Source organism: Pedobacter suwonensis (genome assembly GCF_900111825.1).
In the GTDB taxonomy this organism is placed as follows: domain Bacteria; phylum Bacteroidota; class Bacteroidia; order Sphingobacteriales; family Sphingobacteriaceae; genus Pedobacter; species Pedobacter suwonensis.
Map to the genome: position 1 here is coordinate 1 of NZ_FOJM01000008.1, position 57,671 is coordinate 57,671.

The 57,671-nt window shown below is 38.7% G+C and carries 54 protein-coding genes (1 of these 54 running past the window's edge); 22 read left to right on the forward strand and 32 right to left on the reverse strand.

The features are described from left to right. Nucleotides 1-727 precede the first annotated feature (727 nt). Nucleotides 728-1,183, reverse strand: a complete 456-nt coding sequence (ybeY, locus tag BM107_RS11350) for an rRNA maturation RNase YbeY (RefSeq protein ID WP_090983361.1) — start codon at nucleotides 1,181-1,183, stop codon at nucleotides 728-730. Between the two features lie 137 nt (nucleotides 1,184-1,320). Further along, a complete protein-coding gene (locus BM107_RS11355; RefSeq protein ID WP_090983363.1) occupies nucleotides 1,321-4,638 on the reverse strand; it encodes a DUF4175 family protein in 3,318 nt (1,105 codons plus the stop codon). A 452-nt stretch (nucleotides 4,639-5,090) separates the two neighbouring features. Between BM107_RS11355 and BM107_RS11360 the strand changes: the two genes are divergently transcribed. Beyond that, the gene (locus BM107_RS11360; protein ID WP_090983365.1) at nucleotides 5,091-6,596 is read left to right on the forward strand and encodes a family 16 glycosylhydrolase; all 1,506 of its coding nucleotides are present in this window, start codon (nucleotides 5,091-5,093) and stop codon (nucleotides 6,594-6,596) included. Between the two features lie 109 nt (nucleotides 6,597-6,705). Beyond that, nucleotides 6,706-9,075 (forward strand): phosphocholine-specific phospholipase C, encoded by a 2,370-nt coding sequence (locus tag BM107_RS11365; protein ID WP_090983367.1) that lies wholly within the window; start codon nucleotides 6,706-6,708, stop codon nucleotides 9,073-9,075. 149 nt (nucleotides 9,076-9,224) lie between these two features. Here the strand turns inward: BM107_RS11365 and BM107_RS11370 are convergent, their stop codons facing one another. Beyond that, complete coding sequence (locus BM107_RS11370) at nucleotides 9,225-9,794, reverse strand: DUF2911 domain-containing protein (protein ID WP_090983369.1); 570 nt, start codon at nucleotides 9,792-9,794, stop codon at nucleotides 9,225-9,227. Nucleotides 9,795-9,912: 118 nt separating this feature from the next. Beyond that, a complete protein-coding gene (locus BM107_RS11375) occupies nucleotides 9,913-10,098 on the reverse strand; it encodes a hypothetical protein (RefSeq protein ID WP_090983371.1) in 186 nt (61 codons plus the stop codon). Nucleotides 10,099-10,333: 235 nt separating this feature from the next. On the opposite strand from BM107_RS11375, the gene BM107_RS11380 reads away from it, so the two are divergent. The 5 genes from BM107_RS11380 (at nucleotide 10,334) to BM107_RS11400 (ending at nucleotide 17,726) form a co-directional block, all read left to right on the forward strand. Further along, nucleotides 10,334-10,960: a TetR/AcrR family transcriptional regulator gene (locus BM107_RS11380; protein WP_090983373.1), complete on the forward strand. Its 627-nt coding sequence runs from the start codon at nucleotides 10,334-10,336 to the stop codon at nucleotides 10,958-10,960. Then, the gene (locus tag BM107_RS11385) at nucleotides 10,957-12,276 is read left to right on the forward strand and encodes a TolC family protein (RefSeq protein ID WP_090983375.1); all 1,320 of its coding nucleotides are present in this window, start codon (nucleotides 10,957-10,959) and stop codon (nucleotides 12,274-12,276) included. Before BM107_RS11380 ends, BM107_RS11385 begins: the two co-directional genes overlap by 4 nt. An 8-nt stretch (nucleotides 12,277-12,284) precedes the next feature. Next, nucleotides 12,285-13,322 (forward strand): HlyD family secretion protein, encoded by a 1,038-nt coding sequence (locus BM107_RS11390; protein WP_090983377.1) that lies wholly within the window; start codon nucleotides 12,285-12,287, stop codon nucleotides 13,320-13,322. 8 nt (nucleotides 13,323-13,330) lie between these two features. Continuing rightward, nucleotides 13,331-14,878 (forward strand): DHA2 family efflux MFS transporter permease subunit, encoded by a 1,548-nt coding sequence (locus tag BM107_RS11395; protein ID WP_090983379.1) that lies wholly within the window; start codon nucleotides 13,331-13,333, stop codon nucleotides 14,876-14,878. Between the two features lie 262 nt (nucleotides 14,879-15,140). Then, nucleotides 15,141-17,726, forward strand: coding sequence for a phosphoenolpyruvate carboxylase (locus BM107_RS11400; protein WP_090983381.1), 2,586 nt, complete (start codon nucleotides 15,141-15,143; stop codon nucleotides 17,724-17,726). A 412-nt stretch (nucleotides 17,727-18,138) separates the two neighbouring features. Here the strand turns inward: BM107_RS11400 and BM107_RS11405 are convergent, their stop codons facing one another. The 5 genes from BM107_RS11405 to BM107_RS11425 all read right to left on the reverse strand — a co-directional run bounded on the left by BM107_RS11405 (nucleotide 18,139) and on the right by BM107_RS11425 (nucleotide 23,402). Then, the gene (locus BM107_RS11405; protein WP_010599336.1) at nucleotides 18,139-18,387 is read right to left on the reverse strand and encodes a DUF6952 family protein; all 249 of its coding nucleotides are present in this window, start codon (nucleotides 18,385-18,387) and stop codon (nucleotides 18,139-18,141) included. Further along, a complete protein-coding gene (locus BM107_RS11410; RefSeq protein ID WP_090983383.1) occupies nucleotides 18,387-18,695 on the reverse strand; it encodes a thioredoxin family protein in 309 nt (102 codons plus the stop codon). The genes BM107_RS11405 and BM107_RS11410 overlap by 1 nt, the downstream gene beginning before the upstream one ends. A 14-nt stretch (nucleotides 18,696-18,709) precedes the next feature. Continuing rightward, nucleotides 18,710-19,342, reverse strand: coding sequence for a peroxiredoxin (locus BM107_RS11415; protein WP_090983385.1), 633 nt, complete (start codon nucleotides 19,340-19,342; stop codon nucleotides 18,710-18,712). Nucleotides 19,343-19,687: 345 nt separating this feature from the next. Then, nucleotides 19,688-22,072, reverse strand: a complete 2,385-nt coding sequence (locus tag BM107_RS11420) for a S9 family peptidase (RefSeq protein WP_166672349.1) — start codon at nucleotides 22,070-22,072, stop codon at nucleotides 19,688-19,690. A 154-nt stretch (nucleotides 22,073-22,226) separates the two neighbouring features. Further along, nucleotides 22,227-23,402 carry a hypothetical protein gene (locus tag BM107_RS11425; protein ID WP_090983387.1) on the reverse strand — a complete coding sequence of 392 codons (1,176 nt, stop codon included), beginning with the start codon at nucleotides 23,400-23,402 and terminating at the stop codon, nucleotides 22,227-22,229. Between the two features lie 132 nt (nucleotides 23,403-23,534). Between BM107_RS11425 and BM107_RS11430 the strand changes: the two genes are divergently transcribed. The 3 genes from BM107_RS11430 to BM107_RS11440 all read left to right on the forward strand — a co-directional run bounded on the left by BM107_RS11430 (nucleotide 23,535) and on the right by BM107_RS11440 (nucleotide 26,055). Next, on the forward strand, nucleotides 23,535-24,932 hold the full coding sequence (locus BM107_RS11430) for an aldehyde dehydrogenase family protein (protein WP_090983390.1): 1,398 nt from the start codon (nucleotides 23,535-23,537) through the stop codon (nucleotides 24,930-24,932). Between the two features lie 125 nt (nucleotides 24,933-25,057). Continuing rightward, nucleotides 25,058-25,582 carry a YfiT family bacillithiol transferase gene (locus BM107_RS11435; RefSeq protein ID WP_090983392.1) on the forward strand — a complete coding sequence of 175 codons (525 nt, stop codon included), beginning with the start codon at nucleotides 25,058-25,060 and terminating at the stop codon, nucleotides 25,580-25,582. Beyond that, complete coding sequence (locus BM107_RS11440; protein ID WP_090983394.1) at nucleotides 25,579-26,055, forward strand: DUF6265 family protein; 477 nt, start codon at nucleotides 25,579-25,581, stop codon at nucleotides 26,053-26,055. The genes BM107_RS11435 and BM107_RS11440 overlap by 4 nt, the downstream gene beginning before the upstream one ends. Before the next feature lie 161 nt (nucleotides 26,056-26,216). Here BM107_RS11440 and BM107_RS11445 read toward each other — a convergent pair whose 3' ends face one another. The 8 genes from BM107_RS11445 to BM107_RS11480 form a co-directional block, all read right to left on the reverse strand. After that, nucleotides 26,217-26,936, reverse strand: coding sequence for a heavy-metal-associated domain-containing protein (locus BM107_RS11445; RefSeq protein ID WP_090983396.1), 720 nt, complete (start codon nucleotides 26,934-26,936; stop codon nucleotides 26,217-26,219). A 316-nt stretch (nucleotides 26,937-27,252) separates the two neighbouring features. Continuing rightward, entirely contained in the window at nucleotides 27,253-28,077 is an 825-nt protein-coding gene (ygiD, locus tag BM107_RS11450) for a 4,5-DOPA-extradiol-dioxygenase (RefSeq protein WP_090983397.1), read from the reverse strand. A gap of 94 nt (nucleotides 28,078-28,171) precedes the next feature. Continuing rightward, entirely contained in the window at nucleotides 28,172-28,744 is a 573-nt protein-coding gene (locus tag BM107_RS11455) for a YceI family protein (protein WP_090983399.1), read from the reverse strand. Between the two features lie 222 nt (nucleotides 28,745-28,966). Beyond that, nucleotides 28,967-29,527 (reverse strand): helix-turn-helix domain-containing protein, encoded by a 561-nt coding sequence (locus tag BM107_RS11460; RefSeq protein ID WP_090983401.1) that lies wholly within the window; start codon nucleotides 29,525-29,527, stop codon nucleotides 28,967-28,969. Further along, a complete protein-coding gene (locus tag BM107_RS11465; protein WP_090983403.1) occupies nucleotides 29,527-30,030 on the reverse strand; it encodes a DUF3347 domain-containing protein in 504 nt (167 codons plus the stop codon). Before BM107_RS11465 ends, BM107_RS11460 begins: the two co-directional genes overlap by 1 nt. An 87-nt stretch (nucleotides 30,031-30,117) precedes the next feature. Continuing rightward, nucleotides 30,118-30,930, reverse strand: a complete 813-nt coding sequence (locus BM107_RS11470) for a hypothetical protein (protein ID WP_090983405.1) — start codon at nucleotides 30,928-30,930, stop codon at nucleotides 30,118-30,120. Nucleotide 30,931: 1 nt separating this feature from the next. Next, nucleotides 30,932-31,468 carry a heavy-metal-associated domain-containing protein gene (locus BM107_RS11475; protein ID WP_090983406.1) on the reverse strand — a complete coding sequence of 179 codons (537 nt, stop codon included), beginning with the start codon at nucleotides 31,466-31,468 and terminating at the stop codon, nucleotides 30,932-30,934. A 120-nt stretch (nucleotides 31,469-31,588) separates the two neighbouring features. Further along, the gene (locus BM107_RS11480; protein WP_090983408.1) at nucleotides 31,589-31,990 is read right to left on the reverse strand and encodes an HYC_CC_PP family protein; all 402 of its coding nucleotides are present in this window, start codon (nucleotides 31,988-31,990) and stop codon (nucleotides 31,589-31,591) included. Nucleotides 31,991-32,084: 94 nt separating this feature from the next. Here BM107_RS11480 and BM107_RS11485 point away from each other — a divergent pair, with 94 nt between their 5' ends. Further along, complete coding sequence (locus BM107_RS11485) at nucleotides 32,085-32,807, forward strand: peptidylprolyl isomerase (protein WP_090983411.1); 723 nt, start codon at nucleotides 32,085-32,087, stop codon at nucleotides 32,805-32,807. Here the strand turns inward: BM107_RS11485 and BM107_RS11490 are convergent. Further along, nucleotides 32,800-33,027, reverse strand: a complete 228-nt coding sequence (locus BM107_RS11490; RefSeq protein WP_090983413.1) for a hypothetical protein — start codon at nucleotides 33,025-33,027, stop codon at nucleotides 32,800-32,802. The two genes, BM107_RS11485 and BM107_RS11490, sit on opposite strands and share 8 nt — an antisense overlap. A 90-nt stretch (nucleotides 33,028-33,117) precedes the next feature. On the opposite strand from BM107_RS11490, the gene BM107_RS11495 reads away from it, so the two are divergent. From BM107_RS11495 to BM107_RS11505, 3 genes are all read left to right on the forward strand, one after another. Next, nucleotides 33,118-33,885, forward strand: coding sequence for an exodeoxyribonuclease III (locus BM107_RS11495; protein ID WP_090983415.1), 768 nt, complete (start codon nucleotides 33,118-33,120; stop codon nucleotides 33,883-33,885). A 96-nt stretch (nucleotides 33,886-33,981) separates the two neighbouring features. Further along, a complete protein-coding gene (gene hutI / locus BM107_RS11500) occupies nucleotides 33,982-35,223 on the forward strand; it encodes an imidazolonepropionase (protein WP_090983418.1) in 1,242 nt (413 codons plus the stop codon). Then, on the forward strand, nucleotides 35,216-36,181 hold the full coding sequence (locus tag BM107_RS11505; RefSeq protein WP_090983792.1) for a formimidoylglutamase: 966 nt from the start codon (nucleotides 35,216-35,218) through the stop codon (nucleotides 36,179-36,181). The genes hutI and BM107_RS11505 overlap by 8 nt, the downstream gene beginning before the upstream one ends. Nucleotides 36,182-36,386: 205 nt before the next feature. Here BM107_RS11505 and BM107_RS24685 read toward each other — a convergent pair whose 3' ends face one another. From BM107_RS24685 to BM107_RS11550, 10 genes are all read right to left on the reverse strand, one after another. Next, on the reverse strand, nucleotides 36,387-36,545 hold the full coding sequence (locus tag BM107_RS24685; protein ID WP_159435231.1) for a hypothetical protein: 159 nt from the start codon (nucleotides 36,543-36,545) through the stop codon (nucleotides 36,387-36,389). A gap of 10 nt (nucleotides 36,546-36,555) precedes the next feature. Then, nucleotides 36,556-37,116, reverse strand: coding sequence for a 5-formyltetrahydrofolate cyclo-ligase (locus BM107_RS11510; protein WP_090983420.1), 561 nt, complete (start codon nucleotides 37,114-37,116; stop codon nucleotides 36,556-36,558). 116 nt (nucleotides 37,117-37,232) lie between these two features. Next, nucleotides 37,233-37,793 (reverse strand): elongation factor P, encoded by a 561-nt coding sequence (gene efp / locus BM107_RS11515; protein WP_090983422.1) that lies wholly within the window; start codon nucleotides 37,791-37,793, stop codon nucleotides 37,233-37,235. 130 nt (nucleotides 37,794-37,923) lie between these two features. Continuing rightward, nucleotides 37,924-38,484, reverse strand: a complete 561-nt coding sequence (gene efp / locus BM107_RS11520) for an elongation factor P (protein WP_090983424.1) — start codon at nucleotides 38,482-38,484, stop codon at nucleotides 37,924-37,926. Nucleotides 38,485-38,986: 502 nt separating this feature from the next. After that, a complete protein-coding gene (locus BM107_RS11525) occupies nucleotides 38,987-39,604 on the reverse strand; it encodes an ABC transporter ATP-binding protein (protein ID WP_090983426.1) in 618 nt (205 codons plus the stop codon). Nucleotides 39,605-39,617: 13 nt separating this feature from the next. Then, the gene (locus BM107_RS11530) at nucleotides 39,618-40,031 is read right to left on the reverse strand and encodes a GNAT family N-acetyltransferase (RefSeq protein ID WP_244278796.1); all 414 of its coding nucleotides are present in this window, start codon (nucleotides 40,029-40,031) and stop codon (nucleotides 39,618-39,620) included. A 122-nt stretch (nucleotides 40,032-40,153) separates the two neighbouring features. Next, entirely contained in the window at nucleotides 40,154-40,939 is a 786-nt protein-coding gene (lpxA, locus tag BM107_RS11535) for an acyl-ACP--UDP-N-acetylglucosamine O-acyltransferase (RefSeq protein ID WP_090983430.1), read from the reverse strand. Beyond that, the gene (locus BM107_RS11540; RefSeq protein ID WP_090983432.1) at nucleotides 40,939-42,351 is read right to left on the reverse strand and encodes a bifunctional UDP-3-O-[3-hydroxymyristoyl] N-acetylglucosamine deacetylase/3-hydroxyacyl-ACP dehydratase; all 1,413 of its coding nucleotides are present in this window, start codon (nucleotides 42,349-42,351) and stop codon (nucleotides 40,939-40,941) included. Before BM107_RS11540 ends, lpxA begins: the two co-directional genes overlap by 1 nt. Further along, nucleotides 42,341-43,417 carry a UDP-3-O-(3-hydroxymyristoyl)glucosamine N-acyltransferase gene (gene lpxD, locus BM107_RS11545; RefSeq protein WP_090983434.1) on the reverse strand — a complete coding sequence of 359 codons (1,077 nt, stop codon included), beginning with the start codon at nucleotides 43,415-43,417 and terminating at the stop codon, nucleotides 42,341-42,343. The genes BM107_RS11540 and lpxD overlap by 11 nt, the downstream gene beginning before the upstream one ends. Nucleotides 43,418-43,539: 122 nt before the next feature. Beyond that, nucleotides 43,540-44,763: an HD domain-containing protein gene (locus tag BM107_RS11550; RefSeq protein ID WP_166672348.1), complete on the reverse strand. Its 1,224-nt coding sequence runs from the start codon at nucleotides 44,761-44,763 to the stop codon at nucleotides 43,540-43,542. Between the two features lie 111 nt (nucleotides 44,764-44,874). On the opposite strand from BM107_RS11550, the gene porX reads away from it, so the two are divergent. The 5 genes from porX to BM107_RS11570 all read left to right on the forward strand — a co-directional run bounded on the left by porX (nucleotide 44,875) and on the right by BM107_RS11570 (nucleotide 49,455). Further along, the gene (gene porX / locus BM107_RS11555) at nucleotides 44,875-46,428 is read left to right on the forward strand and encodes a T9SS response regulator signal transducer PorX (protein ID WP_090983439.1); all 1,554 of its coding nucleotides are present in this window, start codon (nucleotides 44,875-44,877) and stop codon (nucleotides 46,426-46,428) included. Nucleotides 46,429-46,613: 185 nt separating this feature from the next. Then, on the forward strand, nucleotides 46,614-46,784 hold the full coding sequence (locus tag BM107_RS24870; RefSeq protein WP_166672347.1) for a hypothetical protein: 171 nt from the start codon (nucleotides 46,614-46,616) through the stop codon (nucleotides 46,782-46,784). A 196-nt stretch (nucleotides 46,785-46,980) separates the two neighbouring features. Further along, nucleotides 46,981-47,397 carry a tRNA (adenosine(37)-N6)-threonylcarbamoyltransferase complex ATPase subunit type 1 TsaE gene (gene tsaE / locus BM107_RS11560; protein ID WP_090983441.1) on the forward strand — a complete coding sequence of 139 codons (417 nt, stop codon included), beginning with the start codon at nucleotides 46,981-46,983 and terminating at the stop codon, nucleotides 47,395-47,397. A 73-nt stretch (nucleotides 47,398-47,470) separates the two neighbouring features. Continuing rightward, complete coding sequence (locus BM107_RS11565; RefSeq protein ID WP_090983443.1) at nucleotides 47,471-48,697, forward strand: alanine dehydrogenase; 1,227 nt, start codon at nucleotides 47,471-47,473, stop codon at nucleotides 48,695-48,697. 74 nt (nucleotides 48,698-48,771) lie between these two features. Then, nucleotides 48,772-49,455 (forward strand): M15 family metallopeptidase, encoded by a 684-nt coding sequence (locus BM107_RS11570; RefSeq protein WP_090983445.1) that lies wholly within the window; start codon nucleotides 48,772-48,774, stop codon nucleotides 49,453-49,455. A 206-nt stretch (nucleotides 49,456-49,661) separates the two neighbouring features. Here BM107_RS11570 and BM107_RS11575 read toward each other — a convergent pair whose 3' ends face one another. The 4 genes from BM107_RS11575 to BM107_RS11590 are packed head-to-tail and all read right to left on the reverse strand — an operon-like array spanning nucleotide 49,662 to nucleotide 53,630. Beyond that, nucleotides 49,662-50,162 (reverse strand): phosphoglycerate mutase family protein, encoded by a 501-nt coding sequence (locus BM107_RS11575; protein ID WP_090983447.1) that lies wholly within the window; start codon nucleotides 50,160-50,162, stop codon nucleotides 49,662-49,664. A 37-nt stretch (nucleotides 50,163-50,199) separates the two neighbouring features. Then, nucleotides 50,200-51,276 (reverse strand): aminotransferase class I/II-fold pyridoxal phosphate-dependent enzyme, encoded by a 1,077-nt coding sequence (locus tag BM107_RS11580; protein WP_244278797.1) that lies wholly within the window; start codon nucleotides 51,274-51,276, stop codon nucleotides 50,200-50,202. After that, nucleotides 51,248-52,273: a glycosyl hydrolase family 18 protein gene (locus BM107_RS11585; protein WP_090983451.1), complete on the reverse strand. Its 1,026-nt coding sequence runs from the start codon at nucleotides 52,271-52,273 to the stop codon at nucleotides 51,248-51,250. Before BM107_RS11585 ends, BM107_RS11580 begins: the two co-directional genes overlap by 29 nt. A 28-nt stretch (nucleotides 52,274-52,301) precedes the next feature. Continuing rightward, on the reverse strand, nucleotides 52,302-53,630 hold the full coding sequence (locus BM107_RS11590; RefSeq protein WP_090983453.1) for a D-alanyl-D-alanine carboxypeptidase/D-alanyl-D-alanine-endopeptidase: 1,329 nt from the start codon (nucleotides 53,628-53,630) through the stop codon (nucleotides 52,302-52,304). A gap of 51 nt (nucleotides 53,631-53,681) precedes the next feature. Here BM107_RS11590 and BM107_RS11595 point away from each other — a divergent pair, with 51 nt between their 5' ends. The 3 genes from BM107_RS11595 to BM107_RS11605 form a co-directional block, all read left to right on the forward strand. Beyond that, nucleotides 53,682-54,929, forward strand: coding sequence for an aspartyl protease family protein (locus BM107_RS11595; RefSeq protein ID WP_090983455.1), 1,248 nt, complete (start codon nucleotides 53,682-53,684; stop codon nucleotides 54,927-54,929). Between the two features lie 91 nt (nucleotides 54,930-55,020). Then, nucleotides 55,021-57,537 carry a zinc-dependent metalloprotease gene (locus BM107_RS11600; RefSeq protein ID WP_090983457.1) on the forward strand — a complete coding sequence of 839 codons (2,517 nt, stop codon included), beginning with the start codon at nucleotides 55,021-55,023 and terminating at the stop codon, nucleotides 57,535-57,537. A gap of 126 nt (nucleotides 57,538-57,663) precedes the next feature. Further along, nucleotides 57,664-57,671, forward strand: partial view of a phosphodiester glycosidase family protein gene (locus tag BM107_RS11605; RefSeq protein WP_090983459.1) — the beginning only. 868 nt of this gene lie beyond the right edge of the window; the window shows 8 of its 876 coding nt (coding positions 1-8); the start codon lies at nucleotides 57,664-57,666; its stop codon lies beyond the right edge, outside the window.

Consider the following 57,671-nt stretch of genomic DNA (forward strand, 5'->3'; position numbering starts at 1 on the left):
GGACAAAAAAATAGCAGCCAGAATGAACTAGCTGCTACCTAAAATTGTAACTTTATTTATTATTAATCCTGTATCAAAATTTCAGGACTAGTCAACTCTAAAACTAAACTTTATCTTGAATAATGGCTAAGAATAATGACTTATGCCCGTTATTATATCGTTGCTTTTAAAATGAGACTTTAATAATTGGGAAATGTTGCAGAGAGGTTCACAGGATTATACCAGTAGTGTATAATTATCGACGAACACCAGTATCATTTAGACGAACAGAATAACTAGATAGGCGTATTTTGTAAAAAAAATGACTTATAACCTGAACTCGATAATTATTTAATTAAAATACTTCCTTATAAACGACCCATACCTGGCCGATTCGTCATGCTGAACTTGTTTCAGCATCTTTTTAGCAGGAAAGACCCTGAAATGAATTCAGGGTGACGGCCTCTTAATCAAATAACGGATATAAGCTAACGAGAGACAATTTAATAATCGAACTCAGATTTATAGGTAAAGATTTCGCTGGGCTATCATTGACAGACTCCAATAGAAAAATCGTCATTACGAGGAACGAAGTAATCTTAATGCGCACGGCTAGTAGCGATCGTTGTAAGATTGCTTCGTCGGCTGAAAAAGCCCTCTCGCAATGACGATGCCTCTTGGCCTTTCAATTTGCTAAATTATTTGTTATTGCTATTGGTTTTTGTACAATAAATTATTCAGCACGATATTAAAATGGGAGGGGGGGGTAAACTAATCCAAATTCACTTCGATATGCCAAATATTCATCTTCCTTTTGTGTCATAAGGGTTTTTGCAGCTTTTCCTTTGTCTTTATAACCCAATAGGTGCAGAGTTCCGTGAATCATAATGCGGCAAACCTCATCAAATGCTGAAGTTTTATAGATTTTAGCATTTTCTTTTACACGTTCAATACTAATGAATATATCACTTATGATTAGTTTTTCTTCTTCAGAATTATCGAAGGTAATGATATCCGTATAGGTATCGTGATTTAAATATTGTTGATTGATGCTTAAAAGATATTCATCACTACAAAAAATGAAATTAAGTTCCTGCAATTGATACCCTTCCTTTTCTATAGTAGCTTTAACCCATTTTTTAATTTTTAATTTTTGAGGAAGGCTATAGCTAATGGATTCGGTAAAAAAAGAAATTGCAGGCATACTGTAGTGTTTAATGGCTGCAAATTTAAGAAATATATTTTCGTCATTTCGAGCGGAGTGCAACGAAGTGGAGAAATCTTTCTGTCTTAGTCTCTCCCTAACGTTGGGACTGCTCTTCAATTGAGATGACGAGCATATCATCGCTCTACATTCAACGATTTTAAATATTCTGCTATCTTATTTTTATAATAATAATTTAAACCAGGAGGAATTTTCTGCAGTATATCACTGCCATTTTGCTGCTGTTTTTTAAATTGATCCAGCATTTTTTGATAGGATGGAGGAAACTCTTTTGCTGCCTTACTTTCCCGTTTCGAATCTTCTTCCTGATCGCGCTCTGCTTTCTCTGCTTCTAACAATTTGGTCAGGAGATCTTTTTGTCGGTTTAAGGTTTCCTGTTGTAGACGTTTGTTTACCAGATCACTCTCCGTCTGTTTCATTTCTTTAATGGCCTCATTTAGGTTACCCAACTTACCGGTGCCGTCTTTATTTTCTTCACGGTTAAGTTTTTCTAAAGCCTGACGGATCATTTGTTGTTGCTGAGCCATTTTACCAAATTCCTGGCTCATTTGTCCTTTACCAACCGTACCTTGATTACCGCCTTGTTTTTGCAGCTGTTCACGAGCCTTTTGCATGCTCTTATTTAGTTGTTCCTGCATTTGCGACAGTTGTTTCATACCCTGCTTTTGTTTTTTCCCACTACCGCCTTTGCTGTTTTTCTGCATATTTTGCAATTGACTTAGTGCTTCGCTTAACATTAAAGTTAAATTATTGATAGAAGTCATGGTAAATTGCTGGAAACGGTTAGCTTCCGCTGTTCTTCTGTCGCCTAGATTTTCTAAGCTTTTATCAAGGTTAAAATTAATTTTATTCATTTCCTCGTTAACAGTGGATTCTATCTGCGGAACGCGTTTACTTAAACTATACAAACTGTCAGAAATGGTTTTAAGATTATCTTTAATGCTTCGTTGTTTTTGAACGTTGCTGGTATAAGATGGGTCAGTTGCAGACATTTTCTTTAAAGCGAGCATTACTTTTTCCTGATCAAAAGAAGTGGTCAGCAGGTTTTCAAGTAGTCGTCTCAGTTCCTTAGCATTCAGGTTATTCTCCATTTCTTCGCCCTGCTGCTGCATTTCACTCATCTTTTTAGAAAGTTTTTCCATCTGCTCACCTGCTTTTTGCTGCTTCTGGCTTCCACTTTTAGCGTCTTTTTTATCCAGGGCATCTTTACTGTCTTGCTGATCTTTTTGTATATCCTGAATCTCCTTTTCCGGGTTTTCGAAAGGATTTGGCCGGTCTAAGGATTTATTTTTTTCTTCCAGTTTTTTCAGGTCATCCTTCAGGTCTTTCATCTCCTTATTTAGTGCATCCTGTTTCTGCTTTAAAGATTCATAATCTTGCTTTTTATCTTTTGTTTGCTGTGAAAGTTCTTTTTGTTGTTTTGCCAACTCATTTAGCCGGTCAATGTCATTTTGCAGATTCTGCTCAAATTCCAGCTGTTTATAAAGCTCTAAAATCCTGTCAAGTTCGTTTTTAAGGGTTTTATTGTCCAATTGCATTTTTGACAGTTCATTCTGCGTCTGATCTTTATTTTTCTCATTCATCAGGGCCTGAAGTTTTTGCAAAAGTTCTTTTGTTTTGTCATCCAATACATGGTCAAACAAGTCTTTGATCTGTTTTTGTTTTTCTATAAGTTCTTCTGTCTGTTTTTGATCCTGTTGTTGCTGGATATTTTTATCATTTTGCGCTTTAATCTCCTTCATGGCCTCATCCAGTTGCTTCTGTTTATCTAGAAGGGCTTCAATCTGTTTTTTATCTTCAAAAGATATCTGTTTTTTATCAATAAGGCTTTCGGCTACTTTTTTGCTTTCTTTTTCGATCGTGTTGGCCAGGCGTATGGCCGATTGCACTTTCTGCTTTAGCGCCTGATTGCTTGCATTTACCTGTTCGGCAGATTCTTTTTTAGTTGGCTGTTTAAAGGTTTTAATTTCAGATCGTGTAACCTTGGCACCATTTACGCCATCATTATCGGCTACTTCAAAATAATATTCAATTTCCTGACCAGGTTTGGCGGCAACAACTTTTAAATCCCAGAAATAAAAAAAAATATTTGAAGTCGCATTACTTTTAATGGCAATGTTTTTGGTAACGGTACCAACAATACGGTTATTTTCTCTGAGGTTGTATTTAAAGCTCAAGCGGCTAAATCCGTAATCATCAGTTACCTGTCCGCTAAAATATAATACTTTGTTGCTAAGAGAATCCTGCTTTTCTTCTACATTAATCTGTGGAGCCTGATCTTTGAATACCGTAATCTGATGCGAAAGAGAATCTCTTATGGTAACATATTGATTTTTTGGGATGATGTTATATCTTGAATTGTTTTTGATAGTAGCCCTAAAATGAGCCACATCATTATTGATTTTAAGCAGGTTTTCGGCTCCATTAAGCATAAACAGGACCTGGTCGCTTTTTTCAGTCTTTAAGCTCCACGTTACTTTGGTACCTTCGGGAAGGAGCAGATCTCCTACATTATCAACCGATTCTGTATTTTTGCCCAAATAAGCAGGATAATTTAATGTAGCTGTGGCATTGAGCAATTCCGGGCGAGGTTTAACGGTAACGGTAAACACGGCAGAACTAAAACCACCGCCTTTGAAAATCAATTTTTTATCATTCTGGATATTTTTGATACTATAATTAAACTTGTTAATGCTTTCTTTTTCCAATTTATAGGTGTTCTTGCCATCTTCTACATAAATCTCTGCAGGAAGTTCATCACCGGTCAGTTTTAGGTTCAGTGTTAAATCATCACCTTGTGTAGGGGTTAAACTTTTATTTAAAATGGTAAAGCTGAATGGCGCTTTTGGGGCAATATATTCATCGTACCGAAAGAAACTGTTTGTACCGTCGCGTAAAATTGTGGGCGCTATAATGGCAATGAGCAGGATGATGGATAGGGGGACAAAAAGATATTTTAAATATTTCCGGTTATCGTTAATCTTAACTGCCGTGTAAAATGGAACGGGCCTGAGTTCAATAATCTTTTGATCAATGCTGGCCATAATAAGGCGGTTATTTTCAGGATTTTTCTCCGCTAAATGATGAAGCTGCAGCGTATTCAATAATTTATCCTTAATATCGGAAAAGTGATTTCCGATGATAACCGATGCTTCATCCAAAGTAAGGTGTTTGCCTAATTTTAGCATGGCAAGCAGTGGCTTAACAATTAAAAAGCCGACCAGCAATACACCTGTAAGCAGATAAGCAAAAAATACAAAGGTTTTAAAGCCAGCTGTTGGGTTCAGGTAATAAAGGCTTAAAAAAACAATGAGATACAGGGCCAGAAGTATGGCCGCTGCATAAATGCTGCCCCGCAAAATTTTATTCAGGTAAAACTTGCGGATAAACTCATCTATCTTCCGCAACAAATCGTTGTAATTATTGCTCACCATATCTCCGTAAATGTAAAAATTGTTCCAGTCAATTAAAAGGAAAGTATTTACGGTAACGCGTTTATTTCAAATTGTTTATTATCCAGGTAAGCTTTAATAAAAAAGGATATTGAACTCAGGCCTGGGTTTGAAATAGTAAATGTAAGAATGGGGTTCTTTCTTGAAGATCAGAAGTTTTTAGCCCCGAACGTAGCGGCATCCCTGTAGCACGGTGAAAGGATAAGGTGTATTACGGAAAAAACCTTTAATAGCCGTACCAGCTTAGCGCTCCAAAAACATCGTTTTTATAAAAGGAAGCATGCGACCAAGGTTTCTGCAACAAATTATGATCACATTAAACACGCGTTAATTTGAAAATCTTTATCTTGTTATATTAATACAAAGGTTACATAGATTTTAAACGAGTATTCTGATAAAAATCTACTTTTGGCTTTTTGTATAATCATGCCCATATGAAACGAATTCTTATTTCTACACTAATGTTATTCTTTTTTACTGCTTCTTTCGGCCAGAAATTTAACTGGAATAAAAATCAGGTAATTGCTCACCGTGGTGCGTGGAAGAAAAACAATTTTCCTCAAAATTCCATTGCTTCATTAAATGAAGCCGTAAAACTGGGTTGTTATGGTTCGGAATTCGACGTATGGATGACGGCAGATAATATTCTGGTGGTTAACCACGATCCCGAGTTTCAGGGTTTAACCATCGAGAAGGTAAATTATGCAGATCTGTTGACCAAAACCATGAGCAATGGTGAAAAAATTCCAACATTGGAAGCTTATTTATTAGCAGGTAAAAAACAGAAAACCACCAAACTGATTTTGGAAATAAAACCCTCATTGATCAGCAAAGAACGTGGTATCGAGGTAACTAATAAATGCATAGAAATGGCTAAGAAACTAAAAGTAACTGATTGGGTTGAATACATCAGCTTTGATTACGATTACTGCAAACGCATTTTAACTTTATTGCCAAATGCAAAAGTTGCTTATTTAAAAGGTGAAATTAGTGCTGAGCAGATGAAGGCAGATAAATTAACGGGTGTTGATTACCATTATAGTGTTTACCAAAAAGATAATTGGATTGAAAATGCGCAAAAATTGGGTTTAACGGTAAATGCATGGACGGTAAATACGGTGCCTGAAATGCAGTGGTTATTGGCCCACAATGTAGAATACATTACCACCAACGAGCCTGAATTGCTTTTTGACGAGATTAAAAAAACACCGTTTGCCCAGGGATGGAAGTTAAAATGGGCAGATGAATTTGACGATGCCGGATTGCCTTTAACTAAAAACTGGGGCTACGATGTAGGTGGCAGAGGCTGGGGGAATAACGAGCTGCAATATTATACCGATGCCGATACTGCAAATGCAGTTGTTAAAAAAGGAAACCTGAATATTATAGCGCTAAAAGCTGATAAGGAAAACAGGAACTACACTTCAGCGAGGTTGGTAACCAAAAATAAATTCGATTTCAAATACGGTAGGGTTGAAGTCCGTGCAATGTTACCTAAAGGCAGAGGCTTGTGGCCTGCCATATGGGCGCTTCCAACGGATTCGAAATATGGTAGCTGGCCCAAGAGTGGCGAAATCGATATTATGGAACATGTAGGTTACGATCCTGACAGCGTTCATGGAACCGTACACACTGAAAAATTCAACCATGTAATTCATACACAGGTAGGTAAGGCCCTAAAGGTTAATAATCCGTATACTGCATACCACGTTTATGCGATAGAATGGTTTATCGATCATATCGATTTCTTTATCGACGATCAAAAATACCTCACTTTTAAAAATACCAAAAATGGGCCTGGCGACTGGCCATTTGATCAGAACTTCCACCTGATTTTAAATGTGGCTGTAGGCGGCAATTGGGGCGGAAAAAACGGAGTGGACGATGCTGCTTTCCCTGCCACAATGAAAGTGGATTATGTAAGGGTGTTTCAGAAGTAATTTAATAGTTCATTATCTATTGTTCGGTTAACTGAATTGCAAACTGTCAACTGAAAAGTGCTAATTGAAAACTAGAAATGCAGTATCTAAGCTATAATTGTTAAATTTTATGGACTCGCGTAGAGAATTTCTAAAAAAAGCGGCTTTGTTTGCCGGAGCTACGGGCATCGCCAGCAATTTACCCAGTTCGGTATTAAAAGCGATGGCCATAAACCCTGAACCAGGCAGTACATTTTATGATGCGGAACACATTGTTTTTCTGATGCAGGAAAACCGTTCTTTTGATCATATGTTCGGTACAATGAAGGGTGTACGCGGATTTAACGATCCACACCCGCACATTCAGCCCGATGGCAATAAAGTTTGGCTACAAAAAGATGGACAGGGTTATACTTATGCCCCCTTTCATGTCGACATTAATAAAACAAAAATTACCTGGCAGGGTGGCTTACCACACTCATGGAACGATCAGGTAGCGGCGCGCAACGGTGGCCGTTACGATAAATGGCTGCCTGTTAAAACACCAATGACCCTGGCATATTATGACCGGAATGATATTCCTTTTTATTATGCCATGGCCGATGCTTTTACCATTTGTGATCAGCATTTTTGCTCATCATTGACCGGAACAACGCCTAACAGACTATTCTTTTTTACAGGTACTATTCGCGGAGAAAAAAGTGCCAATCGGATTGCAGTGGTGAACAACGACCAGGCAGAATCTCAGAATAATGTATTCGTAGATTGGCCAACTTTTCAGGAAACGTTAGAGGATAATGGCATCGATTGGCGCATTTACCAAAATGAACTTTGGACATCAAAACTTCCGGAGGGTGAAATAGATGATTGGTTGGGAAATTACGGTGATAATCCTGTAGAATATGTGAGCCGGCACAATGTTAAGTTATCGGCTTATTTCAGAAAAAATGGCGATAATACGGTTAAACCAGCGTTAACTGCAAAAGAGGTACAAGCTAAATACGATAAACTATCGCAAAGAGAAAAAAATCTAATTGATAAAGCCTTTACCACCAATATTTCTCAAAAAGATTACTTAGAACTCGAACCCTTCACATTCAAAAATGATCAGGGAGAATCGGAAACCATAAATATTCCAAAAGGAGATATTTTTCACCAGTTCAGAAAGGATGTGGATAGTGGAAAATTACCAACTGTTTCATGGTTGGTAGCCCCTCAACGTTTTTCTGACCACACCAGTTCGCCATTATATGGAACCTGGTATGTAAGTGAAGCACTGGATATCTTAACCAAAAACCCTGAAGTTTGGAAGAAGACAATTTTTGTTTTAACCTACGATGAAAATGACGGCTATTTTGATCACCAGCCACCTTTTGTAGTTCCGAATCCTGATGATCCAGGCAGTGGAAAAACATCCGAAGGTATAAATTATGCTACTGATTTTGAAGCGAGAAAAGGAAGTCCGATAGGTTTGGGTTACCGTGTTCCATTGATCATTGCCTCCCCATGGAGCAAAGGTGGTTTTGTAAACTCGCAGGTTTTTGATCATACGTCATCAATCATGTTTATGGAAAAATGGCTGGCGAAGAAGACAGGCAAAACGATAAAAAGCAATAACATCAGCGATTGGCGAAGGAATATTTGCGGAGATTTAACCTCCGTTTTCAGACCATATCATGGAGAAGAAATTAAATCTCCCGAACCTTTAAAACGCGATGTTGTGGTAGCCAATATTGGTAACGCAAGAAACAAGCCTGCCCAGGTTGGTCCCACTGCATTGAATAAAACGGAAATAGATAAAATCAATAAATTTGAGTCCTTTTCACGTGAAACTTCCAGTCATGCCCCCAGGCAGGAAAATGGCACTAAACATGCCTGTGCATTGCCCTATCACTTAACGGTTGATGCAAATTTAATCAATCATGAAATTGTACTTACTTTTCAATCGGTAAAAACTTTATTTGGCAGCGAATTTGAAACGGTTGGTGCACCTTTTAACATGAATACGATTGCCAGGTTTAAAGGTGTTAAGGGTAAATCATGGGCCTATGCGGTAAAAGCCGGTGATGTATTAAAAGATACTATTAATCTGGATGATTTCGATGATGAAATTTATGATCTTACCGTAAATGGTCCGAATGGTTTTTACAGGAATTTTGCAGGTAGCAAAAAAAATCCTTCCATTATTGTTAAGGTATACCCGGAGCACGCTGGTTTGATAAGCAAAAAGCTTACAGGTAAATTGGTTTTTGCTATTGAAAATACAGGTACCAGCCTGGTTACACTTCAAATTTTAGACAACAAATATAAATCGGGAAGTCAAACAGTAAACATCAGGCCAAAATCTAATGCAAATATTTCGTTTAACCTGGCCAAAAATGCGAATTGGTACGATTTCAGTATGGTAGAGAAAGGAAATCCGACATTTAAACACCGTTATGCAGGTAAAATAGAAACCGGAGAAATAACACAAACCGATCCGTACATGGGCAACGTTTAAAATATTGCTCAAAAGAAGGGTATTCTTTGGTAGAACTTATGTTTATTTGCCTTTACATGCTATTGGTAATCGTAGGAAGATAAAAAACCGATTTAAACAAAAAGTCCCGGCTGCTATTGTCGGGACTTATATTTTTATTGCGTTTTTACTTAAAAAGTAATTGGTAATTCTACCTGGGTTCTGTCCCAGCCCATAATCAGGTTGGCTCCCCCGTTAATTTCTGTAAAGGTTAAAGAGAAGTATTCAATCGGCTTAGACAAGGTTTTCACAGGAACATTTACGCGAACAATATCTTTAGCCTGGTTGTAGGTGAAAGCACCCCATTTGTCTGTTTCGCTATTCACAATAATTGTCCACGAATCTTTGTTTGGAATGGCAAACAGGCTATAGGTTCCCGGTTTAATTTTTTTGCCACCAATGTTTACTTTTTTGAAGAAACGTACTTCAGTACTTTCATTGGCTCCAAAACGCCATACCTTACCATATTGCTCCAGAACACCAAAAATATCACGGCCTTTTTTTTGTGGACGCGAGTAAACAATTTTTATCACTGGTTTTGTCGGATCTCCGGCCTTTGCTTTAGGGGCATTTAGCGGAAAATAGACAATATCTGCCGGACTTGGATCTGCAGCAGGAAATTTAACTTCAGCAGAAGCACTTTGTTGGGCCTTAGCATTAAAGCAAAAAAGAGCGAAAACAATAATGAAGATATTTCTCATTTTTAGGCTTTTGTTTTCATTCGCGATGAGTAGTTATGATTTTACTTTTGTTGTAAAATACTAAAGCTATATCGCTTAATTATTCTGGATCCCTAAGATCTGGTTAAAGGTGCTAAAATTAGTATTTTCTTCCTTTTACGATAGCGTTTAAAAATAAGCCTGCTGTTAACAAACCTAAAACACCACCTAATAAAGCAAAAATATAGTTTTGCGTAATAATTGCTCCGGTTAGCACCCCGAAGAATAAACCTAAAGCATAATATAACCAGTTGAAATTATTGCTGCTGTTCTGTTGTACACTCATGTTTTCTGTTATTTGGAGGCAAAGTTAATATTTATTTTAAATTTTAATCAATCTGGCCAAATCTAATTAAAGATCAAATTCAGTAAAATTTGCTTTTAAAATTACTGTTTTAATAATCCCGTTCAATAAGCATTCGACCTAATAAATCTGGGTTTTATCAAGATAATGTAAAAGAAGTGAAGAAACATTTGGAAGTTAATCAATCGTTTGATTAATTTTGTACCGTTAAAAAGAAATGAAAACAGAAAAAGTAGATAAAAGACAGGCCATTCTGGAAGCAGCTGAAAAGCTGTTTTGCGAAACCGGGTATGAAGGTACCTCCACCCGGCAGATTGCGAAGGAATCTGGAGCGAATATGGCGATGATAAATTATTATTTCGGTTCTAAAGAAGGAGTTTTTGTTGAGATTATGAACGAGCGTATTGCTGGTTTTGCTTCTCAGTTGAAAATCATCAATGAAGATAAGATTTCGGCATTGGAAAAACTGCACAGGGTTATAGAAGGCTATGTTAACAGGATATTGAATAACACGGCATTTCATAAAATGATGCACCGGGAGCTTTCTTTAACCCAGAGACCAGCAATGTATGATAAAATTAAGGATGCCATGAGCCACAACATGCAGCTTATTGACCGCATTATTACCGGCGGAATTGAAGATGGTACCTTTAATAAAGTAGATGTAAGGATGGTAATTGCAACCATTATGGGTACGATAACCAATATTGTTATTGCGCCCCAAAAGGTGATCTCATGCTCCAACTTCGACCTGAACGACCCAAAAGATAAAAAAATGATTAAGGAGCGGGCAATCGCTCACTTACAAGATCTAACAACAGTTTATTTAACAACAAAAAAATGATACCCAGATCAATAAAATTAATGCTTGCGGCATCATTAATTCCAGCTGCTTTGTTTGCACAGAATAGCAAGGAATTAAATATCAACCAGGCAATAGAACTTGGCATAGCCAATAGTAAAAACCTAAAACTCTCCCAAAACAAAATCGACCAGGCAGCAGCCCAACTGGAAGTGGTTAAAGACAATGCCCTGCCAACGGCAAATGCGAGTTTTATGTACAATCATGCCGAAATACCAACCACAACTTTTGCTTTACCAGGTAGCGAATCAGCTTTTCGCCTGCCTAAAAGGGCCGATGCTTTTGTAGGTACGGCAGCGGTTCAGGAACTCGTTTATGGTGGTGGTAAATTAAAATACGCAAAAGAATCAACTAAGCTATTGGCCGAAGTTGCACGTCTGGACGCTGATAAGAGTAAAGAAGAAATCACCTATGCGGTGATCAATACTTACTATTCTTTATACAAGGTTTTACAAAGTAGAAAAGTAGTTGAGCAGAATTTAGAATCGATTGCCGCGCAAATTAAACAGGCGCAGCGTTTCTTTGAACAAGGCATTGTAACCAAAAATGATGTGTTGCGCTTTCAATTGCAACAGGCAAATGTTACGCTTACACAAATGGATATTGAAAGCAACCGTAAAGTAATTAACTATAACTTGGATATCCTTTTGGGTTTACCGGAAGATACTGAAGTTAAAATTGTTGACCCAACTGCCGGCATAAAAACATCAGGTTCATTAAACGAATACATCGGCTTGGCAATGGCTAACCGCCAGGAGCTAAAGCAACTTGATGTACAGAACAAAGTTGCTGATTTTAATATCAAAACCGTTAAGGCAAATACTTTACCTACTGTTGGTGTTGGCGCCAACTTATATTACATTAATCCAAGCGGTAATTTTATTCCGCCGGTAAACCAGTACCTCATGCCTATTACAGTAGGCGCAACGGTTTCGTGGAATTTTGGAAACCTATGGACAAATAAAAACAAAGTAAGCCAAGCCAAAATTGAGCAAAAGGAAATTACTATTCAGAAAGATATTTTATCAGATCAGGTAAAAACCGACATCAATAAAAACTTTCAAAATTACCAGGTAGCCATGAACAAAATACAGGTTTTGGAAACCTCAATTGCGCAGGCTACTGAAAACGATAAATTATTGGCATCGAAATATAAAAACAATGTGGCTTCGGTTACTGACCGTATCGATGCTGAAACGCTATTATATCAGGCAAAAATAAACTTGGAGATAGCAAAGGCAGACGCAGGTTTGGCTTACTATACTTTATTAAAATCAACAGGAAAAATAACGCAATAAATACGGCAATGACAACTGAAAAGAAAAAAAAGAACATAGTAGTACCCATCATTTTAGGTGTTTTACTAGTAATAGGTATAATCTTCGGGATTGTAGAATGGAATTATTATAGCAAACACGTGGATACAGACGATGCACAGATTGATGGTGATATTAGTCCTGTTGTTGCGCGTGTTGGCGGTTATGTAAAAGACATTAATTTTGAAGAAAATACGCATGTAACCGAGGGGCAGGTTTTGGTTAAACTTGATGATAACGATTACAAAGTAAAATTAGAGCAGGCTCAATCCGGTCAAAAAGGTGCTACTGCAGGTGTGGGTGTGGCGCAATCTCAAATTGCTGCAACAGAAGCCAATACCAGTACTGCAAAAGCAAACGTAGCAGCAGCAAAAGTTAAATTAAATCTTGCACAAAAAGATTATGACCGTTACGCCAATCTGATTAAAGACGGATCGATCACCCAACAGGCTTTCGACCAGGCAAAAGCAGCTAAGGAATCAGCACAAGCGGCTTACCAGGCAGCGGTAGATCAGTATAATGCAGCGGTTAAACAAGTGGGTACCACCCAATCGCAACTGGCGGTTAGCAGTAATGTAATCAGCCAGCGCCAAAGTGATATCGATTTTGCAAAGCTTCAGTTATCTTATACCGATATTAAAGCTCCTGCAACCGGTATTGTTTCTAAAAAGAATGTACAAAAAGGACAATTGGTTCAGGCAGGTCAGTCTTTATTCTCTATCGTAAACGACGGAAGTATTTATGTAACGGCAAACTTTAAAGAAACCCAATTGGAAAAAATTAAAGAGGGTTCTAAAGTAGAAATTGAAGTAGATGCTTATCCTGATGAAAAAATTGAAGGTGAAGTGTATAATTTTTCACCAATTACTGGTGCAAAAGGATCTTTATTGCCACCCGATAATGCTACCGGTAACTTTGTTAAAGTTGTACAACGTGTTCCGGTAAAAATCAAAATCCATCCATCAAAAGAGCTGTTGGCTAAATTACGTCCAGGAATGAGCGTTAAAGCTTCAGTATCTACTAAATAATATTAAAAATGGCCGAAGTAGGTTTAAAAAAGTGGATTATTACATTTACGGTAATCACAGCTTCATTGCTGGAGTTGATTGATACGACTATCGTGAATGTGGCAATTCCACAGATACAGGGAAACCTGGGCGCCACCCTTGAGGATGTGGCCTGGCTTTCCACCGGCTATGCGGTAGCAAACGTTATTGTATTGCCAATGTCGGGCTGGCTGGGTAACCGGTTCGGCAGGAAAAATTATTTTCTTACCTCCATTATCGTTTTTACACTCGTTTCCTTTTTATGCGGAAATGCCACCTCATTGAACGAGCTTATTTTATTCAGGGTTATTCAGGGATTGGCCGGCGGTGGTTTAATATCAACAGCACAAGCTATTCTTATTGAGACCTGGCCACGTGAAGATGTGGGTATCGCAACAGCTTTGTTTGGTTTGGGAGCGGTAGTTGGGCCAACTGTTGGACCAACCATTGGAGGATATATTTTGGATGTCAGTTCATGGCCGTGGATTTTTTATGTGAATATTCCCGTCGGAATACTCGCGGCATACTGTACCTATTCCTTTGTACGGGCTACCCCGAAAGAAGGGCAGGGTCAACCTGTCGATTGGTGGGGTATCGCTTTACTGGCAATAGCAGTAGGTAGTTTACAAACATTGCTTGAAAAAGGAGAGAGCGAAGATTGGTTTGCTACGCCTTACATTACAGCTTTGGCGGCAACATCGGTATTTGGCTTATTGCTTTTCATCTGGAGGGAAATGAGTACCGACCACCCAATTGTGAACTTTAAGATTATGCGCCACAGAAGTTTTGCTGTGGGTATGTTTACCTCTTTTATTTTAGGCTTTGGCTTATATGGCTCTGTGTTTATCTTTCCGGTATTCTGTCAAAATTTACTGGGCTTTTCGGCACTGCAAACAGGAGAATTATTATTCCCGGGTGGTTTGTGTACCATTATCATGATGCCTTTTATTGGTATTATGCTTAAAAAAGGTATTCCTGCACAGTTCATGGCTACATTTGGTATGCTGGCTTTCTTTATTTTTTGTTGGATGCTGAGTAAATCAACACTTCAATCAGGTACTGGTGATTTCTTTTTACCATTGGTAATTAGGGGGATAGGTATGGCCTTATTGTTTGTTCCGCTAACCACACTGGCTATTCAGGATTTGAAAGGACCGGAAATCGGTCAGGGTTCAGGTTTAAACAACATGATGCGCCAGTTGGGTGGCTCTTTTGGTATCGCAGCTTTAACTACCCTGATCCATATCCGTTCGGGTTTTCACAGAAGCAACCTGCTAACCAATCTTAATGAGTATAACCAACCATTCGTTGATCGTTTTAATGGTTTGATTAAGGGTTTTATGGCTAAAGGCCAGACCTTATTCGATGCGAAAATTATAGCAGCAAAGGCGATGGAAGGAATCGTAACCAGGCAAACCATGTTACTTACTTATGATGATGCCTATTGGATTGCAGGGTTGATTATGTTATTCTCCATACCTTTACTATATCTTCAAAAGTTTAAGAAAAATGCAAACATTCCTGCGGATGTGCACTAAAGTTTGCAACAAAAAGCCAAAAATAATGGCAAAAAACAAAAACAGCCGGTGTATTTTATTACATCGGCTGTTTTAACCCAAAAAATTAACAATCAATGCAATGCCCTTAAACATTGCAAATGTTCTTACTTAACCACATAGTGGCCAAATAAGATTTTAAAAATAAAATTTATTCTACAATTTTCCAAATTGTAAGCCTTAGAATTTTAATACCTTATGCATTTTTTGTAGTATTACGGTACACAAAACTATTGCGTAAACTATGCCGAAACTTCGTTTAACTACACAACGGGAATCTATTTTCAATAATGAGGTGATCTCAAAATTTGAACTGTTCAACAGTTTATTTCTAACCTTGCCTTTTTACAAAATTAAGGATACCGGGACGTTACTTCCCTTGTTTTTTAAAAGCTGTGAAGAAGGCATTGCCAACGGGGCAAAACCTGCAGAAATTATCGAAGAATTTTTCGCCAAGTATACCAGTTATACCGATCGTAAAGATATTATTGACCTTCTGTTTCGGTTTATTCAGTATATCGAAAGACAGGTGGTGCTTTTTGATGCCGTAGAAGATGCCTCGTTTACGAAGTTAAATACCACTGACGAACAGAGTACATTGTCGTTTATTCTAAATAAGAATGCCGATAACAGACCAATGTTATCAAAAATTGAAAAATTGATTGATGAACTTTCGCTCCGCCTGGTTTTAACCGCACATCCGACGCAGTTTTACCCTGGTAGTGTTTTAGCTATTATTACCGATTTAACCAAAGCCATCAGGGATAATGATCTTACCCTGATGAACTCGTTACTGCAGCAGCTGGGTAAAACACCGTTTTTCAATAAAAAATCGCCTACGCCTGTTGATGAGGCCCTAAATCTGGCCTGGTTCTTGGAAAATACTTTTTATTTTGCTGCGGCCAATATCCAGCAGGAAATAGACCAGAACCTCGACGAATATAATCTGGAAACCAAGAAAATTTTAGAACTGGGTTTCTGGCCTGGGGGAGATCGCGATGGCAATCCAAATATCCACGCTGATACGACCTTAGAAGTTTCTAAAATGTTGCGTCAAATCCTGTTCCGCTGTTATTACCGCGATTTCAGGGTGATTAAACGCCGCATCACTTTTAGAGGTGTTGAAGAAAATATTGCAAAACTGCATGATGTGCTTTATCAAAACGCTTTTGATCAAACCTGTGAGCTTCATGATATTTCTGATGAATTAAGGGATAACCTGAATAAAATCAAAGACACCTTATTGGCAGAACACGGAGGTCTGTTTGTTGATCTGGTTAATAATCTGATCCGCAAAATAGACTTATACGGCAATTATTTTGCATCGTTGGATATCCGTCAGGATAGCCGTATACTCAGGAACGTGCATGCTTATTGTCGTGAAAATAAACCAATTTCGTCATTGTATCCTGCCAATTATGATCAGCTTTCAGAAGCAGAAAAATTAGCTCTAATTTCATTTAAAGAAGCAACCGTTGTTTACGCCAGTGAAGCTGATGCTTTAACAAATGATACAATTGAGGTAATTAAAGAAATTAAAGGTATCCAAAAGCGTAATGGAGAAAAGGCTTGTCACCGTTTTATTATCAGCAATTGTCAGCAGGCGAGCGATATCCTTCAGTTGATCGAACTTTTCCTCTGGAACGGTTGGAGCAAAGATTCGTTAACTATTGATTTCGTGCCACTTTTTGAAACGGTAAACGATTTAAAGGGTGCTGCGGCCATTATGGAAACGTTGTATAGCAATCCGTTTTATAAAGCACATCTGGCTAAACGCGGCAATAAACAGCACATCATGTTGGGTTATTCTGACAGTACCAAAGATGGTGGTTATTTAATGGCTAACTGGTCTATTTTTAATGGTAAAACATCCTTATCAGCTGTTGCGGCAAAGCATAACATTCAGCTGTCCTTTTTTGATGGTCGTGGTGGCCCACCTGCACGTGGTGGAGGTAAAACACACCGCTTTTATGCTTCCATGGGGAAGGAAATTGCGAACAAGAATATGCAGCTGACCGTGCAAGGTCAAACCATCAGTTCTCAGTATGGCTCGGTTGAAAGTGCTGAATTCAATATTGAGCAATTAATCAATGCCGGACTAACGTCCGGATTGAAAGAGAAACATAATATTCTTATTGATCCTGACAATAAAGCCCTGCTTGATGAAATGGCCGAAGATAGTTATAAAGCTTTTGTTGATCTTCGCGAACACCCATTATTTGTAAGTTATTTAGAGAAATTATCTCCTCTAAAACTATTATCTCAGGCAAATATCAGCAGTCGGCCGGTTAAAAGAAACGGGGGCGGCGAGATGAAACTTGAAGATTTAAGGGCCATTAGTTTTGTTACCGCCTGGAGCATGCTAAAACAGAACGTACCTGGCTTTTATGGAATGGGAACAGCTTTGAAGAATCAGGAAAATGCCGGAAACTGGGATAAAGTAGCAAAGGTTTATGCGGATTCTGATTACCTCAAAACCATAGTGGATAACTGTATGATGAGTATGAGTAAATCAGACTTTGTGATTACGGCTCATTTAGCCAATGATAAAGAGTTTGGTGCCTTTTGGACTCAATTACACGAGGAGTTTAAATTAACTAAAGAGATGCTCTTAAAACTATCCGGACAGCCAACTTTAATGGCAAATTATCCGGTAGATAAAAAATCAATAGCTACACGCGAAAAAATTATTTTGCCATTGGTATTGATCCAGCATTTTGCTTTGGAGAAACTGCAGCACGATCAGAACGAGAAAGACCAGCATGCTTTAGAAAAGCTTGCGGTAAGAACAGTATTTGGTATTGTGAATGCTGGAAGGAATTTAGCTTAGTTAAGCCAAACCTTACAGGTTTTATAACATATTTCCAAGGTCTGTGTCATCACAGGCCTTTTTTTGTCCAATTTTGTTGTCTTTGTCATTCTTAGGGGTAATTAATTATATAAAATCAATATGAATGATAAATGTTTTTAGCGGAATGTGCCAGGAATCGTAATGCAAGCGCTTTAAGATTCCCGCCTGCGCGAGAATGACACCATACTGATAGATTCTGCCTATAATAGGCACGAAGAATCCCTGACAAAAGCTGTATAGTTGTGCGTTACCATGTGATATAGGACTTTATGGTTCCTCGGTAGCAGATTCTTGATTGCGTTCAGAATGAAGTCATTTATAAAAAAAATCCTTGTAGATCAGTCTACAAGGATTTTATATTTTGAAAAAGCCAGCTTAAAGCTTAAGACGATTATCTGTCAATCGAACCCATCACTTTTTGGCCAAAAGCATTTAATGCATCTTTTTCGGCAGCACCTTCACTTACCATCTGGTGTACTTCTAATGCACCGCAGATATTGGTAATCATTTCACCCGCCACATCAACTTCATGCTCGCTAACGCCTCTAAATTCGCAGAAAGCCTCCAAAACCTCCAAAGTGGTCTCCAGCTGAGCGGGAGTAGTGTTTTGAAATAATTGTCTTATAACCGGAATCTTCATTACTTTATCTTGTTAAATAGATCAATTAAGCCTTCTGCTTTGTTGGTTTGTACCTGGTCTACCAAAGCTCCGCCTTCAAAAGCTGCAAAAGTTGGTAAATTATCAACGTTTGCAAATTTGCGTGAGTTTGGAAGTTTTTCGGCATCAACAATCAGGAAAGCTACATCTTCATTCTCCGAAGCCAGTTTTTTAAACTTAGGTTTCATGATTCTACAGTTTCCGCACCACGATGCAGCATACTGAACCATTACCTTTGAGTGATCGGCCAGGTATTGTTGAAGATTATCTTCTGTTAATTCTAAAAACATAACGTTTTGTTTAATTAGTTAGCGGCTAAATATTCAGCTACGCCAGTTCTGTTTGCGCTCATCGCTTCTTTTCCTTCTTCCCAGTTTGCAGGACAAACTTCTCCGTGTTTCTGAACGTGAGCGTAAGCATCAATTAAACGTAAATATTCTTTAACGTTTCTACCTAGTGGCATATCATTAACACTTTCGTGGAAAACTTTACCGGTTTCGTCGATTAAGTAAGTCGCTCTGAAAGTTACGTTAGAACCAGAAAAAGATTCATTTCCTTCTTCATCGTAGTTAACTTCCTGATCTAAAATATCTAAAATGCCTGATAGTTGTCTGTGGGTATCTGCTAAGATTGGATAAGTAACACCTTCAATACCACCATTATCTTTTGGTGTATTTAACCAGGCGAAGTGAACTTCGTTGGTATCGCAAGATGCACCAATAACGATTGTATTTCTTTTTTCAAACTCAGGTAAAGCAGCTTGGAATGCGTGTAATTCTGTAGGGCAAACGAAAGTAAAATCTTTTGGATACCAGAATAATAACACTTTGCTATTTTTGTTTACAGCTTCTTCAAATACGTTGATTTTCAAGTCATCACCCATGTCTGACATTGCATCAATACTAACACTTGGGAATTTTTTACCTACTATTGCCATAATTTTTTGTCTTTAATTTTTGTTGGCACAAAGGTAAGGCTAAAACAGTTGCCTATCAACACCGTTAGGTTAATAGTTAATTGTATTTATTGATAAGGATATAGACGAAAACTATAATGTTGTTTTGAAGTATAGTATGGTTCTATTTCAAAGATTACGTCATTTCGAGCGGAGTGCCCGGGAGTTGGGAAATCTCTTAAGGATACTTTTATGCTTACCATTAATAAGCTCCAATAAAAAGCCCGTCAATTGCGAGGCACGAAGCAATCCTAAAGCGCACGCTGGCAGCTATAGTAAGATTGCTTCGTCGTTCCTCCTCACAATGACGACCAAAAAAATGAAAATCTACTTCTTTAATGTATTCTCGTACAATTTAAATATCCTTTTATATTCATCTGTCCAGCTGCTTGGCTCAACAAAACCATGGTCTTCTACCGGATAAACCGCAAGTTCCCAGTTATTTTTACCCAATTCGATAAAACGTTGCGTTAGGCGTACAATGTCCTGAAAGTGTACATTTACATCAACCATACCATGTGCCATTAATAAATTGCCTTTTAATTTATCGGCGAAGTAAATCGGAGAACTTCTTTTATAGGCAATTGGGTCGTTAAATGGTTCGTTTAAAATATTCGATGTATAGCCGTGATTATAGTGTGTCCAATCGGTAACTGAACGCAAAGCCGCGCCGCTGGCAAAAACATCTGGTTCGTTAAACATGGCCATCAACGTGATAAAACCGCCGTACGATCCCCCATATAAGCCTACATGCTTTGGATTAACACTGTATTTTTCGACCAAAAATTTAACTCCGTCTGCCTGATCGGTTAAATCTTTTCCACCCATATGGCGGTAAATACCGGTACGGTGATCGCGACCATAGCCCGAACTCCCGGTATAATCAATATCGATTACGGTGTAACCATTATCAGCCAGTAAATTATTGAACATAAACTCACGGAAGTAGGTACTCCAACCAAAGTGTACATTTTGTAAATAACCGGCACCGTGAACAAAAACCACAGCAGGGTGGTTAGGATGTGGATTTTCTGATTTATAGACCCTTGCATATACATCAGCGCCATAACGGTTTTTAAAAGAAACCATATCTGGCTGGCGCCACTTGTAGGAATTAAATTCAGCAGAAGTAGACTGGGTAATTTTTACGGCTTTAGCACCAACTTTATTGGGCTGAAGGTATAATTCTCCGGGTTTATCGATAAAAGAATAATTAATGGCGAGGTACTTTTCATCAGGAGAAAGGGTAATGTCGTTTAAGCCCTTCATCGTGGTAATCTGTACAAGTTTACCACCATTTACACCGATTTTAAAGAAATTGGTAATACCAGGGTGCTCTTTATTCGCTTTAATATAAAACGTATTTCTATCTTTTGATAACTGTACCGATTGTACTTCCCATTTGCCAGAAGTAAGCTGCTTTTTATCTCCGGTATTTACATTGGCTACGTAAAGGTGTGAATACCCCGTTGCTTCGCTCTGATAATAAAAACGGTTGTTATCTATCCATCCGGTATTGCCCTGATAAAAGCCACTAATGCCTGGTCCACCAATCCAGGCTTCGTCACGTTGACGGTCTATTAAGGAAAAAACCCCGGTTAGGGCATCCAGTTTTAAAATCCAGCGGTCTTTGTTGTCGGTTGAAGTGGCCACTACCATCGCCGTCGTTCCGTTATCGTTCCAAAACGGCCCAAAGAAATTTACAGGACGATCAGCATTTTTCTTTTTTAAGGTATCCAGTTCTTTCGGATAATCTTTCAGGTAATCAGGTAAATCTTTTATTCCCGGAATGGTTGAAGTTTGGATGGTATATACTGTATCCCGCTGCGTATCATAAATAAACCCCTGTGAGATATTTTCGTTTTCTCCAACTTTGGTTCTTCCCGGAATATCTTCAGTATAGCCTGAGGAAGTGATATAATTTGGAACAATGGTATTGTGGTTGTTCTGTGCAGGTGTGGTTAATTTATAAGTGATAAAATGCCCATCCGGACTAATCACCACACCATTTAAAAACTTATCTTCGGTATAAAGTTCCTTTAACGGTTTTGTATCTGAAGCAGTACCTCCAAAGCGGCCTCTTCCTCCACGGGAACCATTTTTGGTTTCGGCATTTCGTTTTTTTATAATATCAAAAAGTTCTGTCTGTTGTGCTTTTAGCCACTTATCCTGTTCGGTAGTTGCTTTGCTTTCTGCTCTTCCGGCTTTTTTGCCTTTAACAAAATTAGTGAGCTGTTTAGTCTCTGCTGATTTTAAATCTAGCATGAATAGATTATCACCCAGTTGATAAACGATGTTGCCGTTGGTCAAAAAAACCGGACTGCTTTCCCTTTCCTGCGTGCTGGTTAATCGGGTTTCCTTATTCGTCTTAAAGTTTTGTAAATAAATGTCCCCGCTTTTTTCGACCAAACCAAGGGAACGATCGTTATTATAAACGTAATTTAAACTTAATAATTTTTCATCTTCTTTTTCTACGGCTTTAACGGGTTTGGCAGCTGTTGCTGAAACCTTAAATAATTCTTCTTTGGCTTTATTTTCAGGGTTCCAGTTAAAATAAAGGGTTTTGCCGTCTGCAGTCCAGCGAAAATTATTTGGCGAAATACCCATCCATTTGGGGTCGCGCATAATTTTTTCGACAGTTAAGGGTGCCAGTTGTTGCGCAAAAGCATATTCTCCTGTGCAAAGCAAAAGGAAAAGTAAATATTTCTTCATGAATTTTAGGTTTGGATGCAATTTAGGTAAAGCACAAACTAATTTTAGAAGGAAATGGAAATGTTACAACGCCTCAGTCTTATCAGTTAACCCAAGATAAAAAAGATAAGCACAGATGAAATCTGAAATTATATCCTTAATCTGTTGATAATCATTAACGGATTACCCTACCGGTTTTATCTATATTCACAACATCGAAAGGCTTTAAGTATTCGTTTATGATTACTGCAAATTCCCGTCTGGTTAACACCTTTTTTAGGTCGTATTTAGAACTAAACTTATAATTTTTATTCCACCTTTTTTGTAATTCCGCTTTGGTAGCTTCAACTGATTTATTGCCCACATAACAAACCAGTGAAATGGTATTTTCTAAATTGATGGGGATATGTTGATGATCGTCGAACCAGATCTGGGCTTTATAATAATAATCTTTGATCGGTTGCTTAATCTCATCATACGTCACCAGTTCTTCAGGATTAAAATAGGCTTTTTTCTGTTTTATTTCGGCTTTAATGATGCCTGTTACACCAACTTTTTGAATGGCCAACCAATTAGAATCCACGGGTTTTATATCTTCAAAGGGCATTAATGCATGTTTGTAGGCCAATAATTCACCCTGTATGCTTTTTAAGTTTGAAAGGCTGGTTTTGGTGTTAAAAAATGCAGCATAAGCAGCTGTCGCCCCGGCTGCTCGTCCAATTTCAAACTGATCTTTATCAATGTAAAGCAAATTTTCCTCATCTGGGATCAATAAACTGTACAATGACAGGAAGCTTGCTCCTGCTGAGGCGACGCTTGTTACCGTCGTGCGGTAAATATTTTCGGTATAATTTAAAGTACTTGAAGAAGCCGGATTTAACGAAGCAATTTTCAATGCGCCCATCAACTTGTCCGGATTGTCTGCCAATACCAGGATCCTGGCTTTAATAGTTTTATCTTTGGCCAGTTTTATCTCCCAGCCATTTCCTGAACGTTTAATTTCGGTATAAGGGGTATTATTGATCACATTCAATAGCAGGGTGCTATCAACCGTTACTTTTAACGGCTTTTTTCTATCTGGTTTTGGTTTGGCAATGTTTAAGCTGTTTGCATTTTCGGTTTCACGCTTTAAAAAGTCCTGATAAAAAACTTTGTGGGTAGCGGTTATTTTATCTAGATCCAGCTGTTCTTTTTGGGTGAGCAGGATGGTTTTTACGCCAGATTTAAAGGATTGAAAAGATGCGGTATAAGCAGCATCACCGCTGCCGATCACTAGCACATCTGTTTTTAAGGTTTGGGCATGGATAACCAGGGGAATGATGAATGCGAAAACAAAAAACAGTCTTTTCATCTTTTATTATTAAAATTTGCTGCAATATGCTTTAAATGAATGAAATTTTAATGAAATGGAAGCATTTTAACTAAATTTAAATGGAAATTTCTGTAAACCGATTTGAGGTAAAAGACAGCAACTGTCAGAATTATGGAACAAGAGATCAAATCAGTTTTCGATTTACAGCAAAAGCATAAATTCAGTTTACGTAAAACAGACGCAAGAACGCGGATCGGCAAGTTAAAATTATTAAAACAAGCCTTAGTTAACGCTGAAGAGGTCATATTTAACGCGTTGGAAAAGGACCTGCGTAAAAACCGTTTCGAAACTGCAGTAACTGAACTTTATTTTACCTATGCAGAAATAGATCATGCCATCAAACAAATAAAGGCTTGGATGAGGCCTAAATCTGCTGGCAGAACCATGAGTAACCTGTTTGCCGGCAATAAAATATATTACGAACCCAAGGGTGTTTGTTTGATCATTGCACCATGGAATTACCCTTTGCAATTAATCATGAGTCCGTTGGTTTCGGCAATAGCAGCGGGAAATTGTGCCGTACTGAAACCGTCTGAATTAAGCGAAGCAACGGCAGGTGTAATCAGTAAATTAATTGCAGCAACCTTTGAACCAAGAGAAATCGCCTGTTTTGAAGGCGATGCTGATGTTTCTACCGCGCTGTTGAAACTTCCGTTTGACCACATCTTTTTTACCGGAAGTACGGCCATTGGCAAAGTAGTGATGGAAGCTGCAGCGAAAAACCTGACTTCGGTTACCTTGGAACTTGGGGGGAAATCGCCTGCTATTGTAGACGGAACCGCTGATATTAAAAAGGCTGCAGAAAAAATCGCCTGGGGCAAACTGGTCAATGCCGGGCAGACCTGTATTGCCCCAGATTATGTGGTGATTGAAGAAAACAGGCTAAATGACTTTGTAGAACATTATAAAAATACCGTTCAGAATTTGTTTTTTGAAGATGGAAGAATCAATAAAAAAGATTATGCCAAAATCATCAATGGTAAGCATTTTAGCCGGTTGAATAATTTAAAAGAACAGGCAATTGCTGATGGAGCACGATTGGCTTTTGGTGGCGAAATAGACGAAAAGAGCCAGACTATGCTGCCCACGCTGTTAACTTCGGTAAACGCAAAAAGTACCATTATGCAGGAAGAGATATTCGGACCCGTTTTGCCTGTGATCACTTTTAAAAATTTGCAGGAGGCTATTGATTTAGTCAATAGCAAAAGCAAACCACTGGCGCTTTATATCTTTTCGGATAAAAAACAAAATCAGGATAAGATTATTAAGGAGACCAGTGCCGGCGGAACCTGCGTAAATGATGTGTTGGTGCATATCAGCAATCCGAATTTGCCTTTTGGAGGTGTTAATAGCAGTGGGATGGGAAGTTGTCATGGTATTTTCGGGTTTAAAACCTTTTCGCACGAAAGGGCAGTGGTTTTTCAATCAAAATTTGGTGTAACCAAGATGGTTTATCCTCCTTATGGCAAAAAAATGGGTTTGTTGAAATGGCTGAAGAAATTGATGTAGATCCCGGATCTGAGAAGATGGATGTGGATTTATTGTTTAATATGCTCCCAGCTTCGTGTCCTTTGTGCCTTCCTCTCTGTGATCTTTGCGGTTAAAAATTCGAAAATTCTCCTTATTTTGGTTCTATGGATTTAGAACAGCTTAAATACCCTATTGGTCAGTTTGTTATGCCTGATATCTTTGATCAAAAACAGATTGATGCCTGGATTTCTGATATAGAGGCATTACCGGGCCAAATTAAAAAGACTACAGAGAATCTAACTGATGAAGAACTGGATCAGACCTATCGTCCCGGAGGCTGGACATTGAGGCAGGTTGTTCATCATGTTCCGGATAGCCATATTAATGCCTATATCCGTTTTAAACAGGCCATTACGGAGGATGTGCCGGTAATCAGGCCGTATTTTGAGGAACGCTGGGCAGAAACCGAGGAGGCCAGAAGTGGTGATATTAAATTGTCTATTGAGCTGTTAACGGGTTTACACCAGCGTTGGGTTGCTTTTTTAAAAACATTGAAAATCGAGGATTACCAAAGGAAATATATTCATCCGGCTCAAAATAAAGAACTTACTTTGGCCAATATGCTGGGCATGTACGCCTGGCACGGAAAACATCACCTTGCACACCTCACCAATACCATAAACAAATGAAAAGAATCTATTTATATGCCCTGATTTTAATTCTTGCCGGTTTTTATAGTAATGTTAAAGCACAAAAAAATCCATCAAAAACCTTTTCATTTGTATTGGGCTCATGGGAAATGCAAACGTCCAAAGGTAAAGTTGTGGAACAATGGGAGCAGGGTGCTGGTAAAATACTGAAAGGAAAGAGTTACCGTGTCAAGGCAAACGGAGATAGCGTACTTACTGAAACATTGCAGATCAGAAAAGTAGGAAAAGACGTTTTATATTGTTCAACTGTTGTTAACCAGAACGAAGGTAAAGAAGTTTGTTTTAAGCTTATTTCCGCAAAGGATCAGATTTATATTTTCGAAAATGCGGCTCATGATTTTCCGCAGAGAATTGTTTACCAAAACGTAGGCAGAAATGAAATGCTCGCTTGGATTGAAGGTGAATTGAATGGCAAAAGCCGAAAATCAGAGTTTAGGTATAAGCGGCAATAGACGATTCGTCATGCTGAATTTATTTCAGCATCTTTTTAGCATGAAAGAACCTGAAATAAATTACCTTCGGTGAGCTCGCTTAAGGCTCGGTTTACTGCGTACCTTTCCGCTTCGCTACAGGTCAGGGTGACGACCACGTTAAAAAAGAGAATAATATTTAACTACATCAAAATCAACATGGCTGCGCTCATGGCAATCATAATCGCGTCTTCAACAATGGTTACGGTACTCATGGGTAAGTTAAACACTGCCCCTAAACAAGCACATCGAATTTTCTTTTTATTTAAAACGCTTTCCAGAACCCCAAGAATACTTACCGTCATGACAATCAGCGTAACCCAATTAACCACAACTGGTGAAAGGTTTAAAGCAAAAGAAAGCCCTAATCCGAGTTCAATAAAAGCATAAATATATCCCCATGCACCAAATTTTTTAGCCACGATATCGTACATGGCATAACTTTCTGCAAAGGCTTTTAAGTTCAGCATTTTAAAGAAAGAAAATGTCAGGAAGAAACCCGTCATAAAAATGCGCATAAACAACATAAAATTGATCGCATTATCCTGCCACGAAACCACTAATGAAATTGCGGTAACATATCCAAAAATCAATAAAATGGGCTTGTAGGTTTCAGCCCATGATCTGGCTTCCTCAACCATTTCGTTATGTGAAACTGGCGAGATCTGGTATTTGCTTTCGCTACCACCTAAAGCCTGTTGGAGCGTATCTAAGCCGATGTGCTTATCCATGCTAATGGTAGCAGAATGGTTATCTTTTGAAACTTCTACAGCAGTTATTTCTGGTAAAACAAGCAGATTACTTTTAACTTTATTTTCGCAACTGCTACAGGTCATTCCTGTGAGTTGATAGGTATGTGTCATGATGAAATTCTTTATGCAAATTTACCGCTTCTTAAGGCCAAAAGCGTTACAGAATAATCATAAAGTTTTATAAAATTTTAGCCTTTAGTCATTATGAGATAGATCGTCATTTAGAGCGCAGTCGAGAAATCTCAAAGTATCTTTAGTCCCTATAATGAACTGAATGCTGAGAATAGATTATCATAATTTATTTTAACCATCAAGAAGTTAAGACATTTAAGACTTAAACTTGATTACAACAGCTAAAACAAGTTTTTTAATGGATCAGTTTCACCCTAAACCCTAAACCCTAAACCCTAAACCCTAAACCCTGATATTATCCTACGACAACCGAAGTCATGGTTAAAGAACCTCCCACTGCTTTATCATTAAAGAAAGAAACATCTTCTTTCTCGTTTTTCAAGCCAAGGGTGTAAATAAGTGGCAGATAGTGTTCTGGGGTAGGAATGGCCAACATCGCATCTGTGCCGAGGTTACGGTAATTGATTAAAGGTTGATGATCGCCGTTCGCAATTAGATTTTTAAACTTATCGTTCATTTCTATTGCCCAATCGTAACCGCCGCCGTTAATCATTTCCCAACTGAGCATGCGCAGGTTATGGACCATGTTACCGCTGCCGATAACCAGTATGCCTTTTTTGCGGAGGGCATAAATTTCTTTGGCAATTTCGTAGTGATGGGCTGGCGATTTGGTATAATCAATGCTTAATTGTAGAACTGGGATATCAGCATTAGGGTACATGTGCCTTACAACTGTCCAGGTACCGTGATCCAAACCCCAATCATGGTCAAGACCAACAGATGTGGAATGAATTAATTTTGGGATTTCTGCCGCCAGTTTCGGATCTCCCGGAGCGGGATATTGCACGTCGAACAGTTTCTGCGGAAAACCGCCAAAATCGTGAATGGTACCAGGGAAATCCATTGCAGTTACAAAAGTGCCATGCGTGTACCAGTGTGCCGATACTACCAAAACTGCTTTTGGAACAGGGATATTCCTGGCCAAATCTGCCCAACTCTCACTAAACTCATTATTTTCGATGCCGTTCATTGGTGAGCCATGGCCAATAAAAAGCGTTGGCATTAAATCCGTTTGGGGCAAGCGCTGAGTAAAGTTTCTGAATTGGGATAGTGCAGACATGTTATTTTATTTAAGTAACCGTCATCCTGAACTTATTTCAGGATCTATTTAAAACCAAAGATTCCGGGACAAGCCCGGAATGACGATTTAGCAATTATTTTCCCTGAACAAACTCCAGGTTTAATTTGATGGCAACATCTTTTGCAACACCTGCACCAGTTGGGTCATATTTAATATTATAATCTAAACGGTTAATGGTTGTACTAGCGCCAAATCCAGCTTTGGTATTGCCTTGTTGATCTTTAGCTGTACCGCCATAAACAACCGCAAATTTTACATCTTTGGTTACATCGCGAATGGTTAATTTACCACTTAACTCATAATTGTTACCGCTTAATTTTTTGAAAGAAGTGCTTTCGAATTTCATTGTTGGAAATTTCTCAGCATTAAAAAAATCATCCGTTTTTAAGTGGCCATCTCTCATTTCTACACCAGTAGTAATGCTATTTACGTCAACCGTAAAACTGATTTTGGCGTCGGTTAAATCTGGTTTAGAAGCCCTAACCGTTCCATCGAATTTTTTAAATGAACCATCAACAAAAGAAATACCCATATGTTTAACTGAAAAGTTAACAAATGAGTGCATCGGATCGATTTTCCAACTTGTTTGCGCAAATGATGCCACGCTGATTGAGGTAGCGATCAGAAATAAGAATAATTTTTTCATATTTAGTGATTTTATTTAGACGCAAATGTAGTTGATAACTGAACCAACAGTATTGACTTATGGTAAGAAATTGCTTGGCGGGGTTAATCGGTTAACTGTTTGAATGGATTAATTGTTTTTGGCTTATTGACAATTGCTTTTAGGCCATTAACTATGATCTATCTAACCATTGACCATAAGCTTTATGCCCATCCTCCATCTTACCTTTTCCATTTTACATACTCAAACCTCATCCAGCGTTTTCCGGCTATCTGTTGACCCGGATTTATAAACCGAAGGTGTAATTCCGGTAACTCTTTTAAACTGTGCTGACAGGTGCGCCACGCTACTATAGTTAAGCTGTGCAGCAATTTCGCTCAAAGTAAGCTCGCCATAGGTAAGCATTTCTTTTGCTTTCTCTATTTTTTGAGCAATGAAATACTTTTCAATCGTTTGGTTTTCGACCTCAGAAAAAATGCTGCTTAGGCCTGTGTATTCCTGTTTCAACTGCTCGCTGAGGTAAGCGGAAAGATTGATTTTCAGTGGTTCTACGGTGTAATGAACCAGGTTAATGATGGCAGTTTTAATCTGTTCTGCAATTTGGGTCTTTTTATCTTCTAGCAGCCCGAAACCAAAATGGCTTAGTTGCTCCGCAATTTTAATTTTATCATCAGCTGTTATGTTTTCGGAAAGGGTAACCTCGCCAAGCTCAACCAATAGGGGTTTAAAGCCAAGCTTTTCCAGCTCGGCCTTAACCACCATTTTACAACGGTTGCATACCATATTTTTGATATGCAACTGCATTATTTCGATTTTATGGTCTCAGAAACATCACCACAATCAAACATCATGCTTCCGTAATAGGGGTTTTCGATGTTTTCTTTTTCATTTAACCAGCTCGCTTTTGCCATTGGGCAGTGTTGAACATACACGGTTTGGCTGTTAAATTTCAAGCTTTTCAATGTTTTGATCATGGCATAAGAAATTCCTTCAAAAGCCTTTCTTTGGGTTTTGATGTCGTTTGAGCCAGCAAGTTGAGCAGATTTACTTTTGATAACTGCAGCCTGTTCCATAAATATTTTATGCTGCTCTGCCGGCAGGTCTTTATGATTAACTGCATTTACCTTTGCTGATAAAACTTTTGCTTTTTCTATGGCAACATCTTTTTTATCTGCGGCCAATGCATTTTTTACATCGTAGTAAGCCGTTAATACCTGGTTTAATGCTACGTCTGTTTTGCTCTGCGCGTAAGTGAATGCTGTTGTCGCGATCGTCATGAAGGCAACCAATCCTAATATTTTTTTCATCTTTTTTTATATAGTTTTTAATGGTGATGAAGCAATCATGGTTTGATGTTTAGTTTAAATATGGAAACCATGATGTTTCATCTTTTTTTATTTTAAAACGTTAAAGAAATTAAATTCTGCACGAAGCAGGTACATGTTTTTGGTGTATCGGTTATCCATATTTCCAGCTGCCTGGAAACGGTAACCAAAATCGATACGGGTAGTACTGTTTAAAATTACTTGTATAGCCGGGGAAATGTCTAAATAAGACTGGCCGCTGCCTGGATCAGTTTTACCTAATAGTTCTAGATAGACATTAAAGTTAGGCTGCTTATAATCTTTGTAAACAACCGGCAGAACCAAATAACCTGAGGATAAACTATAGGACAACATATTCTTGGGTTGCGGCATTCCGGTAATTTGCCTTTCGCTATTTTCGAAAGCATGGGCATAACCCAGTGTTGATGATAATGCCAGTTTGTGCAGCAGCTGGGTAAAAACCAATCCGCCCTGTAGGCCGCTATTGTCGCCCTCCAGGTTAATGTCTCTTGTATATGTTGGTCGTTTGCTGGTACTCACCCGACCAAAAGCCGCTGCCCTAAAATGGCTTTGTGCCTCATCCAGAGATAAAAACCGGTATTTGGCATATAAACTACCACCCTCTAAGCGGTATTTACCATCCATATCCGACATAAAACCCTGCAGATGCATCATCAGGTTTTTATTAAAACCAATCATTACCTCAGGAATGGTCCTGCTTACAAACCCCGGATTATTAAACATGCCCTCGTTGGTAAGCCTCACGCCGATCGATTTGGTTGGCATGTTACTGGCCGGCTCGGTAAATACATATAATTCTTGTGTAAAACCATTTGTATAGGCGCCAATCACCATCAGCGCCAATACTAATATTCGCCTCATCTTAAGAAAGAATTAAATGATAGATGCGTGTTTTTTTCCCATTAACCACACCAGTTCCGCTGGCATAAGCATCAGAGTTAGCGTTTGTGGCTTGCTTTTTAAATGCACTGCCTGAAATGAAATCTTTATCTACAATACTGGCTTTTACAGTTCCGTTAAGTGTTTTGCTTTTTGCGTTTACAAAACGGTATACATTTCCATCAATAATGGCCTGGCCTTTATCATCAATCTTTACATCGTTAAAATTGAAGCTTGCTGTTAAGCCACCAACTGAAAAACCAGCATCCTGAACTTTTTTGCGTACCAGATCAAGGTTGACTTTCGTGTCTTGCTTAAAGGTAAGCACAAAGATGTTTTTATTTAAATCAGGTTTTATACTGCTGATAAAGTTTAAGGTTTCTAATGACTTTTGTGTAGCATTTGAACACATAGAACAGGTTAAACCGGTTACCTGTAAATCTGCTGAGGATATTTTTTGTGCCGAAACATTAACGGCAAAGAATAGCATAATGATGCTGAATATTTTTACTGCTTTCATGATTTTTAAATTAGAATAAATGAAGCTATTGTCAGGCCGCGTTATCAGCGCTTACATAGCAAATAGATGCTAAACGAATCCGATAAGCCATCGGATCAGCATAACGGGAATAATAGAATCCTAATTCCTAAAAATACAATTGAAAATATGCAGCGCAATCCGCGAGGAAAGTGTTGGCGCTTTATTTGAAATTTTACTAAAAAATTTCGGGGTAATATCTGTTAAAAATGCTAAAATTGGCGGGTGAAGAAAAAGCTGGATAGAAAATAGCTTAGGCATTTTTACTTGTGCCTCTGCCTGGTGACTATCTTTAACCTTAACTGTTACCCGGGTGTTTTTGCAGCAATCATCATCTTTCTTTTCTGCAGGGATATCCTTACAGAACTTACAGGAAACCTCATTGCTGAAAAGTTTAACATTTTCAAGTTTGCCTCCACAGAAATGGAGACTTAAAGCCAAACCCATAACACTAACTGCATAGAATACAGCCAAAGAAAGTGCTATTTTTTGTTTTAACTTCATCAATACAAAGGTAAGGGAAAAAAAATCGAATAAAGCCAATAATTATTTACTCAATTTCATTTTTTAGCTTACTTTAGCCTTAAACACCATTCAAATGAAGAAAATATTATTATTCCTCTGTACCTTTTCTATACTTTCAGCCTTTGCTGCAAAGCCAAAAAATCAATATGTTAGGATTAAAACTGAATTTGGAGAATGCATTATTAAACTATATAATCAAACCCCTTTGCATCGTGATAATTTTCTAAAACTAGTCAAATCCGGATATTATAACGGGGTGTTGTTTCACCGGGTAATTAATAATTTCATGATTCAGGGTGGCGATCCGGATTCTAAAAATGCAAAGCCAGATTCGCTTTTGGGCGAAGGTGGGCCAAAATATACCATCCCGGCAGAGTTTAATGATAGCTTATTCCACAAAAAAGGCATTTTAGGCGCGGCCAGGGAGGGTGATGATGTTAATCCGGCCAAGGCATCGAGTGGTAGTCAGTTTTACCTTGTTCAGGGTAAGGTTTTTACCGACCAGCAATTGGATAATTTAGAAGAAAAACGGCTGAAGTTCAAAATTCCTCAATGGCAGCGGGAAATATATAAAACGATCGGCGGTACGCCACATTTAGACCGTAATTATACTGTTTACGGTGAAATTGTGATGGGTTTGGATATGGTGGATAAAATTGCCGCTTTGCCAACGAATAAAAACGACCGGCCAAAGCAAGACGTGAAAATGGAAGTAACCGTTTTGAAAAAGAGAGAAGTAAAAAAATTGGAGAAACAGTTGCTTCAGGGAGGGTTGAAAGATAAAATGGTTATGTAATTAAACGATCCCGTTTCATTACTTCATCATGAGGAGTTAATTTACCTTCTTCAGCCTGTTTAAGCCCTCTTTTAATTCCATCTTGGACGTTTTGAGGAAGTTCTTCTAAAACAACTGGTTCACTATGGCTTAAAAGCATGTCCAGCTCCGACAAAAGATTCTCGTCATCTGTTTCGAAAACCTTTTTTGCAATCTCTATTTTTAATTCTTCGATGCTCATAAACAAATTTAACGAAAGCAAATCTGAATTACTAAGCATTTATTTAATAAATCTCTAAATTTACCGTTCACAACAATTGAAATTTACTGAATGAAGATTATCTCTTATAACGTTAACGGGATTAGGGCTGCGAGTACCAAAAACTTTTTTGGTTGGTTACAAGCTACCAATGCCGACATGGTCTGTTTACAGGAAGTAAAGGCGTTACCTTCGCAAATCCCCGAAATTATTGCACTGGTTGAACAGTTGGGTTACCACCATTATTGGTTCCCTGCAGAGAAAAAAGGATATAGTGGCGTAGCCATTTTAGCTAAAATCAAACCTAATCATGTAGAATTTGGCTGCGGTGAAGAGTGGATTGATAAAGAAGGACGCATTTTACGAGCTGATTTTGATGATTTTTCTTTAATGAGCCTCTATATGCCCTCGGGCTCTAGTGGAGATGATCGTCAGGTAAAGAAATATGAATTTATGCGGTTTTTTGATGCTTACATTGGAGAATTACGTAAAGAGATTCCAAATTTGATTGTGAGCGGCGATTATAATATCTGCCATACTGCTATTGACATTCATAACCCAAAATCCAATGCCAATTCATCTGGTTTTTTGCCAGAAGAAAGGGAGTGGATGCAGTTATTCTTAGATAACGGTTTTATTGATACCTTTCGCCATTTTAATAAAGACCCACATCATTATACCTGGTGGAGTTACCGTGCAGGATCAAGAGGGAAGAACCTGGGCTGGCGGATCGATTATCATCTTGCAACAACGCCCATGGAAAGCCGCCTGAAAAATGTAAGGATTTTACCTGATGCCATACATTCTGATCATTGTCCGGTGCTTTTAGAGATCGAATAGGTTTTTGGGTTAATCGGTTAATTGTTTAAACCGGTTAACTGAGTCCAATTTTCGATTAACCAGTTTATACAGTTTCAACAATTAACCAGCCCATATATGCTGATCACAAACATAAAAGGCCTTGTAGGCCTGCATCCTAAAGAAAAGTTAGTGCTTCGTGGCAGTGAACTGGATTATTTACCTATTCTCGAAAACGCATGGCTTTTGATAGAAGATGGCATTATTAAAGATTTCGGCGAAATGAGTTCAATTCCTTCTCAAATCTCAAATCTCCCATCTCAAGTCTTGGCGAAAGGCCGTTACGTTTTTCCATCCTGGTGCGATAGCCACACGCATATTGTTTTTGCAGCCTCACGTGAGGAAGAGTTTGCCATGAAAATACAGGGCAAAAGCTACGAAGAAATTGCGGCGGCGGGTGGAGGGATTTTAAACTCGGCCAATAAACTTCAAAAGGCAACAGAAGATGAATTGTTTCAAAGTGCTGCTCTTAGGTTAAAACAGATGATTCTTCAGGGAACAGGGGCAGTTGAAATCAAAAGCGGATATGGATTGACGACTGAAAGTGAAATCAAGATGTTGCGGGTAATCCGCAGGCTGAAAGATCAATTCCCGATTCCGGTTAAAGCCACTTTTTTGGCCGCCCATGCTTTTCCTGCCGGGTTTAAAAACAATCATCAGGGTTACATTGATTTGATTATTAATGAAATGCTACCTCAGATCGCGGAAGAAAAACTGGCCGATTATATTGATGTTTTCTGTGAAAAAGGTTTTTTCTCTGTTGAAGAAACCGACCAGATACTCAAAGCAGGGGCAAAATATGGTTTAAAACCTAAAATACATGCCAACCAACTCTCAGTTTCAGGAGCAATAGAGGTTGCTGTTAAAAATGAGGCCGTTTCAGTCGATCATTTAGAGGAAAGTAATGAAGAGACCATTGAAACGTTGAGAAATGCGAATACCATTGTAACGTTGCTGCCTTCCTGTTCGTTTTACTTAGGGATTCCATTCGCCGATGCCAAGGGCTTTATTAAAGCTGGTTTGCCGTTAGCTTTGGCTACCGATTACAATCCGGGTTCAACACCTTCGGGAAATATGAATTTTGTAGTGTCATTAGCCTGCATTAAAATGAAAATGTTTCCGGAACAGGCTATCAATGCGGCAACATTAAACGGTGCTGCGGCAATGGAGTTGAGCGGGGATTATGGAAGTATTACAGTTGGAAAAAAGGCAAATTTAATGATTACTAAACCGGTGCCATCAATTGCTTATCTGCCCTATAGTTTTGGCGAAAGTCTGGTAGATCAGGTGATTTTAAATGGTAAAATTTATAATGGATAACCTTAAAATCTATGCACGGCACGACATCGATCGGTTAATTATCCGCCGTGATGGTGAAACTAAATTGGGCGAGAAAGTTGCTGTTTGGTCATCATGGGAAGAATTGCAAAACATCAATGCGAAATTTGTGTTGCTGGGCATCCCTGAAGATATTGGTGTACGTGCAAACGCCGGAGTTGCAGGAGCCGCATCGGCATGGCGCCCGGCTTTGACGGCTTTTTTAAATATCCAGAGTAACCATTTTTTGGATGGTAAGGAAATCATGGTTTTGGGCCATTTCGAGGTTGACGAGCCGGGTGACGCTTCCCTAAAAGGGTTGCGGTATAAAGTGGCTGAAATTGACGAATTGGTTTATCCTGTCATTGAAAAAATTGTAGCGGCAGGAAAAATCCCGATTGTAATTGGTGGCGGGCATAACAATGCTTATGGCATGATTAAAGGTGCTTCCTTAGCCTGTAGAGGCCCAATTGATGTGCTAAATATTGACGCGCATGCTGATTTAAGGGAACTGGAAGGCCGGCATAGCGGAAATGGTTTTTCTTACGCTTTAAATGAAAATTATCTCGGTAATTATTTGATATATGGGCTGCATCAGAATTATAACAATGAGGCTATTTTAAGCCAGATCGATAACAATCCTAAATTAAAGGCCGTATTTTTTGAGGATATTTTAATCGGAGCGGATTATAACCGTTTAATTGGAGAATTAGGGCCAACAGCAGGTTTGGAAATTGACTTGGATTGTATTCAGAACGTGCTTTCGAGTGCGGAAACACCGTCTGGATTTGCGGTTAATGATATCAGAAAGCTAATCTTGAGTAAAGCCAATAAGTTTTCTTATCTACATATTTGTGAAGGAGCTACTCGGATGCTGGATGGTAGGGTAAACCGGTTAACCGCTAAGCTGATCGCGTATCTGGTGAGCGATTTTGTGAAAGCACATCGTTCTCGGGTTTAAGCACATATGCATTGAGAACACGGATTGTTCCCGAATTGATTTATCCCGCAAAATCCATAATATCAAACGGGACGAAACGCAAATAAGAAATTTAACTCCAGGTAGATCTTTCCATTCCACTGCGTTCCAGTCGAGATGACGCGAGATACAGACTGTTTATTAAGCACCCGGACCAATAAACCAATGGTCATTGACTAATGAACCCTTACAGATGCTCTGCTTCGTATTTCTCCCCAGCCTTTAACATTAATTCTATTTGTTTCAGGTCTTCGTCCGTTAAATCTTCTTTTTCCTGAAGTTCAAATACGGCAATCATATTGTCTTCGTACTGTTTTTCGGTTTTGATAACAATTTCCTGTGGCATGCCGGTGAGCTTAAAACTTTATAATTTCTGTTGGTGTAATGCAAAAATCGAGTTTGATATCATGTTCATGTACGTCGTCGATTTTTTCGATTGCAGGAAACAAAGATAAACCTATTTTTTGAGCATTTAAACCTTTAAGAAAACGATCATAGAAACCTTTGCCGTAACCTACCCGATAGCCCTGTTTATCGAAAGCTAAAAGCGGAATAATTACAAGATCTACTTCGCCCTCATGCAGGCTTCCTTTTTGAGGTTCAAGGATGTTATAAACGTTCTGTTTTAAATCGCCTACCCCTAAGTATTCGTGACTGGTCATTAATGCCGTTTCAAAATCTGCCCTGGGTACAATAATTTTAATATCCGGCAGGGTTTTGTTGAGCCATCCGATTAGCATGAAAGTATCAGGTTCTTTTCGTTCCTTAATCGGCAAAAAGATATGGATCGTTTTAATTGAGCTAAAATCCAGCGTTTTAAACTGTTTTAAGAGTGCTGCGTTTAACTTATTATATGCGGAGTCGGATAGTGATGATCGATCCTTCAGCGCTTGCTTTCTGATTTGAGATTTCAACATAATGACAAATGAAATATTTTACAGACTCCGGAGGTTTTTGAAGCCTTCCCGGTCATAATAAACTAAAAAGCCTCTGAAGTTAATGCTTCAGAGGCCTCTATATGTGCTGATTAAAATTATTTTACACGCTCAACGTACTCACCGGTACGGGTATCAATTTTAATTTTATCGCCCTGGTTCACAAACATAGGAACTTTAACTTCAACACCATTTTCTAATGTTGCTGCTTTTAGCGCATTTGTTGAAGTATCGCCTTTCACCGCAGGCTCAGAGTAAGTAATTTCAAATTCGGCGAAGTTTGGTAACTGGGCCATAATGGCTTCATCGCTTTCCATTGATACAATGATGCTCATGCCTTCTTTTAAGAATTTAATTGCCGAACCGAACAAGGATTTTTCAACGTTGAACTGTTCGTAGGTGTTGTTGTCCATTACGATCAAAGAATCACCTTCCTCATATAAGTATTGGTAATCGTTGGTTTCTACGCGGCAGATTTCTACTGCCTCATCGGTATTCATGCGGGCTTCAACAATTCTGCCTGTTTTAATGTTGCGGAATTTACCGGTATAAAATGCGCCACCTTTTCCTGGGGTGCGGTGATTCCATTCGTCAACAGTAACCAGCTCATTGTTTACACGAAGAATGTTACCTGTTTTAATTTCTGATGCTTTTGCCATATTGTATGATCCTAAAATGGATTTGTATTTCAGTTTTTCGTGACGGCAAAGGTAAAATTATTTTGATAAAAAACGATAAAGGTTTAAGGCATAAGGCTTATGGTTTAAGAAAATTTAAACCATCGTTAAACTATTTTACCCGCTCCATGTATTCGCCTGTTTTGGTATCAATCTTCACCTTTTCTCCCTGATTGATAAATAGAGGAACCCTGATTTCAGCGCCGGTTTCTAAAGTGGCATATTTTAGCGCACTGGTGGAGGTGTCGCCTTTAACGGCAGGTTCAGAATAGGTGATTTCCAGTTCTACACTATTAGGCAGTTGGGCGACAATCGGCTCATCACTTTCAAAAGCAATGGTAACATTCATACCTTCTTTTAAGAATTTAATCGAGCTGCCAAAAAGTAATTTGGGGATGTTGTACTGCTCATAAGTGTTATTATCCATCACTACCAGGTAATCGCCATCCTCATAGAGGTATTGATAATCGCTGGTTTCTACCCGGCAAATGGTCACTTCTTCATCTGTACGGAAGCGGTATTCTACAATTTTACCGGTTTTTACATTGCGCATACGCGCCTGATAAAAAGCCCTTAAATTCCCTGGAGTACGGTGGATGTACTCTTCTACACTTACCAACTCTCCGTTAAAACGAAGTACATTTCCGCTTTTTACTTCTGATGCCTTTGCCATTTTGTAATCGTGAATATTGTTTTGTTAAGAATTAAAAATCAAAGTTAAAAAATGCAGACAGATTTGAAAAGCAAAACCTTCATTAATCGTAACCAGAAAGGCATACTTTCGTTTTAATCTTCTTCCAGTTTCTAAGTTGTAAAACGGAGATGGCATGAATCCAAAGTATTTTATTGCGATCTGGTTTATAAAAGGTGAGCCGTGTGATGGAAAAAAGTCCTTATAAAAGAAATGCCTTTGGGAACCACTCCAAAGGCATAATCAACCTAAACCTCAAACTAAACTATGAAAAATTCTTTGCCTTTAGGGGCTATATAATTGATTCCAAAAATGGAAAAATATAATCTTTACTTAGAGAGATAAATTAAATAATTGTTTCTCTTTTTGGTGGTGCAAAGGTAAGTATAATCTACGAATCTCAAAATATTTTTTCAAAAAAATATTTATAATACAAATGTATGACAAATCAGACTTTGCTATAATCGCTTTAATGTAGCTTAAGCTACTTATAATCAGATATTTGTATGTGCTTAGAGCAGAAATCGTATTCTTGTATTTGATTTGAACCGATTATGGTAAGCCGCTCTTTCCCAAAATTTTCAATAAGTTCGCGGTACCAACTTATGCCCTGAACGTCTAAATTACTTGTTGGCTCATCTAAAAATAAAATGGGTGTATCTGCACAACAGGCCAAAGCCAGTTTGGTTCTTTGCTTCATTCCCGAAGAAAAATACTTGATTTGTTTATTTGCTGCTTTCTCTAATCCTAAAATACTGATCAGCTTTTTTGCGTCTAAATCAGTAGCAAAATCTTTAAACTTAAAATGAAAATCAATGATCTCTTTTAGCGTAAAAGTTTCAACCAGTTCCAGATAGGGGGCAGCAAGGCTGGTGTATTTATAAATATTTTCGACGGGGATTTCGGTCTTATCTATAAAAAAGGAAATTTTGCCCTCAGAAGGGGATAAGCTACCGTTTAAAACGCTAAGCAGTGTTGATTTACCAGAACCATTAGGTCCAAGTATTGCGTAACTGTTTCCTGAGGTAAGTTCTGCGCTTAGATTTCTGAAAATCCACTCTTTGTTAAACCTTCTGCCAACATTTTGTAAAGTAATATTCATTTGTACCAAGCGTTTAGGGTTTAACGATGAGCGGTTTATTCATGTAAACGCTATTATCAATGCCGATATATTGTTCATAATTGTCCGTGATGCGATAACCTGCCTTCTGATAAAGTGCAATGGCTTCTGGCTGTTTTTTGCCTGTTTCTAAAACGCATAAGGAAAAACCGAGCTCAATAGCCCAGTTTTCTAATTCGCTTAAAGCTTTAGCAGCTAGGCTTTGCTTCTTGTAATCTGGACGTACAAACATCCTTTTTACTTCGGCTGCTATGGCGGTGAAAGATTTTATCACACCGCAAACCGGCAGTCTCCTCCGATAGGCAATAACAAGCTCCTTAATGCTCTCAATCTGATTAAATTGTGCATAAAAGGCATGATCATCATCATCTCGAATAACCAGATCCAGATCTAATAAAGCAGCTAACATCCTAAAATCCACATGTTCTGAATCTATCCGGACCATCTTAAATCACTCGTGAACATTTATTTGAATCTGGTTAAGCAGTATGTTTAACCCTCTACCTTAAACCCTTTGGCATTCTACCTTAATTAGCTTCCCATGCCAAAGCCCTTCATTACCCCACGGTTAGAATTGCGGATAAAATCTACGATTTCATCACGTATTTCAGTAGGTTTAAATTCGGCTTCGATCATGTCTAAAGCTTTCGTTACGTTATTGTGCTTTACAAAAAGTACACGGTAGATTTCCTGAATTTCATCAATCTGCTCGTTCGTAAACCCTCTTCTACGCAACCCCACAGAGTTGATGCCGGCATAAGAAAGTGGCTCGCGAGCTGCTTTGACATATGGTGGCACGTCTTTACGTACCAATGAACCGCCGGTTACAAAAGCATAAGAACCAACTTTAACAAATTGATGTATGGCAACCAAACCAGCTAAAACCACATTGTTTCCAATGGTGATGTGGCCCGCCAAGGTGGTACTATTTGAAAATATGCAGTTATTTCCAACCTCACAATCGTGTGCGATGTGCGAATAGGCCTGGATTAAACAGTTGCTGCCTATAGTGGTTTTCCATTTATCTTTTGTGCCACGGTTAACGGTAACACACTCCCGTATTGTGGTATTATCGCCAATTTCTGCGGTGGTAATCTCACCGGCAAATTTTAAGTCCTGCGGCTCTCCTGAAATAACCGCACCAGGAAAGATTCTGCAGTTTTTACCGATCCGGGCGCCATCCATAATGGTCACATTTGATCCGATCCAGGTGCCCTCGCCAATTACAACGTCTTTATGTATCACTACAAAAGGTTCAATTACCACGTTTTCTGCGATTTTTGCCTGTGGGTGTATATATGCTAAAGGTTGTATCATTATTGAGCGGGTTCTGCTTGTTTAACTTTTGAAATTTGAGCCATCATTTCGGCTTCTACCACGATTTTTTCACCTACCATACCTACACCTTTCATCTGGGCAATGCCTCTTCTGATGGGTTCAAGTAAATCGCAGCGGAAAACAATGGTATCGCCAGGAAGTACCTGTGCCCTAAAGCGAACATTATCTATTTTCAGGAAATAGGTAAGGTAATTCTCTGGGTCTGGTACAGTACAAAGAACAAGAATCCCGCCAACCTGTGCCATAGCTTCTATTTGCAGTACACCTGGAAATACCGGAGCACCTGGAAAATGACCTTTGAAAAACTCTTCGTTCATGGTTACGTTTTTAACCCCAACCACGTGGTTTTTAGAAAGTTCTAATATTTTATCAACGAAGAGAAATGGCTGGCGGTGAGGCAAAATTTCCATGATCTTCACTACATCGAACAATGGTTTTGCACTCGGATCGTATACCTTCTGTACTTTTTTGTTTTTCTCTTTTTTAATCGCTGCTTTAATCTTTTTGGCAAAAGCAACGTTTGCGGCGTGGCCTGGACGGGCGGCCATGATATGGCCTTTTAAATGCATGCCAACCAGGGCCAAATCGCCGATCATATCCAAAAGTTTATGTCGTGCCGGCTCATTCTGGTAACGCAGTTCCATGTTGTTCAAAATCCCTTGTGGGGCAACATCGATATCTTTACGGTTAAATAATTTAGCCAGGTGACTCAGTTCGTCCTTGGTAACTTCTTTATCTACAATCACAATGGCGTTATTTAAATCGCCGCCTTTAATTAGATTGTGCGATAACTGGTATTCCAGTTCATGTAAAAAGCAGAAAGTACGGCATGAAGCAATTTCTTTCTTAAACTCTGCAATGGTGTTAATACCAGCGTGCTGGCTGCCCAAAACAGGAGAGTTATAGTCAATCATGCAGGTAAAACGGTAATCGTCTAACGGCATGGCCACAATTTCTACTTTTCTATCTTCCTCTGTATAGGTAATGTTATGTGGAATGGTAAAGTACTCGCGGTCTGCATTTTGCTCAACTGTACCCACCTCTTCCAGTAAATCAATAAACTGGATAGAACTCCCGTCCATGATCGGTGTTTCCGGACCATCTAATTTAATCAGTATGTTATCAAGGTCCATACCCACCAGCGATGCCATAACATGCTCTACGGTGCTTACGCTAGCACCATTTTGGGTTATCGTAGTACCTCGTGAGGTATCCGTAACATTATCTGCATCAGCGTCGATAATAGGCTGGCCTTCTAAATCAATACGCTGAAATTTGAAGCCATGATTTTCGGGGGCGGGGCAAAATGTTAAAGTAACATTAGCACCAGTGTGTAAACCAACACCAGATGCTGATATTTCCTGTTTAATCGTTTTTTGTCTAACGTTCATTGTGTATTGTATTCTTTTCCAGTTCGGCGGTGAGCTTTTTCAACTCCTCTTCGAGCTTATTTATTCTTTTTTCCACATCGGGAAGATGTTTGAAAATGACTGAAGCCCGCATCCAGTTACGGAGTGGTTGCGCCGGACTACCATGCCATTGTTTATTCTCTTCTGTAATATTAAAATTTATGCCGGCCTGTGCACCAATTTGCGTTCCCTTAGCTAACGTTAAATGTCCTGCTATACCTACCTGTCCGCCAATAACGCTATTTGCGCCAATTTTTGTGCTTCCGGATATGCCAGACTGTGCCGCTAAAACGGTATTTTCGCCAATTTCCACATTGTGGGCAATCTGGATCAGGTTATCGATTTTCGCACCTTTCTTCACAATTGTAGATCCCATTGTTGCGCGATCTACAGTGGTGTTTGCGCCAATTTCCACGTCATCTTCAATAATAACGTTTCCGATCTGTGGAATTTTATTATAAGTGCCGTCTTTTTGTGGTGCAAAACCAAAGCCATCACTTCCGATAACGGTATTGGCATGGATAACCACACTGCTGCCGATTATAGAATTGTGGTATATTTTTACACCAGGAAAAAAGGTGCTGTTTTTGCCAATTTTTGAATTAGCACCAATAAAGGTTTGTGCATTTATTTTACAACCATCAGCAATCTCTACATTTTCGGCAACGTAAGCAAAAGCATCGATAAATACATTATTGCCGATTTTTGCGGTAGGATGAACGAATGCCAGTTGATCAATCCCGGATTTTATGGTTTGTGCATTGATAGCTTCGTTATATTTATCCAGTAAAATCGTAAACGCACTATATGGATTTTCAACACGGATTAGTGTGCTGGTATAAGACTGGGTAGGCGCAAAATCTTTAGATACGATAACAACTGAAGCCTTCGTAGAATACAAAAAGTTTTCATACTTAGGGTTAGAAAGAAAAGATAGGGAGCCTTCCTTCCCGTCTTCTATTTTAGAAAGTTCGGTAACGGCTACATCGGGGTTACCATCAATGGAACCGTTTAGAAACTGACTTATCTGCGTGGCAGTAAATTGCATCGTACAAAGGTATATGTTAAATTGATATGAACAAAAAAACCTGCATGGGTTAAACGGTGTATTATTTGCACAATAATAAGAGTTAAAACGGCACCAAAAGTCAAATATTTTGTTAAAAAAACTTAAATACCTCTTGGGTAACAGAGGATATATTTCTCTACAGTTTTTTGTAGCGACTCTAAATTGGACAAATCAGAAGCCTTGGCAATATCAACAATGTCGTTATTTTTCATTAAAATCTTAATATTTCCGAGGCCTGCGTGATAAGCACGGTTTTGGATAGAATCGGTAAAAACAAAATAACGGGCCTCTTCTGGTTTAATTCCCAATAAATTAATTGCTGCATCCTGCAAAAAGTTTACGCGATCTGTATCCGCCCTCTCGTTACCCATTTCAACTTTATAGAGGTTCCGGGCAGTAAGCATTTTACATAACGTAGACAAAATTTTATCATCATGTTTGGTCCAAACCTTAACTGCAGCATAAATATCCTGATCATCAAGGTTGGTAAAATGCTCAAGATTTTCATGCTGTTCAAAAAAATTAGCCTCGTTGATATCGTTTTTTAAAAAATAATTTAAGGATGGCGAAGCAAACAAATTCTCGCCGGCAGCAGCTAACTCCTTAGCACGTTCCAGTAATTTTACCAGAATCATCTCGCCAGATATTACTGTTTTGTGCAGATAAACCTGCCAATACATCAGCCTGCGGGCAATTAAAAATTTTTCTATAGAATAGATGCCTTTTTCTTCAATCACCAGATTATCATCGTAAACATTAAACATTTTAATGATCCGATCGAAACTGATTACGCCTTCACTCACGCCCGTAAAAAAGCTGTCGCGGTTTAAATAATCCATTCTGTCCAGATCTAACTGCCCGGAAATCAATTGATGGAGAAATTTTTTAGGGTAAGTACCATTAAAAATTTCAATGGCATGGGTTAAACGTCCGTCGAAATGTGTATTCAGGTCCTGCATCAGTTTGGCTGATATATCTTCATGCCTGATTCCGGTTACCAAAGAATGTTCAAGTGCATGCGAGAAAGGCCCATGACCGATATCGTGTAATAAAATGGCCAAAATGGCGGCTTCCTCTTCGCCATCAGTTATGGTGTGTCCTTTACTTTTTAAAAGGTTGATGGCCAAACTCATTAAGTGCATGGCGCCTAAGGCATGGTGAAAACGCGTGTGTAAAGCCCCTGGATAAACCAAATGGGTCATCCCGAGCTGTTTAATGTAGCGTAAACGCTGGAAATAAGGATGGGAGATGACGTCGTAAACGAATTCGGACGGGATACTGATGAACCCGTAAACAGGATCATTTATTATTTTCTTCTTGTTCAATCGTTAAAAATAGTTAAATAGGTAGATACGGTACAAAAATTGCTATTTTTATTTATAGTTTGAATGACCTGCCGTAATTAAACGGCAATACTGTTCTATTTTTACAAAAACATGCAAGAAACTAAAATATTATGGGCCGATGATGAAATCGACCTGTTGAAACCACATATATTATTATTAAATGATAAGGGTTACCACGTAACTACTTTTACCAATGGAAATGATGCTTTAGAGGCATTTGGAAAATCCCATTTTGACCTGGTTTTTCTGGATGAGAATATGCCTGGAATGAGTGGTATCGAAACCTTATCAGCCATTAAGAATTTAAACCCGGATGTTCCGGTAGTGCTGATCACAAAAAGTGAAGAAGAAAACCTGATGGAAGATGCGATAGGCAGCAAAATTGATGATTATCTGATTAAACCTGTAAATCCTAAGCAGGTTTTGCTGACCATTAAAAAGCTGATCGACAACAAACGTTTGGTGAGTGAAAAAACCTCTATGGCCTATCAACAGGATTTCCGCCGTTTGGGGATGACATTAGGTGACAGGCTTAATTATGAAGAGTGGATTGATGTTTACAAAAAAATCGTTTTTTGGGAGCTCGAGTTGGAAAAACTGGACGATCCGCAAATGCATGAAATTTTGACCATGCAAAAACAGGAGGCCAATACACAGTTTACAAAATTTATTGAGGAAAATTATCTGGATTGGATAAAGAACAGGGATAAAGCGCCTTTGCTTTCGAACGAATTATTAAAGAAAAAGGCCTTTCCGCTTATTAATGATAACACACCGGTATTTTTTATCCTGATAGATAATTTGAGATATGATCAATGGAAAATCATCAATCCATTAATATCAGAATATTTTAGGATAGATGAGGAAGATATGTATACAAGCATTTTGCCAACGGCAACACAATATGCCCGTAATGCAATTTTCTCTGGTTTGATGCCTTTGGATATGGAAAAACGTTTTCCTCAGCTTTGGCAAAACGATGATGATGAAGGAGGGAAGAACATGCATGAAGAAGCTTTCCTGGCGGATAATATAAAGCGTAACTTAAGAAAGGACTGTAAATTCAGTTATCATAAAATCCTGACTTTTGAGCAGGGGAAAGACCTAGTTGAGCAAACAAATAATTTATTGCATAACGATTTTAATGCCATTGTGTTCAACTTTGTTGATATGTTAAGCCACGCGCGTACCGATATGCAGATGATACGGGAGCTGGCCAATGATGATGCGGCGTACCGTTCATTAACCTTATCGTGGTTTGAGCATTCTCCGCTTTGGGATTTATTGAAGAAAATTTCGCAGAAAAAAGTTAAGGTAATCATCACTACCGACCACGGGACCATACGTGTTAAAAAACCGGTTAAAGTAATCGGTGATAGAAGCACAAATACCAATTTGAGGTATAAGCAGGGCAGGAACCTTAATTTTAATGCAAAAGAAGTGTTTTTGATCAAAAATCCTCACGATGCGTTGTTGCCGAAAATCAATATCAGCAGCAGTTATATTTTTGCGAGAGAAGATAGTTATTTCGTTTATCCGAACAATTACAACCAGTTTGTAAATTATTATAACGAAACTTTCCAGCATGGCGGTATTTCGCTTGAGGAAATGATCATTCCGATAGTCACGTATTCGCCGAGGTAGTTTGAGAGATTTGAGATGTTAGATTTGAGACATAAGATCGGTCATTTTTCAAAGAATGTCTCTTGAATTTGTTTCAGGGTTTGTTCGTTTGAATAGTAAGGCCAAAGCAATCATTGCAAGAATAAATATGCCTGTATTTTGTTAAACTGAAGCATTATTCTTAATTTTAATTAGAGTTTAGACATATGAATATTTCGATAACTCAAACCAGTTATATTGAGGCGAAAGTTGATAAAACCAGCCATTTGGCTTCTAAAGAAGATTTGGCGAATGCTAAAACTGATATGATTAAATGGTTTGTTGGCTTGTTTATAGCGTTGGCTTTAATGATTATCGGCCTCTACTTTAAAGGTTAATTGTATAATTGCTCTGATGATGACTTATTCATCTAGCTAAAGTTATAAGTTACATATTTAGTCGGTTGTCATCTTGAGACTTTTTCATTCAATAGAATCGTCATCCTGAACTTGTTTCAGGATCTGTTTCATTCAAATTTTAATAGCAAGGCAAAAGCAATTCAATTATGTATTACTTTTGCCTTTATTTTACAAAATGGATATCGAAGTAAATAGTTTAGCCGATTTACCTGCTGTCGCTCAGCAGCTTTCAGATTTTGCAGGCAGTGAGAAAGTCTTCATATTTGAAGGCGATATGGGCGCTGGAAAAACAACCTTCATCAAAACTTTTTGTGCAGCTTTAGGCATAGCCGATGTAGTTTCGAGCCCAACTTACTCTATCGTTAATGAATATGATAGCCCTAACGGACCGGTATTCCATTTCGATTTTTACCGGATAAAAGATATCCGCGAAGCCTACGATTTGGGGTATGAGGAGTATTTTTATGGTGGTGGTATTTGTTTAATTGAGTGGCCGGAGCGGGTAGAAGAATTATTGCCCGAAAATCTTATTAAGGTTGTGATCAATGTGCTGGATGAAAACCGCAGGCTATTCCGCTTTTCGAAGGTATAACAATTCGTTATCAATAAATTAACAGATTTTGCGTACCTTGAACAACCTAAAACTATCATAATTTTAATTCAACATGGCTACAGGATTACGCGAAGGAATGGCCGATATAGCTCGTCAGGGTTTATTACAAACGCAAGAAGCAACGTTAGAAACCAGAAATAAAAAAAATAATCTATACATAGGAATACCCAAGGAAATTTCTTTTCAGGAAAATAGAATTGCATTAACCCCTTTATCTGTTGCTTTACTGGTAAATAACGGGCATCGGGTTGTTTTAGAAAGCGGAGCAGGCATTGCCGCTAATTTTTCTGATACGGAATATGCAGAGCAGGGCGCAAAAATTGCCTATAACAAAAAGGAAGTTTTTGATGCTGATATCCTGGTGAAGATTGCGCCCCCAATGCTGGAAGAGATTGAAATGATGCATAAGGGGCAAACGCTTATCTCCTCCTTGCAGACCGGAACGCTTAAGCAAGATTACCTGAAAGCCTTGATGCATAAAAAAATTAATGCGTTATGTTTTGAGAATCTTCGCGACGAGGGCAATACACTGAGTGTAGTGCGCGCGATGAGCGAAATTGTAGGTTCGACCTCTATTTTAATTGCCGCAGAATATCTGAGTAATGTAACCGGAGGAAAAGGCTTAATGTTGGGTGGCTTCACAGGGGTTCCTCCAACAGAAATTGTGATTTTAGGCGCCGGAACGGTGGGTGAATATGCTGCCAGGACTGCCTTGTCATTAGGTGCAGAAGTAAAAGTTTTTGACAGTTCTATTTACCGCTTACGCCGTTTGCAAAATAATCTGGGCAGCAGGGTATTTACCTCGGTTATGCAGCCTATCGTTTTAAATAAGGCTATCACAACCTGCGATGTGGTAATCGGCGCCATTAGGGCAACTCATGGGCGTAGTCCGTGTATAGTGATGGAAGAAACGGTTGCCCGGATGAAACCACATTCGGTGGTGATTGATGTTAGTATTGACCAGGGTGGTTGTTTCGAAACTTCTGAAGTAACCAATCATGCCAATCCGGTTTTCAGAAAGTATGATGTAATTCACTATTGTGTGCCTAATATAGCCTCCCGCGTTCCAAGAACGGCGTCGTATGCGCTGACCAATATCTTTGCACCGATTTTATTGGATATAGGCGAACTGGGAGGTCTGATGAATATGGTTTGGAATAACCCGGGAATCCGCGAAGCACTTTACATTTATCAAGGTAACTGCACCAACAAGGATCTGGCTGATATGTTTAATTTGCCATTTAAGGATCTTGAATTATTAGTGGTCTCGAATCAATAAAAAGGTTGGATGTAAATGTATGATGTAAGACGGATGTATCCTGAAGCCACAGTCAAACATCTTGATGCTAAAGTATGAAAATCAAACTCTTTACATTATTTCTTTTCCTCTCGGTTAGCGTTTGCGCGCAAAATAAGCCGTCCACCACAAACAAGCTTGTAGTGGTAAGTTCCTATAATCAGTACCTGGCATCCATAAAAACAGACCCGAACAAAGAATTGGTTGAAATTATCAAAGCCATTCCCAATATTAAACTGGATATCCGCTACGCCACTAAAAATAATTTTATGCGGCAGATCATGTATAAGCAGGCGAGGGCTTTTGCGCGAAAGCCAGTGGTAGAATCTTTAAAAAAGATCCAGAGGGAATTAAATAAAAATGGTTACGGCTTAAAAATATTTGATGGCTACCGTCCGTATGCCATTACCGTTGAGTTTTATAAAAAAGCAAGTGATAAAAATTTTGTAGCCAATCCCGCAAAGGGATCTAAACACAATAGGGGCTGTGCAGTAGATTTGACGTTGATTAATTTGAAGACGGGCAAAGAACTTCCGATGCCAACACCTTACGATAGTTTTTCGGCTGCTGCTGCAGCCAAGTATGAGAATGTAACTCCGGAAGCAAAGAAAAACCGTGATTTTCTTATCGCCATCATGGCTAAATACCGCATGAATGTGCTGGAAAATGAATGGTGGCATTATGATTTCTCGGAATGGAGAAACTTTGATTTAATGGATATTCCATTCGGGAAACTGTAGTTTATTAGTTCAATTGCCATTGGTTTATTATCAGTTCTTCGATAAGCTGACAAACTCCACTAGTGTGATCGTCATTCTCGTGCATGCGGAATCTTAATGCAAACGTCGGTGGTGTAAGATGTTATCATCTTACACTAAATTACTTAATATTTAATTTTCAACTGTCAGGTGGTAAGACCTGACAACACAATAACCTGAGTTAAAAACTACAAATGGTGTGGCCTGCCGTATTGGTCCATTTTTACCCGCGCTTTATCTCCTTTAACCGATAATTCAAAAATATAGTCATAATCATCGTCTGTTAATTCTTCTTTGGGTCTTTTACCGCCAAAGGCTTCAATAATCTCCAGCACGGTGTTAGAATGGCCGGCAATAATCACGTTTTTGCCAGCATAATTGGTTTTAATGCTGTCCACAAGCGATTTGATGTCTTTATAATCAACCACTTTCGGAATCACCAGTGAATCTAATGTTTGGTGTGTTCTTTTCGTGGGTGTGGCAAAAGCAACATCAAACTTTACCTTTTTAAGGTATGTAGCTAAATCTCCCGCCCGGATTCTTCCTTCATCAGAGAGGCCTGGGTTATTATCCTGTGGATTGGATTTGTCTTTCTCGGCGTGCCTGACAACCCAAACCGTAGTGGTTTGCGCAGAAACGATATTAATGAAGAGCAGTGTTAAGGCCAGTAATACGAAAAGTTTTTTCATACCATAAATATTGAAAAATTAATTGGATCAGGAAAGGCTAAAAATTTATGGCTGCCACCAGTTTTCCGATATCTTCTTTCTCGTGCCAGGAAGAAAGCACTATGCGATCTAAAGGAGCATCGCCAGGGTTTGGATAAGGGAAAGATGAAATTAAGATCTGCTTTTGCAGGAGCTTTTCTGAAGAATTAATTTCACTGGACAAATACACCGGAAAGCCAGATGCGTGTTTCCAGGTATGGTTTAATGCTGTTTCAAACAGCAGCATATTGTTTTTAAGTTTGTTTAATGCCTTGCTGTATATTTCACTTGCGTGTAAAAATGCATAAAGTCCGGCCTGACCAGGTGGCGAAGCGCCTATAAATGTATTTGAATGTTTAAGTTGATCAATTACTTTATTGGAAGCTAAAACAATGCCCGCGTCTATCCCCAACGCTTTGGCCATTGAGGCAACTACTACATTTTCAATGTTGTCTTGTTTGGGAAGATTTACGATAGTACCTATACCGTTGTTGTTTACACCAATTCCGTGCGAATCGTCAACAATTAGCATGATGTTTCTATCATTACGGATTTCTTTAACAAATTCGAAATCGTAAATTTCGGGCATCAGGTTGTTCATTGAATTGCTGATCAAAACCCAACTTTTTTCTTCAGATGCATTTATTTTGTCGATGGTTTCCTGTTTCCATGCTTCAAAAGGCATTAAATTTCTGGTTTGATTTTCTGCTAACCAAAGTGCAGGGTGTGTGGATGGGGCATAAATTACCTTTCCGAGTTTCGATAAAGCCTTAATGGTAAGCTGCGCTGCTAAATATCCGCTTGAAGTAATCAAAGCGGCTTCAGCTCCAAAGCGTGCCGCAGCTACTTTCTCCGCCTTGCTGTAAATACCCAACTGGATGTTGTTGGTGCGACTTGTTCCGTTATTTAAACCAAATTTTTTAATCCCTTCAATATATAAGTCGATGAAATCCTGATTTTGTGGAATGCCCAGATAAGCCGTTCCGCCAAAGTATAAATAAGAGGTATTTCCAATGTTGATGGTGTTTGAAAAAGGTTGTTTTATGGATTTAAAGTCAAGCATCATATCAATTGTAGTTTCTGCCAAGCTCGTCATTTGCAGCACGGATAATGGACTTATCACCATTGTCATCATGGTAGAATTCCCAGAACATGATTCCATTTGCAATATCTTTGGCAAGTTTAGCTTTTTTTCTAGTGGTTATTGTTCCATTAAAATAAAATTGAATGCCATCAACTAAAGCATTATCTAAACTCACATCGACACCAGCGGCTACAAAATCACGATAGGCCTTAGCTGAATTATTGGCATTCTTACCATAAGCAGGGATGCCTAAAACGGCTTTTTCCCTTGGCATACCACGTGTATTTAACCAATAATTTAAACTGGCAACAGCCATATTATAGGATGCATGTTGAATAGACTCATTTTTATCCCAGCCAATTCCATCATAAACCATAATATTAAAGAAATCCACAGCAGGGAAAACCTCAGATTTTAATCCGTCACGGATACTGCCGGCGTATACGCCAGGGGTTATGGCCGCGCTTAAAAATTTGTGGTATTTATGAAGTGAATCTGAAAGTTCTTTCATTAGCAGCACATAATTGTCTGCCGACCCATCGCTGGTACTTGGATACTCCCAGTCCATATCTATGCCATCCAGGTTATTTGTTTTGGAAAAAGTGAGCACATTCTTTACAAACAAATTTCTGGTAGCTGCAGATGCAGCCATGGTTACAAAAATACTTTTTGTGCCAGAAATCGAAATACCTGTTTTCACCCCATTTGACTTTGCTTTTTGGATTACGGCTGTAAATCGGCCAGGTTGTGCTAATGCCGCTAAACTTCCGTCCGGATTGGGATTCAGAAAGGCATAAAAGAGGTGTGTAATCATTTTAAATTTCGAATCTGCGATACCAGCCGGATCCCGGTAACTTGGGAAATAACTTATAACCTTAAAGTTATTGTCTGGTACGTATGGCGTGCCAGGAAGAGGTGGCTCAAAAGGCGCTGTTATGGAATCATTCTTTTTGCAGGATGATACGATAAGCAGTACACAAATGCCGGTTAGCAAGTATATTTTTTTCATAGGTTAGGTGTTTTGATGTTGCGTATGCTTAAAAATGATCGTGTATATAGGTCATGATTCTCACCATTTCCGCACGTACCTCGGCAGTTGGTTTTACGAAGTTGTTGTTCATGAAAGAAAAAATATAGGTTTTCCCCTTTTTGGTGAGTACATATCCGCTTTGGTTATGAACACCCCCGAGTGAACCCGTTTTACCAAAAACAAAAGGTTCACTGGTTTTAGGATAAGCACTCTTTAAAGTGCCGCTTTTACCGCCTGCAGGAAATAGATCAAAAAGCTTTTCGGGATTATTTACCAGCCTGTAAATGGAATCAAGAAGGTATACATTGTCTCGGGGTGTAAATAAATTTTGGCGGGACAGTCCAGATCCGTCAACCCATTTTACTTGATCAGGCAGAAAAGAAAGGTAATTTTTTGTAATGTATTCAATGGCTTTCGCCGTACTTAATGTATCGCCAATCTGATTGGCACAAACCAATAAAAGGTGTTCTGCAATAAAATTATCGCTGGGTAACATCATGTACTTTAGAACCGAATCCCGCTTAGCACCAGGCAAGGTTTTAGCATCCTTAGGTATTTTTTGCTTTACGATTCCAATGGGTTTGTGTAAGGTGTCTGCCAGGATCTCAACGGTTAATTGCGTTGTCGTTTTATAGGGGTTTTGTTGATTATAACCAGGTTTTACCACAACTGCAGGGTAGTGAAAGCGGTTGCTTAAGAAATCTCTTCTAACCTGAAAGTTGCCTGTTTTCTGGGTAGAATCTATTTCAAAACAAGGGGCAAAAACCTTTGGTTTAATATTAATCTTATTAGGTGAGGCATAGGTAGAAGTAACCATGTTGTCCATGATGGGCATTTCGGTAATTTCCGGCTGGTAATAATAGTCGTAATCATCCCAGGCCCAGCCTTCGCCGAAGAAATTACCTGAATATCGACCGGGAGAAAAGAATAGCTTTTTATCTGATGCCAGGAGAAAATTGTATGCGGACTTGTCTTTTATTGCAAACTGTAAAAAAGCAGGGTCGCCGGTTCCCCAAAAAATCAACGAATCATTCTGCTCGGTATATTTTAAAGCCGGCATTAAATCGGGCAACATTTTTAGGCTTGCAAAAAAAGTATACAGTTTGGTGTTGGATGCAGGGGTAAAATACCGGTCTGCATCTTTTTGAAAAATCATTTTTTTATCTGCCGGATTATAGAGCGCAAAGCCAACCTGATATTGCTTAATCACCTGCGAATTTTTAAATTCTCTGGCCACTTTTTGTGAAATAATCTTATTCGTTGAGCAGCCCGCTAATAAGCTAAGTGACAGAACAAATGCGATAAAAATAAAATTATGATTTTTTAAAAGAAACATGTGCTAAATTTAGGAGACATAAAGATTAACTAATTTATTAAATTTAGTTTAATGTTAGCCAAATATAACCCTGGTGTAATAATCTGTTTACGTAAACTGACCATTTGCACACTGCTTGTATTGCTCACATTTTCCGGGCATGGCCAGGAGTTCCTCTTTAATAGAAAAAGGCAAAAACAGTCAATTTCTTTTAAGTGTATTAAGAACCTGATGGTTATTCCGGTGTTTGTAAACGGAAACGGGCCCTACGATTTTGTGCTCGATACTGGCGTTGGTCCCATGATTATTACCGATCCATCTATTATCGATTCCTTGAATTTTGGTAAACTCCGTAAAATTAAAGTTCTTGGCCTTGGCATTGAAAGCGTTGATGCTTATGTTTCTCAAAGTCTTAATGTTAAAGTAGGCAGCGCCAGCATCAAATATATACCAGCGGCGGTGTTAAAAGAAGATTTGTTTAACCTGTCAGGACATTTAGGACTGAAAATTTATGGCTTGCTGGGATATAGCTTTTTTAACAGTTTTATTGTTGATATCAGATACAGTGAAAACAGGCTGATTATCTACGATCGGGACACCAGGATTAAATACCGGGGAAAAAAAATCCCAATCGAAATTGAGAACCAGAAGCCTTACATATTTGCTACCATTGATGTGCCTAATGGTAAAACTGTTGAAGCGAGGTTTTTGATAGATACCGGGGCCAGCCATGCTTTATCGCTCGAAATGCTGAATGGAACAGGATTCCCTCTGCCTGAGAAAAAAATCAAAGCTAATTTGGGAATGAGTTTAAGCGGGCTGATTAAGGGATATGTTGGCCGTATAAAGAGATTCAATATTGGAGGATATGTTTTCAAAGACGTCGTTTCGGGATTTCCTGATTTTGCGAGCATTGCAGATAAAATTGATCTATCTAAACGGAATGGCAATTTAGGCGCCGATTTACTCCGGAAATTTAACATTCAGTTTAATTATCAGGATGGTTTTATTTATGTTAAACCCAATGGATTCAGAAAAGTGCCTTTCGAACATGATATGGTGGGTATGGTGTTATATCTCGACCAGCAGACATATAAAAGAGTATTGATTGGTGAAATAGACGAAAATAGCCCGGCAGAAAAGGCCGGTTTACAGCCTAATGATGAAATTATCGGCGTAAACTTTAAAAGCATGGATGCCTATTCTTTAAATGATCTTACTGAAATGTTTAAATCGAAAGCAGACAGAGCCATCATTCTCGAAATTTTCAGGGATAATCAAACCTATTTTAAAGTAGTTAAACTCGAAAAGAGAATTTGATAAGCGTAATTTTACAGTTACAAATGGTTTGTCGTGTAACAAGGTTTTAACTTTAACCTCTTATTGCCAAGCAAACTAACTTTATATACACATGAATAAAAATCTTAAGGTACTTGCCCTTGCAGGTATCGTAGCACTTGGCATAGCCGGAACCAGTCCGGTATATGCCCAGAAAAAATCCAAAACAACTAAAGGAAGCACTCCAACAACTCCAACGGCAGCTCCCGCGGCAGCACAAAAAAAAGAAGGCATTAAACCATTTGCTGAAGTAATTACTGCAAAGGCGAGAACAACAAACGGTTTATTTAAAACACATAAAGTTGATGATAAATGGTATTTTGAGATACCGGATTCAATGATTAACCGCGAAATGCTCGTAGTTACCCGTTTGGCAAAAGCGCCTGCAGGAGTAAAAGTGGGTAACCAGCAATATGGTGGGGAAGAATTAAACGAGCAGGTATGGAAATGGGAGCGTAGAGGTAAACAGGTTTACATTCGGGTACCTAGCTATTCAACCAAAGCTGATCAGAACAGTGATATGTACGAATCAGTGCAAAACTCTAATCTTGCACAGATTTTGGCAAGCTTTGAAATTAAAGCCTATAACAAAGACACAACAGGCGTTGTGATTGATGTTACCGATTTTTATAACGGTGATATTATGGCCATCGGCGCTACGGATCAAATCCGTAAAGCATACAAAGTTACGATGTATGATGGATCGCGCTCTTATATTGATACGATAAAAACTTTTCCTATTAATGTGGAAGTAAAAACAGCCAAAACTTACCGTGCAGCGGAATCTCCTACTGATAGCAGTAATGGAGCTGTTACTTTCGAGTTTAATACATCGATGTTATTATTGCCAAAAACGCCTGTGAAAGCCAGGATAATGGATAGCAGGGTTGGTTATTTTGGTCAATCTCAAATCGATTACGGAAGCAATGCACAAAAAGCAGAACGTACAGCCTACATTCACCGCTGGAATTTAGTTCCAAAGGATACAAATGCCTATAAACGGGGCGAATTGGTAGAACCGGTAAAACCGATCATCATTTATATCGACCCTGCAACGCCAAAAAAATGGGTGCCGTTTTTGATCCAGGGAATTAACGATTGGCAGGTAGCGTTCGAAGCTGCTGGTTTCAAAAATGCCATTATCGGTAAAGAAGCGCCGACACCGCAACAAGACCCTCAGTTTAGTGTAGAAGACTCCAGGTACTCGGTAGTCCGTTATTTTGCCTCAGATATTGCAAATGCTTACGGCCCGCACATTAGCGATCCCCGTACCGGACAAATTTTAGAAACGCATATTGGTTGGTACCATAACGTAATGAACCTGTTGCGTAACTGGTATTTTGTACAAACAGCAGCCATTAATCCTGAAGTGCGTAAAGCACAATTTACCGATGCACAGATGGGCGAGCTGATCCGTTTTGTATCATCACACGAAATTGGACATACTTTAGGCTTGCCACATAATTTTGGCTCAAGTTATGCTTATCCTGTTGATTCCTTACGTTCAAAAACATTTACCGATAAGCATGGTACCGCGCCATCAATCATGGATTATGCACGTTTTAACTACATCGCTCAGCCTGGTGATGGTGTAACCAAACTTCACCCTCAAATAGGAGAATACGATAAATGGTCTATAAAATGGGGTTATTCCTGGATTCCCGGCAACAAAACCGCAGAGCAGGAAAAGGAAGTTTTAGACCAGTGGACATTGAAAAATGCAGGTAATCCTTTATATTTCTACGGCCGCCAGGGCACCTCATTAGATCCGCGTTTGCAAAGCGAGGATTTGGGCGACAATGCCATGAAAGCCAGTACTTATGGCATTGCTAATTTAAAACGCATTCTTCCAAATGTTGAAAAGTGGACCTATCAAAAAGGAAAAGATTACAGCGATTTAAAAGAAATATATACCGAAATTGTTGGCCAGTTTAACCGTTACATGGGGCATGTAGCAACCAATGTTGGTGGTTTAAGCGAAAACTTTAAAACTTACGACCAAAAAGGACCGGTTTATGCCTATTTACCTAAGTCAAAACAAAAAGAAGCTGTTACTTTTTTTAACCAGCAGTTATTTAATACGCCGCTTTGGTTAATCAGCAATGATCAGTTAAGTAAATTTGATAATGGTGTATTGTTAAACCGCATTAAAGGCGTTCAAACAAATACTTTAGGTAATTTACTATCAGCATCCCGTATTGCCCGCTTGTTAGATAATGAGACTAAAAATGGCAAAGCTAAAGCATATACCTTGCCTGAATTATTTACAGACTTAAGGTCATCCGTTTTTGTACCTGGAAGAGCAGATGCATTTAAACGTAATTTACAACGTGCCTACGTAGACCGTTTGCAGGATCTGATGACTAAAGAGAATGAACTTCCGGTTGGCTTCCCTGTAGATTATGCTGCAAGTTATGGTTTAACGCCAATCAATGTTGGCTTATCTGATATCAGGCCATTGGTTCGTGCGGAATTGAAAACCCTATTGGCCACCACAAAGGCCAGGGCTGCTGCCGGTGATGCCACTACCAAAGCACATTATGAAGATTTAAATATCAGAATTAAAGATATTTTAGATCCGAAGAAATAAATAATTGCATGGTTGAATGTAGCCATGCATTCAATGATTATTTTGCGTTAGCTAAACCTCGCAGGTTTCAAAAACCTGCGAGGTTTTTTAATGACAAGTTTTTTAATTTTATCCTAAAACAAGGTTATGTTTAA

Bases quoted from the DNA above. Each gene is read 5' to 3' on its own strand.
- BM107_RS11580 (WP_244278797.1), bottom strand. From the start codon at position 51,276: ATGACGAGCTTGGCAGAAACTACAATTGATATGATGCTTGACTTTAAA.
- BM107_RS11365 (WP_090983367.1), top strand. From the start codon at position 6,706: ATGGACTCGCGTAGAGAATTTCTAAAAAAAGCGGCTTTGTTTGCCGGA.
- efp (WP_090983424.1), bottom strand. From the start codon at position 38,484: ATGGCAAAGGCATCAGAAGTAAAAAGCGGAAATGTACTTCGTTTTAAC.
- BM107_RS11470 (WP_090983405.1), bottom strand. From the start codon at position 30,930: ATGAGGCGAATATTAGTATTGGCGCTGATGGTGATTGGCGCCTATACA.
- tsaE (WP_090983441.1), top strand. From the start codon at position 46,981: ATGGATATCGAAGTAAATAGTTTAGCCGATTTACCTGCTGTCGCTCAG.
- BM107_RS11355 (WP_090983363.1), bottom strand. From the start codon at position 4,638: ATGGTGAGCAATAATTACAACGATTTGTTGCGGAAGATAGATGAGTTT.
- BM107_RS11530 (WP_244278796.1), bottom strand. From the start codon at position 40,031: ATGTTAGCTGCTTTATTAGATCTGGATCTGGTTATTCGAGATGATGAT.
- BM107_RS11565 (WP_090983443.1), top strand. From the start codon at position 47,471: ATGGCTACAGGATTACGCGAAGGAATGGCCGATATAGCTCGTCAGGGT.
- BM107_RS11445 (WP_090983396.1), bottom strand. From the start codon at position 26,936: ATGACACATACCTATCAACTCACAGGAATGACCTGTAGCAGTTGCGAA.
- ygiD (WP_090983397.1), bottom strand. From the start codon at position 28,077: ATGTCTGCACTATCCCAATTCAGAAACTTTACTCAGCGCTTGCCCCAA.
- BM107_RS11420 (WP_166672349.1), bottom strand. From the start codon at position 22,072: ATGAAGAAATATTTACTTTTCCTTTTGCTTTGCACAGGAGAATATGCT.
- BM107_RS11415 (WP_090983385.1), bottom strand. From the start codon at position 19,342: ATGGCAATAGTAGGTAAAAAATTCCCAAGTGTTAGTATTGATGCAATG.
- BM107_RS11370 (WP_090983369.1), bottom strand. From the start codon at position 9,794: ATGAGAAATATCTTCATTATTGTTTTCGCTCTTTTTTGCTTTAATGCT.
- BM107_RS11360 (WP_090983365.1), top strand. From the start codon at position 5,091: ATGAAACGAATTCTTATTTCTACACTAATGTTATTCTTTTTTACTGCT.
- BM107_RS11510 (WP_090983420.1), bottom strand. From the start codon at position 37,116: ATGTTGAAATCTCAAATCAGAAAGCAAGCGCTGAAGGATCGATCATCA.
- porX (WP_090983439.1), top strand. From the start codon at position 44,875: ATGCAAGAAACTAAAATATTATGGGCCGATGATGAAATCGACCTGTTG.
- lpxA (WP_090983430.1), bottom strand. From the start codon at position 40,939: ATGATACAACCTTTAGCATATATACACCCACAGGCAAAAATCGCAGAA.
- BM107_RS11465 (WP_090983403.1), bottom strand. From the start codon at position 30,030: ATGAAAAAAATATTAGGATTGGTTGCCTTCATGACGATCGCGACAACA.
- BM107_RS11495 (WP_090983415.1), top strand. From the start codon at position 33,118: ATGAAGATTATCTCTTATAACGTTAACGGGATTAGGGCTGCGAGTACC.
- BM107_RS11410 (WP_090983383.1), bottom strand. From the start codon at position 18,695: ATGTTTTTAGAATTAACAGAAGATAATCTTCAACAATACCTGGCCGAT.
- BM107_RS11375 (WP_090983371.1), bottom strand. From the start codon at position 10,098: ATGAGTGTACAACAGAACAGCAGCAATAATTTCAACTGGTTATATTAT.
- BM107_RS11600 (WP_090983457.1), top strand. From the start codon at position 55,021: ATGAATAAAAATCTTAAGGTACTTGCCCTTGCAGGTATCGTAGCACTT.
- BM107_RS11505 (WP_090983792.1), top strand. From the start codon at position 35,216: ATGGATAACCTTAAAATCTATGCACGGCACGACATCGATCGGTTAATT.
- BM107_RS11575 (WP_090983447.1), bottom strand. From the start codon at position 50,162: ATGAAAAAACTTTTCGTATTACTGGCCTTAACACTGCTCTTCATTAAT.
- BM107_RS24870 (WP_166672347.1), top strand. From the start codon at position 46,614: ATGAATATTTCGATAACTCAAACCAGTTATATTGAGGCGAAAGTTGAT.
- BM107_RS11440 (WP_090983394.1), top strand. From the start codon at position 25,579: ATGAAAAGAATCTATTTATATGCCCTGATTTTAATTCTTGCCGGTTTT.
- BM107_RS11480 (WP_090983408.1), bottom strand. From the start codon at position 31,990: ATGAAGTTAAAACAAAAAATAGCACTTTCTTTGGCTGTATTCTATGCA.
- BM107_RS11585 (WP_090983451.1), bottom strand. From the start codon at position 52,273: ATGAAAAAAATATACTTGCTAACCGGCATTTGTGTACTGCTTATCGTA.
- BM107_RS11385 (WP_090983375.1), top strand. From the start codon at position 10,957: ATGATACCCAGATCAATAAAATTAATGCTTGCGGCATCATTAATTCCA.
- ybeY (WP_090983361.1), bottom strand. From the start codon at position 1,183: ATGCCTGCAATTTCTTTTTTTACCGAATCCATTAGCTATAGCCTTCCT.
- BM107_RS11390 (WP_090983377.1), top strand. From the start codon at position 12,285: ATGACAACTGAAAAGAAAAAAAAGAACATAGTAGTACCCATCATTTTA.
- BM107_RS24685 (WP_159435231.1), bottom strand. From the start codon at position 36,545: ATGCCACAGGAAATTGTTATCAAAACCGAAAAACAGTACGAAGACAAT.
- BM107_RS11430 (WP_090983390.1), top strand. From the start codon at position 23,535: ATGGAACAAGAGATCAAATCAGTTTTCGATTTACAGCAAAAGCATAAA.
- BM107_RS11425 (WP_090983387.1), bottom strand. From the start codon at position 23,402: ATGAAAAGACTGTTTTTTGTTTTCGCATTCATCATTCCCCTGGTTATC.
- BM107_RS11485 (WP_090983411.1), top strand. From the start codon at position 32,085: ATGAAGAAAATATTATTATTCCTCTGTACCTTTTCTATACTTTCAGCC.
- BM107_RS11540 (WP_090983432.1), bottom strand. From the start codon at position 42,351: ATGAACGTTAGACAAAAAACGATTAAACAGGAAATATCAGCATCTGGT.
- BM107_RS11400 (WP_090983381.1), top strand. From the start codon at position 15,141: ATGCCGAAACTTCGTTTAACTACACAACGGGAATCTATTTTCAATAAT.
- BM107_RS11460 (WP_090983401.1), bottom strand. From the start codon at position 29,527: ATGCAGTTGCATATCAAAAATATGGTATGCAACCGTTGTAAAATGGTG.
- hutI (WP_090983418.1), top strand. From the start codon at position 33,982: ATGCTGATCACAAACATAAAAGGCCTTGTAGGCCTGCATCCTAAAGAA.
- BM107_RS11490 (WP_090983413.1), bottom strand. From the start codon at position 33,027: ATGAGCATCGAAGAATTAAAAATAGAGATTGCAAAAAAGGTTTTCGAA.
- BM107_RS11595 (WP_090983455.1), top strand. From the start codon at position 53,682: ATGTTAGCCAAATATAACCCTGGTGTAATAATCTGTTTACGTAAACTG.
- efp (WP_090983422.1), bottom strand. From the start codon at position 37,793: ATGGCAAAAGCATCAGAAATTAAAACAGGTAACATTCTTCGTGTAAAC.
- BM107_RS11590 (WP_090983453.1), bottom strand. From the start codon at position 53,630: ATGTTTCTTTTAAAAAATCATAATTTTATTTTTATCGCATTTGTTCTG.
- BM107_RS11395 (WP_090983379.1), top strand. From the start codon at position 13,331: ATGGCCGAAGTAGGTTTAAAAAAGTGGATTATTACATTTACGGTAATC.
- BM107_RS11405 (WP_010599336.1), bottom strand. From the start codon at position 18,387: ATGAAGATTCCGGTTATAAGACAATTATTTCAAAACACTACTCCCGCT.
- BM107_RS11455 (WP_090983399.1), bottom strand. From the start codon at position 28,744: ATGAAAAAATTATTCTTATTTCTGATCGCTACCTCAATCAGCGTGGCA.
- BM107_RS11475 (WP_090983406.1), bottom strand. From the start codon at position 31,468: ATGAAAGCAGTAAAAATATTCAGCATCATTATGCTATTCTTTGCCGTT.
- BM107_RS11435 (WP_090983392.1), top strand. From the start codon at position 25,058: ATGGATTTAGAACAGCTTAAATACCCTATTGGTCAGTTTGTTATGCCT.
- lpxD (WP_090983434.1), bottom strand. From the start codon at position 43,417: ATGCAATTTACTGCCACGCAGATAAGTCAGTTTCTAAACGGTTCCATT.
- BM107_RS11570 (WP_090983445.1), top strand. From the start codon at position 48,772: ATGAAAATCAAACTCTTTACATTATTTCTTTTCCTCTCGGTTAGCGTT.
- BM107_RS11380 (WP_090983373.1), top strand. From the start codon at position 10,334: ATGAAAACAGAAAAAGTAGATAAAAGACAGGCCATTCTGGAAGCAGCT.
- BM107_RS11525 (WP_090983426.1), bottom strand. From the start codon at position 39,604: ATGAATATTACTTTACAAAATGTTGGCAGAAGGTTTAACAAAGAGTGG.